The organism is Novosphingobium sp. BL-S-19, from assembly GCF_055521675.1.
The window spans coordinates 2,220,487-2,274,686 of the sequence record NZ_CM145498.1 but is presented as its reverse complement, the minus strand read 5'-3'; the positions used below and the strand labels follow the sequence as shown (position 1 = coordinate 2,274,686).

55 protein-coding genes (1 of these 55 running past the window's edge) are annotated in these 54,200 nt (G+C 64.5%); 20 read left to right on the top strand and 35 right to left on the bottom strand.

All coding sequences use genetic code 11. The annotated features are described in order from the left end of the window. Positions 1 to 299: the 3' portion of a DUF2167 domain-containing protein gene (locus ACZ1JV_RS18820; RefSeq protein WP_465150038.1), read on the top strand. It extends 649 nt beyond the left edge of the window; the window shows 299 of its 948 coding nt (coding positions 650-948); the start codon falls outside the window, past its left edge; its stop codon occupies positions 297 to 299. 30 nt (positions 300 to 329) lie between these two features. Here the strand turns inward: ACZ1JV_RS18820 and ACZ1JV_RS18815 are convergent, their stop codons facing one another. After that, positions 330 to 1,580: an alkaline phosphatase family protein gene (locus ACZ1JV_RS18815; RefSeq protein ID WP_465150037.1), complete on the bottom strand. Its 1,251-nt coding sequence runs from the start codon at positions 1,578 to 1,580 to the stop codon at positions 330 to 332. 43 nt (positions 1,581 to 1,623) lie between these two features. Then, entirely contained in the window at positions 1,624 to 2,379 is a 756-nt protein-coding gene (locus tag ACZ1JV_RS18810; RefSeq protein ID WP_465150036.1) for a MauE/DoxX family redox-associated membrane protein, read from the bottom strand. Between the two features lie 41 nt (positions 2,380 to 2,420). On the opposite strand from ACZ1JV_RS18810, the gene ACZ1JV_RS18805 reads away from it, so the two are divergent. Then, the gene (locus ACZ1JV_RS18805) at positions 2,421 to 2,861 is read left to right on the top strand and encodes a MerR family transcriptional regulator (protein ID WP_465150035.1); all 441 of its coding nucleotides are present in this window, start codon (positions 2,421 to 2,423) and stop codon (positions 2,859 to 2,861) included. A 4-nt stretch (positions 2,862 to 2,865) separates the two neighbouring features. On the opposite strand, the gene ychF is transcribed toward ACZ1JV_RS18805, so the two are convergent. The 6 genes from ychF to ACZ1JV_RS18775 all read right to left on the bottom strand — a co-directional run bounded on the left by ychF (position 2,866) and on the right by ACZ1JV_RS18775 (position 8,002). Next, complete coding sequence (gene ychF / locus ACZ1JV_RS18800) at positions 2,866 to 3,966, bottom strand: redox-regulated ATPase YchF (protein ID WP_465150034.1); 1,101 nt, start codon at positions 3,964 to 3,966, stop codon at positions 2,866 to 2,868. Between the two features lie 66 nt (positions 3,967 to 4,032). After that, the gene (gene pth / locus ACZ1JV_RS18795) at positions 4,033 to 4,602 is read right to left on the bottom strand and encodes an aminoacyl-tRNA hydrolase (protein WP_465150033.1); all 570 of its coding nucleotides are present in this window, start codon (positions 4,600 to 4,602) and stop codon (positions 4,033 to 4,035) included. Positions 4,603 to 4,689: 87 nt separating this feature from the next. Further along, a complete protein-coding gene (locus tag ACZ1JV_RS18790; protein ID WP_465135319.1) occupies positions 4,690 to 5,301 on the bottom strand; it encodes a 50S ribosomal protein L25/general stress protein Ctc in 612 nt (203 codons plus the stop codon). Positions 5,302 to 5,458: 157 nt separating this feature from the next. Next, on the bottom strand, positions 5,459 to 6,241 hold the full coding sequence (locus ACZ1JV_RS18785; RefSeq protein ID WP_465150032.1) for a metallophosphoesterase: 783 nt from the start codon (positions 6,239 to 6,241) through the stop codon (positions 5,459 to 5,461). Further along, complete coding sequence (locus ACZ1JV_RS18780; protein WP_465150031.1) at positions 6,234 to 7,088, bottom strand: TraB/GumN family protein; 855 nt, start codon at positions 7,086 to 7,088, stop codon at positions 6,234 to 6,236. The genes ACZ1JV_RS18785 and ACZ1JV_RS18780 overlap by 8 nt, the downstream gene beginning before the upstream one ends. Positions 7,089 to 7,108: 20 nt before the next feature. Beyond that, positions 7,109 to 8,002 carry a TraB/GumN family protein gene (locus tag ACZ1JV_RS18775; RefSeq protein ID WP_465150030.1) on the bottom strand — a complete coding sequence of 298 codons (894 nt, stop codon included), beginning with the start codon at positions 8,000 to 8,002 and terminating at the stop codon, positions 7,109 to 7,111. 178 nt (positions 8,003 to 8,180) lie between these two features. Here ACZ1JV_RS18775 and ACZ1JV_RS18770 point away from each other — a divergent pair, with 178 nt between their 5' ends. From ACZ1JV_RS18770 to ppdK, 3 genes are all read left to right on the top strand, one after another. After that, entirely contained in the window at positions 8,181 to 9,086 is a 906-nt protein-coding gene (locus ACZ1JV_RS18770) for a glycine--tRNA ligase subunit alpha (RefSeq protein WP_465150029.1), read from the top strand. An 82-nt stretch (positions 9,087 to 9,168) separates the two neighbouring features. Further along, the gene (gene glyS / locus ACZ1JV_RS18765) at positions 9,169 to 11,259 is read left to right on the top strand and encodes a glycine--tRNA ligase subunit beta (RefSeq protein WP_465150028.1); all 2,091 of its coding nucleotides are present in this window, start codon (positions 9,169 to 9,171) and stop codon (positions 11,257 to 11,259) included. 73 nt (positions 11,260 to 11,332) lie between these two features. Beyond that, complete coding sequence (gene ppdK / locus ACZ1JV_RS18760; protein WP_465150027.1) at positions 11,333 to 13,996, top strand: pyruvate, phosphate dikinase; 2,664 nt, start codon at positions 11,333 to 11,335, stop codon at positions 13,994 to 13,996. 50 nt (positions 13,997 to 14,046) lie between these two features. On the opposite strand, the gene ACZ1JV_RS18755 is transcribed toward ppdK, so the two are convergent. Beyond that, positions 14,047 to 14,814 (bottom strand): class I SAM-dependent methyltransferase, encoded by a 768-nt coding sequence (locus ACZ1JV_RS18755; RefSeq protein ID WP_465150026.1) that lies wholly within the window; start codon positions 14,812 to 14,814, stop codon positions 14,047 to 14,049. 112 nt (positions 14,815 to 14,926) lie between these two features. Between ACZ1JV_RS18755 and ACZ1JV_RS18750 the strand changes: the two genes are divergently transcribed. The 3 genes from ACZ1JV_RS18750 to ACZ1JV_RS18740 all read left to right on the top strand — a co-directional run bounded on the left by ACZ1JV_RS18750 (position 14,927) and on the right by ACZ1JV_RS18740 (position 17,159). Beyond that, complete coding sequence (locus tag ACZ1JV_RS18750; RefSeq protein ID WP_465150025.1) at positions 14,927 to 15,667, top strand: ComF family protein; 741 nt, start codon at positions 14,927 to 14,929, stop codon at positions 15,665 to 15,667. Positions 15,668 to 16,032: 365 nt separating this feature from the next. Beyond that, positions 16,033 to 16,410 (top strand): phosphoribosyl-AMP cyclohydrolase, encoded by a 378-nt coding sequence (gene hisI, locus ACZ1JV_RS18745; protein WP_465150024.1) that lies wholly within the window; start codon positions 16,033 to 16,035, stop codon positions 16,408 to 16,410. Positions 16,411 to 16,859: 449 nt separating this feature from the next. After that, a complete protein-coding gene (locus ACZ1JV_RS18740; RefSeq protein ID WP_465150023.1) occupies positions 16,860 to 17,159 on the top strand; it encodes a hypothetical protein in 300 nt (99 codons plus the stop codon). A gap of 115 nt (positions 17,160 to 17,274) precedes the next feature. Here ACZ1JV_RS18740 and ACZ1JV_RS18735 read toward each other — a convergent pair whose 3' ends face one another. From ACZ1JV_RS18735 to tyrS, 5 genes are all read right to left on the bottom strand, one after another. Further along, positions 17,275 to 17,973, bottom strand: a complete 699-nt coding sequence (locus ACZ1JV_RS18735; RefSeq protein WP_465135308.1) for a dienelactone hydrolase family protein — start codon at positions 17,971 to 17,973, stop codon at positions 17,275 to 17,277. Between the two features lie 21 nt (positions 17,974 to 17,994). Further along, a complete protein-coding gene (cysK, locus tag ACZ1JV_RS18730; RefSeq protein ID WP_465150022.1) occupies positions 17,995 to 18,912 on the bottom strand; it encodes a cysteine synthase A in 918 nt (305 codons plus the stop codon). Then, positions 18,909 to 20,225, bottom strand: a complete 1,317-nt coding sequence (locus tag ACZ1JV_RS18725; protein WP_465150021.1) for an MFS transporter — start codon at positions 20,223 to 20,225, stop codon at positions 18,909 to 18,911. Before ACZ1JV_RS18725 ends, cysK begins: the two co-directional genes overlap by 4 nt. Positions 20,226 to 20,472: 247 nt before the next feature. Then, positions 20,473 to 20,811, bottom strand: coding sequence for a PilZ domain-containing protein (locus ACZ1JV_RS18720; protein ID WP_465150020.1), 339 nt, complete (start codon positions 20,809 to 20,811; stop codon positions 20,473 to 20,475). 118 nt (positions 20,812 to 20,929) lie between these two features. Beyond that, positions 20,930 to 22,159 carry a tyrosine--tRNA ligase gene (gene tyrS / locus ACZ1JV_RS18715; RefSeq protein WP_465150019.1) on the bottom strand — a complete coding sequence of 410 codons (1,230 nt, stop codon included), beginning with the start codon at positions 22,157 to 22,159 and terminating at the stop codon, positions 20,930 to 20,932. 146 nt (positions 22,160 to 22,305) lie between these two features. Here tyrS and ACZ1JV_RS18710 point away from each other — a divergent pair, with 146 nt between their 5' ends. Both ACZ1JV_RS18710 and ACZ1JV_RS18705 read left to right on the top strand, forming a co-directional pair. Then, a complete protein-coding gene (locus tag ACZ1JV_RS18710) occupies positions 22,306 to 22,842 on the top strand; it encodes a DOMON-like domain-containing protein (protein ID WP_465150018.1) in 537 nt (178 codons plus the stop codon). Continuing rightward, positions 22,839 to 24,035: an exo-beta-N-acetylmuramidase NamZ family protein gene (locus tag ACZ1JV_RS18705; RefSeq protein WP_465150017.1), complete on the top strand. Its 1,197-nt coding sequence runs from the start codon at positions 22,839 to 22,841 to the stop codon at positions 24,033 to 24,035. The genes ACZ1JV_RS18710 and ACZ1JV_RS18705 overlap by 4 nt, the downstream gene beginning before the upstream one ends. Here ACZ1JV_RS18705 and ACZ1JV_RS18700 read toward each other — a convergent pair. The 19 genes from ACZ1JV_RS18700 to ACZ1JV_RS18610 form a co-directional block, all read right to left on the bottom strand. Beyond that, complete coding sequence (locus ACZ1JV_RS18700) at positions 24,029 to 24,319, bottom strand: hypothetical protein (RefSeq protein ID WP_465150016.1); 291 nt, start codon at positions 24,317 to 24,319, stop codon at positions 24,029 to 24,031. The two genes, ACZ1JV_RS18705 and ACZ1JV_RS18700, sit on opposite strands and share 7 nt — an antisense overlap. 65 nt (positions 24,320 to 24,384) lie before the next feature. Then, a complete protein-coding gene (locus ACZ1JV_RS18695) occupies positions 24,385 to 25,566 on the bottom strand; it encodes a vWA domain-containing protein (protein WP_465150015.1) in 1,182 nt (393 codons plus the stop codon). A gap of 177 nt (positions 25,567 to 25,743) precedes the next feature. Further along, a complete protein-coding gene (locus ACZ1JV_RS18690; RefSeq protein WP_465150014.1) occupies positions 25,744 to 26,622 on the bottom strand; it encodes a DUF817 domain-containing protein in 879 nt (292 codons plus the stop codon). A gap of 10 nt (positions 26,623 to 26,632) precedes the next feature. Beyond that, positions 26,633 to 27,061 carry a GFA family protein gene (locus tag ACZ1JV_RS18685; protein WP_465150013.1) on the bottom strand — a complete coding sequence of 143 codons (429 nt, stop codon included), beginning with the start codon at positions 27,059 to 27,061 and terminating at the stop codon, positions 26,633 to 26,635. A 2-nt stretch (positions 27,062 to 27,063) separates the two neighbouring features. Beyond that, positions 27,064 to 27,936, bottom strand: coding sequence for an AAA family ATPase (locus tag ACZ1JV_RS18680; RefSeq protein ID WP_465150012.1), 873 nt, complete (start codon positions 27,934 to 27,936; stop codon positions 27,064 to 27,066). A gap of 481 nt (positions 27,937 to 28,417) precedes the next feature. Beyond that, complete coding sequence (locus tag ACZ1JV_RS18675; protein WP_465150011.1) at positions 28,418 to 30,481, bottom strand: TonB-dependent receptor plug domain-containing protein; 2,064 nt, start codon at positions 30,479 to 30,481, stop codon at positions 28,418 to 28,420. Next, positions 30,478 to 30,798 carry a hypothetical protein gene (locus tag ACZ1JV_RS18670; RefSeq protein WP_465150010.1) on the bottom strand — a complete coding sequence of 107 codons (321 nt, stop codon included), beginning with the start codon at positions 30,796 to 30,798 and terminating at the stop codon, positions 30,478 to 30,480. Before ACZ1JV_RS18670 ends, ACZ1JV_RS18675 begins: the two co-directional genes overlap by 4 nt. A 17-nt stretch (positions 30,799 to 30,815) precedes the next feature. Beyond that, positions 30,816 to 31,106, bottom strand: coding sequence for a DUF3325 domain-containing protein (locus tag ACZ1JV_RS18665; protein ID WP_465150009.1), 291 nt, complete (start codon positions 31,104 to 31,106; stop codon positions 30,816 to 30,818). Further along, positions 31,103 to 31,873: a PepSY domain-containing protein gene (locus ACZ1JV_RS18660; protein WP_465150008.1), complete on the bottom strand. Its 771-nt coding sequence runs from the start codon at positions 31,871 to 31,873 to the stop codon at positions 31,103 to 31,105. The genes ACZ1JV_RS18665 and ACZ1JV_RS18660 overlap by 4 nt, the downstream gene beginning before the upstream one ends. A 12-nt stretch (positions 31,874 to 31,885) precedes the next feature. Then, positions 31,886 to 32,668 (bottom strand): PepSY-associated TM helix domain-containing protein, encoded by a 783-nt coding sequence (locus tag ACZ1JV_RS18655; protein WP_465150007.1) that lies wholly within the window; start codon positions 32,666 to 32,668, stop codon positions 31,886 to 31,888. Between the two features lie 37 nt (positions 32,669 to 32,705). Further along, positions 32,706 to 35,231: a TonB-dependent siderophore receptor gene (locus ACZ1JV_RS18650; protein WP_465150006.1), complete on the bottom strand. Its 2,526-nt coding sequence runs from the start codon at positions 35,229 to 35,231 to the stop codon at positions 32,706 to 32,708. A 119-nt stretch (positions 35,232 to 35,350) separates the two neighbouring features. Next, positions 35,351 to 36,331 (bottom strand): FecR family protein, encoded by a 981-nt coding sequence (locus tag ACZ1JV_RS18645; protein ID WP_465150005.1) that lies wholly within the window; start codon positions 36,329 to 36,331, stop codon positions 35,351 to 35,353. 103 nt (positions 36,332 to 36,434) lie between these two features. Further along, a complete protein-coding gene (locus ACZ1JV_RS18640) occupies positions 36,435 to 36,947 on the bottom strand; it encodes an RNA polymerase sigma factor (protein ID WP_465150004.1) in 513 nt (170 codons plus the stop codon). After that, entirely contained in the window at positions 36,944 to 37,576 is a 633-nt protein-coding gene (locus ACZ1JV_RS18635) for an energy transducer TonB (protein WP_465150003.1), read from the bottom strand. The genes ACZ1JV_RS18640 and ACZ1JV_RS18635 overlap by 4 nt, the downstream gene beginning before the upstream one ends. A 99-nt stretch (positions 37,577 to 37,675) precedes the next feature. After that, the gene (locus ACZ1JV_RS18630) at positions 37,676 to 39,829 is read right to left on the bottom strand and encodes a TonB-dependent siderophore receptor (RefSeq protein WP_465150002.1); all 2,154 of its coding nucleotides are present in this window, start codon (positions 39,827 to 39,829) and stop codon (positions 37,676 to 37,678) included. Positions 39,830 to 40,187: 358 nt separating this feature from the next. Continuing rightward, the gene (locus ACZ1JV_RS18625; RefSeq protein ID WP_465150001.1) at positions 40,188 to 41,018 is read right to left on the bottom strand and encodes an SDR family oxidoreductase; all 831 of its coding nucleotides are present in this window, start codon (positions 41,016 to 41,018) and stop codon (positions 40,188 to 40,190) included. Between the two features lie 84 nt (positions 41,019 to 41,102). Next, on the bottom strand, positions 41,103 to 42,092 hold the full coding sequence (locus ACZ1JV_RS18620; RefSeq protein ID WP_465150000.1) for an aldo/keto reductase: 990 nt from the start codon (positions 42,090 to 42,092) through the stop codon (positions 41,103 to 41,105). A 78-nt stretch (positions 42,093 to 42,170) separates the two neighbouring features. Beyond that, positions 42,171 to 43,406, bottom strand: coding sequence for a multidrug effflux MFS transporter (locus ACZ1JV_RS18615; protein WP_465149999.1), 1,236 nt, complete (start codon positions 43,404 to 43,406; stop codon positions 42,171 to 42,173). 9 nt (positions 43,407 to 43,415) lie between these two features. Further along, positions 43,416 to 43,826, bottom strand: coding sequence for a (R)-mandelonitrile lyase (locus ACZ1JV_RS18610; RefSeq protein ID WP_465149998.1), 411 nt, complete (start codon positions 43,824 to 43,826; stop codon positions 43,416 to 43,418). 140 nt (positions 43,827 to 43,966) lie between these two features. Here ACZ1JV_RS18610 and ACZ1JV_RS18605 point away from each other — a divergent pair, with 140 nt between their 5' ends. The 6 genes from ACZ1JV_RS18605 (at position 43,967) to ACZ1JV_RS18580 (ending at position 47,797) form a co-directional block, all read left to right on the top strand. Further along, complete coding sequence (locus ACZ1JV_RS18605) at positions 43,967 to 44,860, top strand: LysR family transcriptional regulator (RefSeq protein WP_465149997.1); 894 nt, start codon at positions 43,967 to 43,969, stop codon at positions 44,858 to 44,860. Between the two features lie 113 nt (positions 44,861 to 44,973). Beyond that, positions 44,974 to 45,102, top strand: coding sequence for a hypothetical protein (locus ACZ1JV_RS18600; RefSeq protein ID WP_465149996.1), 129 nt, complete (start codon positions 44,974 to 44,976; stop codon positions 45,100 to 45,102). Further along, a complete protein-coding gene (locus ACZ1JV_RS18595) occupies positions 45,099 to 45,686 on the top strand; it encodes a hypothetical protein (protein WP_465149995.1) in 588 nt (195 codons plus the stop codon). The genes ACZ1JV_RS18600 and ACZ1JV_RS18595 overlap by 4 nt, the downstream gene beginning before the upstream one ends. Continuing rightward, positions 45,658 to 46,404, top strand: coding sequence for an NYN domain-containing protein (locus ACZ1JV_RS18590; protein ID WP_465149994.1), 747 nt, complete (start codon positions 45,658 to 45,660; stop codon positions 46,402 to 46,404). The genes ACZ1JV_RS18595 and ACZ1JV_RS18590 overlap by 29 nt, the downstream gene beginning before the upstream one ends. A gap of 7 nt (positions 46,405 to 46,411) precedes the next feature. Next, positions 46,412 to 47,083, top strand: coding sequence for a DUF2306 domain-containing protein (locus ACZ1JV_RS18585; RefSeq protein ID WP_465149993.1), 672 nt, complete (start codon positions 46,412 to 46,414; stop codon positions 47,081 to 47,083). Between the two features lie 69 nt (positions 47,084 to 47,152). After that, on the top strand, positions 47,153 to 47,797 hold the full coding sequence (locus ACZ1JV_RS18580) for a hypothetical protein (RefSeq protein WP_465149992.1): 645 nt from the start codon (positions 47,153 to 47,155) through the stop codon (positions 47,795 to 47,797). A 24-nt stretch (positions 47,798 to 47,821) separates the two neighbouring features. Here the strand turns inward: ACZ1JV_RS18580 and parE are convergent, their stop codons facing one another. Continuing rightward, positions 47,822 to 49,831, bottom strand: a complete 2,010-nt coding sequence (gene parE, locus ACZ1JV_RS18575; protein WP_465149991.1) for a DNA topoisomerase IV subunit B — start codon at positions 49,829 to 49,831, stop codon at positions 47,822 to 47,824. A 134-nt stretch (positions 49,832 to 49,965) separates the two neighbouring features. Then, positions 49,966 to 51,144 (bottom strand): penicillin-binding protein activator, encoded by a 1,179-nt coding sequence (locus ACZ1JV_RS18570; protein WP_465149990.1) that lies wholly within the window; start codon positions 51,142 to 51,144, stop codon positions 49,966 to 49,968. A 40-nt stretch (positions 51,145 to 51,184) separates the two neighbouring features. Here ACZ1JV_RS18570 and rsmI point away from each other — a divergent pair, with 40 nt between their 5' ends. From rsmI to ACZ1JV_RS18550, 4 genes are all read left to right on the top strand, one after another. After that, complete coding sequence (gene rsmI, locus ACZ1JV_RS18565) at positions 51,185 to 52,012, top strand: 16S rRNA (cytidine(1402)-2'-O)-methyltransferase (RefSeq protein WP_465149989.1); 828 nt, start codon at positions 51,185 to 51,187, stop codon at positions 52,010 to 52,012. Next, the gene (locus ACZ1JV_RS18560) at positions 52,009 to 52,371 is read left to right on the top strand and encodes a YraN family protein (protein ID WP_465149988.1); all 363 of its coding nucleotides are present in this window, start codon (positions 52,009 to 52,011) and stop codon (positions 52,369 to 52,371) included. Before rsmI ends, ACZ1JV_RS18560 begins: the two co-directional genes overlap by 4 nt. Before the next feature lie 150 nt (positions 52,372 to 52,521). Then, on the top strand, positions 52,522 to 53,508 hold the full coding sequence (gene gshB / locus ACZ1JV_RS18555; RefSeq protein WP_465149987.1) for a glutathione synthase: 987 nt from the start codon (positions 52,522 to 52,524) through the stop codon (positions 53,506 to 53,508). 18 nt (positions 53,509 to 53,526) lie between these two features. Next, entirely contained in the window at positions 53,527 to 54,126 is a 600-nt protein-coding gene (locus ACZ1JV_RS18550) for a DedA family protein (RefSeq protein ID WP_465149986.1), read from the top strand. Positions 54,127 to 54,200: the final 74 nt, after the last annotated feature.

Genomic DNA, 54,200 nt, shown 5'->3' with positions numbered 1-54,200 from the left:
CGGCGACGGCATTTGCCGATCACGCGGCTTTCGATGCGGGCTCGCGCTATCAGGACTACGATTCCTCGACCGACAAGACGGCCGAATACGGCATCGGCGGTCTGGTCGCCGCGGGCGTGGGTGTTGCCGTTGCCAAGAAACTCGGCCTGCTTGCGATCCTGCTGAAGTTCCTCAAGCCGATCGCGGTGGCTGTGATCGCCGGCTTTGCCGTGCTGCGCAAGAAGATCGGCGGTCTGTTCGGCCGCCGCGCGGCTGCCGACCGGGACGAACCGGCCGGCAGCGAGGCTTCAGACGCCTGATGACGTTTTGGAAGGCGAGGTAGGTTTCCCCTACTTCGCCTTCAGCACCGGCTTGAACGGAGCGTCATTGCCATCGCCGTCCGTGGCTTGCGGTAGGGTGAGCAGATCGCGCAGCAGCGGGGCCACATCGACATTGTCGAACGCCGCCAGCTTGCGGTTGGCCGCGAAGGCCGGACCGGAAGCGACGAACAGCGCCGCCATTTCCGGTGCGGCATTGTCGAACCCGTGGGCGCCGCCGGTCGAGGGCTTGTCCGGCTTGGTCGCGTTGATCATCCAGCCCGTCTCGGCAAGGCAGAAATAGGGCGCGATGCGCGGGTTGCGGCCGTAGTGCAGGCGGGCGGGGATGTCCTGCTTGCGCCAGCATTGCATGTGATCGTGCGGCTTCAACAGCGCGGCGGCGAGCTTTGCGTCGTTGCCCTCGGTCGGCGTGAGCGCGGCGAAAGGCCCGGTATCGCCCGCCTTGTAGAGCGCCGGATCGGCCACTTGATCGAGTGCGATGCTGCGCTCGCTCGATACGGCGGCCATGCCGTGGTCAGCCACGACGATCACATTGGCGGTCTGACCGAGTTCGTGCAGTCCCGCGATCAGCTTGCCGATGTCTGCGTCCACTTCGGTCACCGCCGCATTGGTGTGCGCGTCGTCCGGGCCATAGCGGTGGCCGGCGGTGTCCACATCGTCGAAATAGAGCGTGACCAGCTTGGGTCGCGTTGCGGCGGGGCGCCGCAGCCAGTCCAGCACGACGTTGACGCGCTGTACGGGCGAGACGGCGCGGTTGTACTGCTGCCAGTCGCTCGGCCGTGTGCCGCCCACGGCTTCCTTCCACGGCTCGGTCACCCAGGTGCCGCCCCATGCCACGTTGGAGCCGGGCCAGAACATCGTCGCGGTGCGGATGCCGGCCTTTTCGGCGGTGACCCAGATCGGCTCGGCTTCGTCCCACCAGTAGGGTTCGTCGCTCGACATCGTGAACTTCTCGCCCGGATGGGCCGGATCCTCGAAACCATTGGCGATAATGCCGTTGCGGTCTGGAACCTTGCCGGTCACCAGCGCCCAGTGGTTGGGAAAGGTCTTGCTGGGGAACGAGGGGCGCATGGCCGCGCTCACGCCCTTGGCGGCAAGCGCCGAGAGGTTCGGCGTGATCCCACGATTGAGGTAGTCGGCCCGGAACCCGTCTATGGAGACCAGGATGACGACCGGCTCGCGGCTGTCCTTGGGCGGGGTTTTGGCGATGGCAGGCGAAGAAAGCGCGGCAAGCGCGCCGATCAGGGGGAGAAGCGTCTTCATGCAGGCGCCTCTAGCCCCGCGATCATGACAGGTCGATGGCGGGTTATGCCATCCGCGCCAGCATCCAGAGCGCCATGGCGACCATGAACAGGTTCTCGGTCAGCGAAACGAAGCCCAGCGGCACCGCGCCCGATCCGCCGACGCAGGCGCACTTGAGTTCACGCTTCTGGATATAGACCGCATAGAACACCGAAGCCGCGCCGATGCCGCCGATCACCAGGCCGATGGGGATCGAGAGCCAGGGCAGGGCATGCGCCGTCATCAACGCACCCGCCGCGAATTCCAGGAACGGATAGGCGTAGGCGTAAGGCACAAACCGTTTGGCCAGCAGGTCATAGCCGAGGAACATCGTCGAGAACTGCTCGACATCCTGCAGCTTCAGCATGGCCAGCAGCATCATCGTCATCGAGACGAACCACTCGGCTGCGCGCAGCGTGAAGGGCGTGCCGAACGCAGCCCAGCTTGCCGCCAGCGCAAGGCCAAGCCCGGTGGCGAACACGGCGATAACCGGGCGATAGGTCTTGGCCTTGGGATCGTGGATCTTCAGTCCGACATACCTGCGCAAGTCGGTGTAGCCGCCGATCCGCTCACCGCCGATGAAGATCTGCGGCGTGGTGGCGACGTCGTTCGCGGCCTTGAAGGCATCGGTCTGCTCACGCGTGATGAGCCAGTGATCCTCGACCTTGTAGCCAAGCTTTTCGAGCAAGTGCTTCGACTTGATGCCCCAGGGGCACGAGTGCTTTTCCATGACCATGCGGTGCAGTACCGCCGTCGGTTTTCCGGTCTGTTGCTGCGTCATGGAGAAGGCTATACCTTCCGTACCATGGTACGGAGTCAAGCATGGCCCTGACGATTTCCGAATTGGCCCGATCTGGCGGCGTAGGTGTCGAGACGGTGCGGTTCTATCAGCGCAAGGGGCTGTTACATGACCCTCGCCCGGCAGCGACCGGCGGCGCGAAAGGGCAGCGGCATTATGGCGAGGAGGATGTGCGGCGGCTGCGTTTCATCCGCTCGGCCAAGGCGGCGGGCTTCATTCTCGATGAAATTGCCGAACTGATCAGCCTCGATCACACCGGAGACCGGCCGAGGGCGCGGGAAATGGCGCAAGTGCGTCTGACGGCACTGGATCGGGAAATCGCGCAGTTGGAAACGGCCCGTCAGTCGCTGCGCCGGCTTGCCCACGAATGCGCGGGGTCAGACGAGGGGCCTTGCCCGATCCTCGAATCGTTCGAGGAAACCGGATTATGTAGCGGCGCAAGTTCGAAAACCTGCGCCGCCTGAACAATCAGACGTTGAACTTGAAGTGCATGACGTCGCCGTCGTGCACCATGTATTCCTTGCCTTCCTGACGCAGCTTGCCGGCTTCCTTGGCGCCAGTTTCGCCGTTCAGCGCGACATAGTCGTCATAGGCGATGGTTTCGGCGCGGATGAAACCACGCTGCATGTCCGAGTGGATTTCGCCGGCCGCATCGGGTGCCGTGGCGCCCTTGTGCACCGTCCACGCGCGCGCTTCCTTGGGGCCGACGGTGAAGAAGGTCAGCAGGCCCAGCAGGTCGTAACCGGCGCGGATGATGCGGGCGAGGCCGGTTTCGTGCAGGCCCATCTCTTCGAGGAACACCATGCGTTCCTCGATCTCCATGCCGACCAGTTCCGATTCGATCGCGGCGGAAACGATGACGGCAGTGGCGCCCTCGGCCTTGGCCTTCTCGAAGACGCGGGCCGAAAACTCGTTGCCCTCGGCGGCCGCTTCTTCCTCTACGTTGCACACGTAGAGCACCGGCTTGGCGGTGAGCAGCTGGGCCTGTGCGAAGACGCGGGCTTCGTCGTCGTCCTTGGGCTGGGTCAGGCGGGCGGGCTTGCCGTCGCGCAGCAGTTCCAGCGTCTGGCCGAGCACCGAAGCGATGATCTTCGATTCCTTATCGCCCTGCGCAGCCTTCTTCTGGGCGGCGGGAACGCGCTTTTCCAGGCTTTCGAGGTCGGAGAGCAGCAGTTCGGTCTCGACAGTCTCGGCATCCGCGATGGGATCGACCTTGTTGTCGACGTGCTGGATGTCGTCGTTCTCGAAGCAGCGCAGCACGTGGACGACGGCGTCCACTTCGCGGATGTTGCCGAGGAACTGGTTGCCCAGGCCTTCACCCTTCGAGGCGCCGCGCACCAGGCCGGCGATGTCTACGAAGGACAGCTGCGTCGGGATGATCTTGGCCGAACCGGCGATCGCGGCCAGCTTGTCCAGACGCGGATCGGGCACGCCGACCTGGCCGACGTTGGGCTCGATGGTGCAGAACGGATAGTTGGCCGCCTGCGCTGCCTGCGTTTCGGTGAGCGCATTGAACAAGGTCGACTTGCCGACATTCGGCAGGCCCACGATTCCGCAACGGAAACCCATGTGTAACTCCGGAAGAAATGTTTGGCCGCGCCTTAGCCTCAGTCGCGACGGATAGCGAGTCTGGCCTTAGTCCTGCTGACGCAGGGCCACGTCGTTCATGAAGCGGACGTCGTCACCGGCGGAAAGGCGGTCGGCTTCTGCGGCCACGGCGCCCAGCATGTCTGCCAGCGGGTCGATTTCGGCCTTGGCGTAGTTGCCCAGCACATAGCCGTGGACGCGGTCCTTGTGGCCGGGATGGCCGATACCCAGTCGCACGCGACGGAAATCCGGGCCAAGGTGCTGATCGATCGAGCGCAGGCCATTGTGCCCGGCATGGCCGCCGCCCTGCTTCACCTTCACCTTGAACGGGGCGAGATCGAGTTCGTCGTGGAACACGGTGAGATCCGAAAGCGCCAGCTTGTAGAAGCGCATCGCCTCGCCCACGGCGCGGCCGCTTTCGTTCATGAACGTGGCAGGCTTCAGCAGCAGCACTTTCTCCGTGCCGATGCGCCCTTCCTGCAGCCAGCCCTGAAACTTCTTCTGGACCGGGCCGAAGCGGTGGATTTCGGCAATCGCATCCGCCGCCATGAAGCCGACGTTGTGGCGGTTCATCGCATATTGCGGTCCGGGATTACCGAGGCCGACCCATAGCTGCATGACGTAACTGATCCCGAAAAAGCAAAAGGCCCCACCCGCGCGCCGGAGATGCCGGGGCGGGAGGGGCCAATTTCTGGAATTATCCGATTACTCGGCTTCTTCCTTGGTCGTGTCGCCTTCGGCGCTCTTCAGAGCCGAGGGAGCAGCGATCGTCGCGATGGTGAAATCGCGGTCGGTGATCGCCGAAGCAACGCCCTTGGGCAGCTTCACGTGGCTGATGTGGATCGATTCGCCCACGTCGAAGCCGGTCACGTCGATGGTGACTTCGTGCGGGATCTTGTCGGCGTCGCAGACCAGTTCAAGGTCGTGACGGACGACGTTCAGCACGCCGCCGCGCTTCAGGCCCGGCGAAGCGTCTTCGTTGGCGAAGACCACCGGCACGTTCACGTGCACGGTCGCGCCCTTGGCGAGGCGCAGGAAGTCGGCATGGAGCGGACGGTCGGTGACCGGGTGGAAGGCAACGTCCTTGGGCTGCGTGCGCAGCTTCTTGCCGCCAACTTCAACTTCGATGATCGAGTTGAAGAAGTGGCCGGTCATGAGCTGGCGGACCAGCTCCTTTTCCTCGACGTGGATCGCGATGGGTTCTTCGTTGCCACCGTAGACGACGGCGGGAACGCGGCCATCACGACGCAGAGCACGGGAGGCTCCCTTGCCAGCCCGTTCACGCGTCTCGGCCGGCAGGTTAAGCGTATCGCTCATGGGACTTGCCTTTCAAAACTGGATATAGATCGGCATCGGACCGCTCACCGATCCGCGCCGTTCCCGCCACGCCTCCAGGGATGACCATGACGGGAAGCGCGCGCCCTTAATGCGAAATCGGCGGAAATGCAAGCGCAGCGGCTCTGCGCAGGCTGGTTCACTTCGGCAGTGGGCGGCTTGGCTCACAATATGTGCGTCTGACCGGAACGGAAACCAGTTCGAGTTCGGGATAGCGCAGGGCCGTGAGCTTACCACCGAATACGCACCCGGTATCGATGCAGATCGTTCCGTTGCGCCATATCGCATCGGCAACGGGTGTGTGGCCGTAAACGATCGTGGCGGAACCGGTGTAGCGGGCGGGCCAATCGCCGCGGATAGGTAGCCCGAATTCGTCGATCTCGCCGGTCGTTTCGCCATACATGCAAAAGGCGCGCACCGCTTTGCCGGTGCGGCCAAGCAGCGATTCCTTGAAGCCGGCATGGGCGACGATCAGCTTTCCGTCGTCGAGAACGTGGTGGCTGGGCAGTTCCCCGAGCCATGCCTGCATCCCGGCCAGGAAATCGGGCGTTTCCTCGGACAACTGCTCGATAGTCTCCGCAAGTCCATGGGCAATCGTGACTTTTCGCCCCGCGAGATAGCGCGCGAGCTTGTCGTCGTGATTGCCGATAACCGCCAGGGCCTTTCCGGTTTCCACCATGTGCCGGGCGATGCGCAATGCGTCGGGCGACCGTGGGCCGCGATCGACCAGATCGCCCAGGAATATCGCGCGGCGGCCCGATGGCGGCGTAACGGTTACTCGCCGATCGCTCCAACTGACACGGTATCCCAGGCTGGCAAGCAGGTCTTCCAGTTCATCCGCGCAACCATGGACATCTCCGATGATGTCGAACGGTCCTGAATCGAGGATCTCAGGCGCGGGGCGTTCATCGCCGTCACTCAACGCGGGTGACCTTGTAGCCACGGGCTGCGAGCATGGCGGGCAGACCTTCCGGCCCCGCCATATGGGCAGCGCCCACGGCCACGAACGGATGCTGGCCGTCCTGCATGGCCTGCGCGATCTTGCCGGTCCAGTCGTGGTTGCGGCCGGTGAACAGCACCGCGCGCAATTCCGGATCGGCCAGCATCCCGCGCCGCGTTTCCTGCTCGATCGCGGCCATGTCTCCCTTGCGCCAGCTTTCGGAAAGGTGGCTGTCATCGTCACCCTGTTGGTCCGTCACCACGAAAGCGAGCAGGTCGCGCTGGTCGGCTTCGGGCAGGCTATCGAACAGGCCCAGTTGGCGTTCGGCACCTTCGAGTTCGACCACGGGCTTGCCATCGGCCTGGTCCATTACTGCCCGATCGACGCCGTTGCGGCTTTCATCATCGCTGGCGCCGATGCGAGCGAGGGTGAGGGCGGCCGCCCAGGTATCCATCTGCGCAAAGTCGCCATCGGAGTAGCTGCCGCGCTTCAGAAGAGCGGCGAGTGCAGGGCGCTTATCCGGAGAAATTCGTTCTGAAAGAAGGGGTTCTCCATCGCCCTTGGCAAGTCGTGTGAAGGTTGCGGCAACGGCCTTCTCGTCGGAAAGGTTGCTCACTTCGACCATGATCGTGTCCGATCCGGCCAGCGCCTTGCTTACTGCCGGGGTTTTCCACGCGAGCGGGTGCTTCACACTGTGGATCGTGCCGAACAGCCACGCCTGTTGGCCATCCGGGCCTTCCACGTGCCAGAGGGCGGGATTTGCCGCTTCCGGCTGCGTGGAGCACGCGGCCAGAAGAATGGGTGACAGAAGGGCAAGAAGCCAGCGCATCGTCTTGTTATTACACCCTCTTATTGAACCCGCGTCGCCTTGATCCCGGCCTTGGCCAGCAGGTCCTGCACGCTGCCTTCGCCGGCAAGATGCCCGGCGCCGACTGCAACGAAGACCGTGCCCGGTTGCGCCATCCGCATTGTCAGCCATTTCGCCCAGGCCGCGTTGCGGTCGGTAATGAAGGCCTTGCGCATGGCTAAATCGGATTCGTCTTCATTCAGCAATTTCGCCAGCTCGTCCGCCCGGCCGGCTTTCCATGCCGCCACGACCTTGGCGACATCCTCGCGCAGGGTGGGAAGCTGGTCCAGGACTTCGCCCAGATAGCGGTTCTGGCTGTCCACCGGCATGCCGTCGAACAGTTCGATCTGGTATTCCGGCGTTTCCAGCGTCTGGCGCGCCTTGTGCGCGTCGTCGGCCTTTGCGTCGATCAGCGTCTCCACGCCGTTGGCCTTGTCGAAGCCGGCGGCCTTGAGCGGCAGCAGTGAAAGCAGCAGTCCGGCATACCAGGCCTCGAAGGAATCGAAGGCTTCGGCCGGAAGGCCCATGCCCGCCAGTGCCTTCTCGAACGCGGCGCGTTCATCGGCCGGCAGGCTGGCGCGCAGGGTCGTGCCGTCGGTGCGCATACCCTTTTCGACGAACAGCTTTTGCAGCGAATCAGGCGAATCGACCTTGGTCTCCGTCACCAGCAGATCGGACGAATCGAACGCATCCTTCACCGGGCCTGTGAACCAGTTGGTGCCCTCAGGCAGGATGTGGATCGTGCCGAAGAGATAGATCGTGGTGTCCTTGTCCGCGATCTTCCACATTGCCGGGCGCGCAGGGGCCTCTTCCTGCGCCTGCGATGGGGTGGCGGCGAACAGGCTGAGCAAGCCTGCAACGGCAAGACGAAGGCGGAACTTTTGGGAGAATCTCATCGCTATTCCATGAAGCGGCAGGAACAAACGCGGCATTAACGGCGCGTCGGGGAAGGCATTAGCGGGCCCGGCCGGCTCGGGGTAGCGCTCTCAGTCATCACACCGTCGTTTTGCGCGGTTGATTTGCCCGGTTCGATCCGCCAAAGGCCGCGAGCCCAAGAGTTTTGACGGAATTTCGATGTCGACCCCCGCCAAACAGCCGCTCAGCTTTCAGGACATGATCCTGACGCTCCATGATTTCTGGAGCAAGCAGGGCTGCCTTATCCTTCAGCCTTACGACATGCGCATGGGGGCGGGCACGTTCCACCCCTCTACCACGCTGCGCGCGCTCGGTCCCGAGCCCTGGAAGGCTGCTTACGTTCAGCCGTCGCGCCGCCCGACCGACGGCCGCTATGGCGAGAACCCGAACCGCCTTCAGCACTATTACCAATATCAGGTGATCCTGAAGCCGAATCCGGAGAACCTGCAGGAACTCTACCTGCAGAGCCTCGCGGCGATCGGCGTCGATCCGCTGGCGCACGATATCCGTTTCGTGGAGGACGACTGGGAAAGCCCGACGCTGGGCGCCTGGGGCCTTGGCTGGGAAGTCTGGTGTGACGGCATGGAAGTGACGCAGTTCACCTATTTCCAGCAGGTCGGCGGTTACGACTGCAAGCCGGTCGCCGGTGAGCTGACCTACGGCCTCGAACGCCTTGCCATGTACATTCAGGGCGTGGACTGGGTTTACGACCTGCGTTTCAACAACGAAGGCGTGACCTACGGCGACGTGTTCCTCGCCAACGAGCAGCAGCAGTCGAAGTACAACTTCGAAATCGCGGACACGGACGCGCTGTTCGCCGGCTTCAAGGCGGCCGAGGCAGAGTGCATGCGCTGCATCGAAGCGGAAATCCCGCTTGCCGCCTATGATCAGGCGATCGAGGCTTCGCACCTCTTCAACCTGCTGCAGGCCCGCGGCGTGATCTCCGTGCAGGAGCGCGCCAGCTACATCGGCCGCGTGCGCGAACTCGCCAAGGGATCGTGCAAGGCCTGGATCGACAAGAACAAGGACCAGTGGGAAGCCAAGTTCCCGGGGTGGAGCGCATGAGGCTTCGACAAGCTCAGCCTGAGCGGCTCTATCTTTCCAAACTGACTCCGCTCGTCCTGAGCCTGTCGAAGGACGCATTGAAATGACCGATTTCCTTCTTGAACTCCGCTCGGAAGAAATCCCTGCGCGCATGCAGGCTGGCGCCCGTGCCGATCTGGAAAAGCTGTTCCGCAAGGAAATGGAAGCGGCAGGCGTCGCCGTGGGCGACGTCACCGTCTGGTCGACCCCGCGCCGCCTTGCGCTGATCGCCCATGGCCTGCCGCTGGCGACCGAAGCCGTCCACGAGGAAACCAAGGGCCCCGCCACCAGCGCGCCCGAGCAGGCGCTCGAAGGTTTCCTGCGCAAGACCGGCCTTACCAAGGACCAGCTCGAAGTCCGCGACCTCAAGGGCAAGGACACCTATTTCGCGGTCGTCGAAAAGCCCGGCCGCGCGGTGAAGGACGTGCTGGCAGAGGCGATCCCGGCCATCGTGCGCGCGTTTCCCTGGCCGAAGTCGATGCGTTGGGGTGCGGCTTCGCTCTCCACCGAATCGCTGCGCTGGGTGCGTCCGCTCTCGGGCATCGTTGCGGTGCTGGGTGAGGATCTCGTCGAGTGCGAGGTTGGCGGGGTTGCCTCCGCTTACGTCACCAAGGGCCACCGCTTCCATGCTCCGGGTGAGATCACCATCGGCGGCGCGCATGACTATGCGGACAAGCTGCGGATCGCTCATGTCCTCGTGAACCATGAGGAACGTCAGGACATCGTGCGCACCAAGGCACGCCAGGCGGCCACCGTCGCCGGTCTGGTGCTGGTGGAGGACGAGGGCCTCGTTATCGAGAACGCCGGCCTCACCGAATGGCCGGTGCCGCTGCTCGGCCGTTTCGAGGAGGATTTCCTCGAAGTTCCGCCCGAAACCATCCAGCTTACCGCGCGCGTGAACCAGAAGTACTTCGTTTGCGAGGACGCTTCGGGCTCGCTGGCGAACGCTTTCGTCTGCACCGCGAACATCGTCGCGACCGATGGCGGCACTGCCATTGTCGACGGCAACCGCAAGGTGCTGGCCGCGCGCCTGTCCGACGCGCGTTTCTTCTGGCAGCAGGATCGCAAGACCCCGCTTTCGGTCCACGCCGAAAAGCTGGCGCGCATCACCTTCCACGAAAAGCTGGGCACCGTTGCCGATAAGGTCGAGCGCGTCGCCAAGCTGGCCGAATGGCTGGCGAGCGAAGGCGTGGTGCCGAACTGCGATCCGGCACTGGCGCGTCAGGCAGCCGAGCTTTCCAAGGCCGATCTCGTTACCGAGATGGTTGGCGAATTCCCCGAACTTCAGGGACTTATGGGCGGGTATTACGCCCGCGCCGAAGGTCTGCCGAACGCCGTGGCCGATGCCATCCGCGATCACTACAAGCCGGTCGGGCAGGGCGACGAAGTCCCCACCGCCCCGGTGACGGTGGCCGTGGCGCTGGCTGACAAGCTGGACACGCTGCGCAGCTTCTTCGCGATCGACGAAAAGCCCACCGGCTCGAAGGATCCCTTCGCGCTGCGCCGTGCGGCGCTGGGCATCATTCGCCTGATCACCGACAATGATCTACGCTTCGGCGTGGCCGAGGGCGATTTGCTCGACTTCTTCGTGGACCGCCTGAAGGTACAGCAGAAGGAAGCGGGCATCCGCCACGATCTGATCGACGCTGTGATCGCGCTCGGCAGCGAGGACGATCTCGTCCGTCTGCTGGCCCGCGTTCATGCGCTTCAGGCTTTCGTGCAGACCGATGATGGTGTGAACCTGCTCGCCGGTTACAAGCGTGCCGCCAACATCCTGAAGAAGGAAGACTGGAACGGCTCCGGCGCGATCGAGCATACGGGTGACGAAGATCCGCTCGAAAACGTCGATCATCCGGACATGCAGGCGGTCTATGCGGCGCAAGGCGCGCTGCCTTACACCGCCGAACCTGCCGAGCAGGCGCTGATCGACGCGCTGACGGCGGCGGAACCCCAGGCCGGCAAGGCGGTTGAGGGTGAGGACTTCGCTTCCGCGATGTCCGCGCTCGCCACGCTGCGGGCACCAATCGACGCCTTCTTCGAACACGTTACCGTGAACGACGCGGACGCGGTCAAGCGCCATTCAAGGCTGGCCTTGCTTGATCGATTCCGTGCTGCAGTGCACAACGTGGCGGATTTTTCGAAGATCGAAGGCTAGGGAGCGGTCCACAGTACTTCGGACCGGGTTCTCGAAGAGTTTTATCAACCAGGACAGGAAAGTCAGGGGATAGATGAGCAGGCAGGTCTACACGTTCGGCGGCGGTGTCAAAAATGAAGACGCACGCGCGCGCGACAAAGTCGTAGTCGGCGGCAAGGGTGCTAATCTTGCCGAAATGGCCGGGATCGGCCTGCCGGTTCCTCCGGGTTTTACCATTACCACTGAAGAATGCGTGAAATACCTTGCCGAAGGCGGCGATTTCTCGGCCGAACTGCGCGCCGACGTTGCCGAGGCGCTGACGCATATCGAAAAGACCGTGGGCAAGAACTTCGGCGATGCCGCCGATCCGCTGCTCGTCTCGGTCCGTTCGGGTGCGCGCGTTTCGATGCCGGGCATGATGGACACCGTCCTGAACCTCGGCCTCAACGACGCGACGGTTGAGGGGCTGACGCAGACCTCGGGCGATGAGCGTTTCGCGTGGGACAGCTATCGCCGCTTCGTCCAGATGTATTCGGACGTCGTCCTTGGCCTCGATCACGGCCGCTTCGAGGAAGCGCTGGAGATCGCCAAGGAAGACAACGGCTACATGAACGACGTCGAGATGACGGCGTCGAACTGGAAGGCCATCGTCAAGGAATACAAGGGCATCGTCGAGGAAGAACTCGGCCGCCCGTTCCCGCAGGACGTTCATGAGCAGCTTTGGGGCGCGATCCAGGCGGTGTTCGATTCCTGGGATTCGGACCGCGCCAAGGTCTATCGCCGGCTGAACGACATTCCGGGCGACTGGGGTACTGCCGTCAACGTGCAGGCCATGGTTTTCGGCAACATGGGCGATACCTCGGCCACCGGCGTCGCTTTCACGCGCGACCCGGCGACCGGCGAGAAGGCCTACTACGGCGAATGGCTGGTCAACGCGCAGGGTGAGGATGTCGTCGCCGGCATCCGCACGCCGCAGTACCTGACCAAGGCCGCGCGTGAGCGGGCCGGCGCCAAGCCGCTGTCGATGGAAGAGGCGATGCCGGAGGCTTACACCGAGCTTGCCGCGGTGTTCGAGCTTCTGGAGAAGCACTACCGCGACATGCAGGACATCGAGTTCACGGTCGAGCGTAACAAGCTGTGGATGCTGCAGACCCGTTCTGGCAAGCGCACTGCCAAGGCCGCGCTCAAGATGGCGGTGGACATGGTGGACGAAGGCCTGATCGACGAAGCCACCGCGATCAAGCGCGTCGATCCCATGGCGCTCGACCAGCTTTTGCACCCCACGCTCGATCCCAAGGCGGCTCGCGACATTCTCGGCAAGGGTCTTCCCGCTTCGCCGGGCGCGGCTTCGGGCGCGATCGTGCTTGATGCCGACACTGCCGAAAAGCGTGCGGAAATGGGCGAGGCGGTTGTTCTCGTCCGCGTCGAGACCAGCCCTGAGGACATTCACGGCATGCACGCCGCGAAGGGCATCCTTACGGCGCGCGGCGGCATGACCAGCCACGCGGCGGTCGTGGCGCGCGGCATGGGCCGTCCCTGCGTTTCCGGCGCTTCGGGCCTGTCGATCGACATGAAGACCCGCACCCTGCGCATGGGCAACCGTGAGCTGAAGGAAGGCGACGTGATCACGCTCGACGGCGCGACCGGCGATATCATGGCCGGCGAAGTGCCGACCATAGAGCCGGAGCTGGCCGGCGATTTCGCCACGCTGATGGTATGGGCTGACAAGCACCGCCGCATGAAGGTGCGCACGAACGCCGAGACTCCGGCCGACTGCAAGATGGCCCGCCAGTTCGGTGCCGAAGGCATTGGCCTCTGCCGTACCGAGCACATGTTCTTCGACGCCGGCCGCATTTCGGCCGTGCGCCAGATGATCCTGGCCGAAGACGAAGCCGGTCGCCGTGCCGCGCTGGAAAAGCTGCTGCCCGAACAGCGTGCGGACTTCATCGCGATCTTCGAGGTGATGGCCGGCCTGCCGGTCACCATCCGACTGCTCGATCCGCCGCTCCATGAGTTCCTGCCGCACGGTGATGCCGAGTTCGCAGAGCTTTCGGAAACGATCGGCATCGGCATCGATACGCTGAAGCGCCGCGCGGACGAACTGCACGAGTTCAACCCGATGCTGGGCCATCGCGGTTGCCGCCTGGGCATCACCTTCCCTGAAATCTACGAGATGCAGGCCCGCGCGATCTTCGAAGCCGCCTGCGAAGTCGCAGCCGCTTCGGGTGAGGCCATCGTGCCGGAAGTGATGATCCCGCTCGTCGCCACCAAGCGCGAGTTGCAGATCCTCAAGAAGGTCGTGGACGAAACCGCAGCTAAGGTCTTCGCCGAGAAGGGCCGCACGCTCAACTACATGGTCGGCACCATGATCGAACTGCCGCGCGCTGCGCTGATGGCGGGTGAGATCGCGGAAGAGGCCAAGTTCTTCTCGTTCGGCACCAACGACCTGACGCAGACCACGCTGGGCGTTTCGCGCGACGATGCCGCGCGCTTCCTCAGCCCCTACGTTGAAAAGGGCATCTATCCGCGCGATCCGTTCGTCAGCCTCGATATCGAGGGTGTCGGCCAACTCGTGCAGCTGGGTGCTGAGCGTGGCCGCGCGACCTACGCCGATCTCAAGCTCGGCATCTGCGGTGAGCATGGTGGCGATCCGGCATCGATCGCGTTCTGCGAGAAGGTGGGGCTCGACTACGTCAGCGCCTCGCCCTTCCGCGTGCCGATCGCGCGACTGGCTGCAGCGCAGGCTGCGCTGGCCTGAGATTGCCGCACTGGAAAATGAAAAGGCCGGGAGAAATCCCGGCCTTTTTCTTATTTCTTCCAACCCGATAGGGTGAGGATCTCGAAAGTCTCGGTGGTCCGCCCGTTCTCGCCGGCGGCCGCGAAGGCATCGCGTGCCCGGGCCAGTGCCGCCTTTCCGAGCGGCGCGCCGCGGTCTGCCAGCACGCCGCCGAGCGCCTGGGCCCGAAGATCACCGATCAGGCGGTCAAGGCTGCGGAAAGAGACCTGAAGCGGGCGCTGATCGATCACTGGATCGGCGAACAGCGTGCGCTGGAGCAATTGTCCGCCCGCGCGCACATCGACCATCGGGTGAATGCGGGCGGCAGGGCGGTCGCCATCCGCCGCCAGCATGATCTCCCGCAGTCGCGGCAGGCTGCCCGAAGACAGGAAGCTGGCAATCAGCATTCCGCCCTGCGCCAAGGCGCGGCGGGCGTGAATCAGCGCGCCGGGCAGGTCGTTCACGGTATCCAGCGTGCCAAGGCTGGCGACAAGGTCGAAGCCATCGAAGGGGTAGGGGGTCTCTTCGTTGAACCCCGTTGCCGGTTCGGCTTCGATGACTTCGACGCCGCGGGCGGTGAGCGAACGTGCCAAGGCCCCGGTCCAGTCGCCGATGACAAGCGCGCGCTTTGGTTCGAATCGCAGGAAGGAGAGGCGCTCCTCGACATCTTCGACCATGTCGTCGAGGAGGTAGTGCGGAGCGTCCGGCAACTGCTGAAGCGCCAGCGCGCGGCGGCGGGCGGCGATGCGGCGGGCGGGAGCGAAAATGCGCGGCGGAGCGGGGGGAGCAGTTTCAGCCATCCCGCGCTCCCTGCCGTGTCGGCGCGTCTCGCGCAACCATCCAGAAGCGCAAGGGCCGGATGAACAGCTTGTAGCTTGAGCTTGGCGCGTGCCGCCATAGGTTGGCGAACCGATGTCGCTGTCCGCCGCCTTTGCTCCCGTGATCGATCTGATCTATCCGCCGCGCTGCCCCCTTTGCGGGGCGGCAATCGCGGCGCAAATCGGATTGTGTCCGGCGTGCTGGGAGACGCTGGCGATACCGGGGGATCCGTGCTGCGCCGCCTGCGCACGGCCATTCCCTGACGATATTCCCGATGGAGCGATCTGTGCGCCATGCCTGGCGCAGCCGCCGCGTCACGACGGGATTGCGGCGGCGACGCTGTACAATGCCACGTCCCGCAAGCTTATCCTTGGGCTCAAGCACGGAAACCGCCTTGCGCTGGCAGGCATGATGGGCAACTTCATGGCCGCGCGTCTGCCGCAGATCGATGCCGAGTGGATGGTCGTGCCGGTGCCGCTGCACCGTTGGCGGATCTGGCATCGTGGATACAACCAGGCGGCAGAGCTGGGCCGGACGATCGCGCGGCTGAGGGGCGCGCGGCTTGCCGTCGATCTGCTGGAACGGCGCAAGGCGACGCCTTCGCTGGGCGGACTGGGCCGCAAGGCGCGGCAGCGTGCACTGTCCGGAGCGATCACCATTCCTTCGCGACATCGGGGCAGAGTGAAAGGCGCGCGGATCGTGCTGGTGGATGACGTTCTCACCAGCGGCGCGACGAGCGAGGCCTGCGTGTCCGCGCTCAAGCGGGGCGGTGCCGAACGGGTCGTGATCGCGTGCTTTGCCCGTGTGCTGGATGAGGCGCTGGATATCGCGTAATCGGCAAACGAAAACGCCCGGAACCATAAGGCTCCGGGCGTTCTCGTGACGAAACTGGTAGACCCCGCTTTCGCGGTTCGGCGGCCCCCCTGCAGGCCGCCTTAGTCCGATCCCTCATTCTGCGTCGGCCAGATCGGCCAACATTCCCTGAACCGTGGCGCTTGTTTCCTGGTAACTTTGGCCCGGGGCTAAGTTACCGGTCAGCGACCTGATGGTCGGAAGCAGCCCCCCAGCTGCAAGGCGACAATCGACGTAAACCCGGGGGTTGAAAAGAGGCTTGAGGGCGTTAGGGGGATTTTGATCACCGGCTGTGGTTATCCTGCAACATTCGATGCCTGCAGGAAAAGCGGAGGGAAATTTCCAGAATGCGAGAGATCAGCAAGGTAGAACGCGAACAAGGTCGTGATTTTCTTCCAAAGTTCGATGCACATGGATTGCTGATCGCGATCGCGGTCGACTCCCGCACGCGCGAAATCCTGATGGTCGCGTACATGGATGAAGAGGCGCTTTCCAAGACGCGAGAGACGGGGCTTGCCCACTTCCATTCCCGATCGCGCGGGCGACTATGGCTGAAGGGGGAATCTTCGGGCCATTTCCTACGCGTCGAGGAAATTCGAGTCGATTGCGATCAGGACGCGCTCGAGCTGCTGGTGCAGCCCGAGGGCCCGGCCTGCCATACCGGTGCGCGCAGTTGCTTCTACCGCCGACTCGACGGTAACGTTCTCGAATCATTCGAAAGCTGAAGTTCGCGTTCGACAACCCTGTTGCACAGCGGCAAAGGTCGAAATTATGGCTACCGCCTTGTTAACCATATAAAATAGTGATTTGATTTGCCTTTCGGCAAGTTGTGCAAAGCGGCCGTGAGCGTGGCAATTTCGGCTTAGCCCATCATTCGTCCGGATGAACGCAATGGGCTCGTATGGATGATGCCGGAAGGCAAAGCTCTCCCGCGACGGTGCTGATTTCTTGCGAAATTTCGCTGTCCCACGAAGAAAACGAATGATCGCGTAGCTGCTCAAGGCTGGTGTCCTGCCCCGTCACCAGCCGACGGGTGCGCATGCCTGCGGCGGGGCCTAGCAGCGGAAGCGTTTGCCCTCCCGGCGTCGGCATGAGGGAGAGGGGAGCCTGATGGGCTCCGCGGGGCATTTGAAGGAAGGGAAATGTCATGAACCGACGAGTGACAATCGTTGCAATGACCGTCGGCCTCCTGGCCGGCGTTCCAACCGTAGCGATGGCGGATCAGAAACCCGCCAACTCTGTCGTCAGCAGCCAGAAGTACAATCTGGCCAGCTACTTCGGCAGGGACAACGACCGTCGCGACAACGACAGCCGCTGGGGTCGCGACCGCGACAACGGCAACCGCTGGGGTTGGGGTCGTGACAATGACAACCGCTGGGGCCGCGATCGCGGCAACCACTGGGGTTGGGGTCACGATGATGACGACCACGACCACGGCCATCACGGCGGTGGCGACAAGTCGCACGGCTGCTAAGGCCGGATGATGGGATCGTGGCCGCCCGAATGCGGCGGCCACGATCTTGCTTCGTGAAAGTTTCGGTTAGAGCATTTCCATTCAGGTTGAATCACCTGATGGGTCGGAAACCGCTCTAGCCCAGGATTTCGTCAAACAGGCTGACCATGGCCGCCCAGCTCTGGCGATCGGCGCTGGCATCGTAGCTGATCGCCGCCATGCCGCGCGCGTCACTGCCGGGATCGGTGAAGCCGTGGCGAACCCCGGAATAGGAATGGAAGTGCCAGTTGGCCTCGGCACGGTCCATCTCTTCCCAGAATCCGACAACCTGCTCGCGCGGGACCAGCGGGTCCGCATCGCCGTGGCAGATGAGGATGCGCGGCTTGATCGTGCCGGGTTCGGCCGGCCGGGCCGTGGAAAGCGTGCCGTGGAAGCTGACGGCGGCCAGCAGGTCCTGTCCATCGCGCGCGGCTTCGAGAACGGCCTGGCCGCCCATGCAGTATCCGATGCCCAGCAGCGGCAGGTCCGCCGCTTCAGGCAAGCTGCGCAGGGTATCGATCGCGGCCGCAATCCGGCCGCGATAATGGTCGAGATCGCTGCGCAGCTTCTCCGCAAGCGGAAACGACGCCTCGAAACTTTCCACCGGCTCGCCATAGAAATCCGCCACCAGCGCGAGGTATCCGCGTTCCGCCAGCATTCGGGCCCGCTTTTCCATGGGCGCGTTGTAGTTGGCAATGGTGGGAAATACGATCACGGCCGCGCGGGGCGTTCCTTCCGGGCGGGCGAGCCACCCGGTAAGGTCCACGCCTGCGTGGGTATAGGCAATTGCGTCCATGAATTTACTCCGGCCGTCTCTTTACTCGGGGAGGAAGTCCGGCACCGAGAGGTAGCGCTCGCCGGTGTCGTAGTTGAAGCCCAGCACGCGCGAACCGGCGGGCAACGATGGCAGCTTCTGCGCGATGGCGGCCAGCGTCGCGCCGGAACTGATGCCCACCAGCATGCCTTCCACGGTGGCGCAGCGGCGCGCCCAGTCCTTGGCGTCGGCCGCATCCACCTGAATTGCCCCGTCGATCGACTGGGTGTGAAGGTTGCCGGGAATAAAGCCGGCGCCGATCCCCTGAATCGGGTGCGGGCCGGGCAGGCCGCCCGAGATGACGGGCGAAAGCGTGGGCTCTACCGCATAGGCCTTCAGCGAAGGCCATGCCTTCTTGAGTGCTTCGGCGCAGCCGGTGATGTGGCCGCCGGTGCCGACGCCGGTGATCAGCACGTCGACCGGATCGCTGGCGAAATCGGCCAGGATTTCCTGCGCGGTCGTTTCCACATGGACGGCGACGTTTGCCGGATTGTCGAACTGCTGCGGCATCCAGGAGCCGGGCGTTTCTGCAATCAGTTCCTTAGCCCGCTCGATCGCGCCCTTCATGCCCTTTTCGCGGGGCGTGAGGTCGAACGTGGCGCCATAGGCCAGCATCAGGCGGCGACGCTCGATCGACATCGATTCGGGCATGACGAGGATCAACTTGTAACCCTTGACCGCCGCCACCATGGCCAGGCCGATGCCGGTATTGCCCGAGGTAGGTTCGATGATCGTGCCGCCGGGCTTCAGCGAGCCATCGGCTTCGGCAGCTTCGATCATGGCAAGGGCGATGCGGTCCTTGATCGAACCGCCGGGGTTGCCGCGCTCCGCCTTGATCCAGACCTCATGGTCCGGAAACAGCCGCGACAGGCGGATGTGCGGCGTATTGCCGATCGTGGAGAGAATGCTTTCGGCCTTCATGATGCGTGCTCCCAACGTGGTGCGAAGGTTCGGGCCCGGCGGATCTCAGGAAAGCCCCAGGCCCAGATGGCGGTAATGACTATGGCAGCGGTCCCGCCGAAGACAACAGCGCCGGTTGCGCCGAGCAGGGCGGCCGCCACGCCGGACTGCATCTCGCCCAACTCGTTCGAGGCGGAGATGGCCAGGCCGGAGATGGCCGATACGCGGCCGCGCTTGTCGTCCGGCGTGCGAAGCTGAACCAGCGAACTGCGGATGAAGACGGAGATCATGTCTGCCGCGCCGATCAGCGCCAGAAAACCCAGCGAGACCACGAAGCTGCGCGAAAGCCCGAAGCCGACCGTCATCGCGCCATAGGCGGCGACCGAGACCAGCATCTTCACGCCGACATTGCTGGCCAGCGGACGGAAAGAGAGCCACAGCGCCACGACAGCGGCACCGGCGGCCGTCGCCGCGCGCATCTGGCCAAGGCCCTCCGGCCCGACATGCAGGATGTCGCGTGCGAAGACCGGCATCAGCGCGGTCGCGCCGCCCAGCAGCACGGCGAACAAGTCCAGCGTGATGCAGCCGAGCAGGAAGCGTTCGTGCCAGATGAAATTGAAGCCGTCGACGATCTGGCGCAGCGGATGCGCCTTGCGCGCGTCCTTGGCGACCGGCGGAATATTGCGGATCGCAAGGATGCTGCAGGCGGACAGGGCCGTGAGTACGGCGGCGATCCAGTAGGGCAGCGCGTGGTGGCTTGCGAAGAGGAAGCCGAATGCGGCCGGGCCGATGATGGTGCCGGCCTGCATGGCGATCGAGTTGAAGCCGATCGCGCGCGGGATCAGGTTCGAGGGCACGATGTTCGGGGCGATCGCGCTCATCGACGGGGAAACGAAGACCCGGACGGCACCGTGCACTGCGGCAAAGACGTAAAGCACCGGAAGGCTGCGCCATTCCAGCGTGGTGGCAATGCCAAGCCCCACCGCGACCATGATGTCGATCGCCATGGCCAGTCCGGCCACGCGCCGCCGGTCGAAGCGGTCCGCGATCACCCCGGAGATTGGCGTCAGCAGGAAGATCGGCAGGAACTGCGCGAAGCCCAGCAAGCCGAGCTGGAAAGAAGCCTGCGTGATCGACATCGCATAGTCGGACCGGGCAACGTCGTAGAGTTGGTAACCGATGATGACGACCATGCCGGTCGACGCCAGCACCTGGAAGAACCGGGCCAACCAGAATTTGCGATAGTCGGCGATGCGTAAGGGCGAACTGGGGGGCGGCGTGGGCTGCGCGGTGGCGCCCGCAGAGTCGGGAGGCGTATTCACGATCGGGTGCATGGCAGCATGACGCGGCCTTGCCAAGCCACGCCGCAAATCCCGTCGATAGGTTCTCTTTACTATCAATAAGCAAGGCACGCGGTGAAGCGCATGCCGGGCAAGGTGTCTGCCAATGAATTGGCGTGACGCGGCCGGTCTCGCGGATCACGTTTCAGGCTGTCGTGAAGTCACGCGCCAAAGCCGCCCGAAGCGATCCAGGCGGCCTTTCAAATCGCGATACGTTGGTACGCCGGGGCGCGGCGAAGCGTCAGCGGCGGGGGCGCAACCTGGGATTGGGCTGGGTGGTGTCCACCAGCTTGAGGAAGTCGTCGATGCGGATGATTCGCTCGAACTGGAAGCCGGATCGGCCTTCGTGCGACCAGATCATATGGGCCTCTATGCGGCCGATGACGGGCAGGCGCATCACAAGGCGCTCACCGCGATCGAGGTCCAGTTCGCCCTTGCACATGAAGCCCTGGGCCGAAAAGTTGACGATATGCAGGTGAACGTCACCCAGTCGGCGATGTTCGGCAATCAGCTTGTGATCGACAGGATGGCGCGCCGCGCGCCGTTTGTCGGTTACAGAGAGCTGTGCTCCTGCACTCATTTTCTTGTCCGCCTCTGGTTATGGCCGTGAGGCAGCAAAGTGCATCAAAATGGCAAACAATCCGTAAACCCCGGCGAATATTGTATATCCGCCGGGGTGAAACGTGCCGGACTAGCGATCAAGCGCCGCGAAGGATCGCGTGCTTCTTCTTGCCGAGGCTCAGCTTACGGGTTTCTCCGGTGGCGACTTCGATCAGGAAGCCCGGATCGTCCATAGCCAGATCGTCAAGCTTCACGGCGCCTTCGCCGATCTTGCGCTTGGCTTCGCCATTGGAGGCGGTGAAGCCGAGTTCGGTCAGCGCCGCGCCCAGGCGAACGCCTTCGCCGGAGACTTCCAGCGTGGGCAGGTCCTCGCCAAGTCCGCCGCCGGCAAAAGTGGCCTTCGCGGTGGCTTCGGCAGCAACCGCGGCATCCCCGCCACGGCACAGCTTCGTCACTTCGTTGGCCAGCACGACCTTGGCATCGTTGATCGCGGCGCCTTCGAGTGCTTCGAGGCGGGCGATTTCGTCCAGCGGCAGGTCGGTGAACAGACGCAGGAACTTGCCCACGTCGCGGTCATCGCAATTGCGCCAGTACTGCCAGAAGTCATAGCTGGGCAGCATTTCCTCGTTCAGCCAGACGGCGCCGGCGGCCGACTTGCCCATCTTGGCGCCATCCGCCGTGGTGAGCAGCGGCGTCGTCAGGCCGAAGACTTCCTTGGTGTCCATGCGGCGGGTCAGTTCGACGCCGTTGATGATGTTGCCCCACTGGTCGGAGCCACCCATCTGCAGGCGCACATCCTTGTCCTTGCAAAGGTGACGGAAGTCATAGCCCTGCAGGATCATGTAGTTGAATTCGAGGAAGGTCATCGGCTGTTCGCGCTCAAGGCGCAGCTTGACCGAATCGAACGAGAGCATGCGGTTCACGGTGAAGTGTGTGCCGACTTCCTGAAGCAGCTGGATGTAGCCCAGTTGGCCCAACCAATCCTGGTTGTTCACCATCACCGCGTCGGTCGGCCCGTCACCGAACTTCAGCAGGCGCGAGAAGATCGAGAAGATGCCCTTGATGTTGGTCTCGATCGTCTCGTCAGACAGCATCTTGCGGCTCTCGTCGCGGCCCGTCGGGTCGCCGATACGCGTGGTGCCGCCGCCCATCAGCACGATCGGCTTGTGCCCGGTCTGCTGGAGACGGCGCAGCATCATGATCTGCACAAGGCTGCCGATGTGGAGCGACGCTGCGGTGGCGTCGAAGCCGATATAACCCGGCACGATCTGCTTCTCTGCGAGAGCGTCAAGGCCCTCGGCATCCGTCGTCTGGTGGATGTAGCCGCGCTCTTCGAGGACGCGGAGCAGGGAAGATTTGTAGGTCATGACCGTGCTTCTTGTTAATGGGAGCGGGGCGCCTAGCATGTGGGGCGCCGGATATGAAGCGATTGGTCGCGTGCGTGGTGATATCCGGCCGAATCCGGCGCAATCCGGATTGCCAGCCCGTCACACGGGCCATTACGGAGGCCGCCATGTCCGACCTTATCTGCCATCCGGCACACCCACCCGTTCTCGTCCGCTCGGTCGAAGCCCGCGTCATAGGCTTCGACGATACCTGGCTGCGCGTGCGCTGGCGGATTCTGGGCGCGGGCAAGCTGGTGGTGCCGGCATTCGCGGGCAAGGGCAGGGCGGAGGGGCTCTGGAATACCACCTGTTTCGAACTGTTCCTTCAGCCGCCGGGTGAGCAATCCTACGTCGAGATCAACCTCTCGCCCTCCGAACGCTGGAACGTCTACGACTTTACCGGCCGCCGCGAAGGCATGACCGAGCGGCCGATGCCGCGCGAGCCCGAGTGCACGATGCGCAAGGGATCGGACATCGCCGTGTTCGATGCCGCTATCCCGGTCGGCGGCCTGCCCGCGTTGCCGCAGAACCACGGCTTCACGGCGGTGATCGAGGAGGAGGGCGGCGTTAAGAGCTATTGGGCGCTTTCCCACAGCGGCGATGCGCCTGACTTCCACGATCCGTCTTGCTTCGCACTCCCGCTTGCGGCACCCACCGCGCCATGAAATTCGGTATCGACCGCCTGCTGGCAGACCCTGAACTCCGCAAACCCCTTGAGGGGCGCCGCGTCGCGCTTGTCGCCCATCCCGCTTCGGTGACGGAAGACCTCGTCCACTCGCTTGACGCGCTGATCGCGGCGGGCGTGAACGTCACGAGCGCTTTCGGCCCCCAGCACGGGCTGAAGGGCGACAAGCAGGACAACATGGTCGAGACCGCCGACGAGCTGGATCCGACTTACGGCATCCCCATCTACAGCCTCTACGGCGAAGTCCGCCGCCCCAGCGCGGCGATGATGGACAGCGCCGATGTGTTCCTGTTCGACCTGCAGGACCTTGGCTGCCGCATCTACACGTTCGTCACCACGCTGCTCTACCTGCTGGAAGCCGCCGAAAAGCAGGGCAAGAGCGTCTGGGTGCTCGATCGTCCCAACCCCGCCGGCCGCCCGGTCGAGGGGCTGACGCTGCTGCCGGGGCAGGAGAGCTTCGTCGGCGCCGGCCCGATGCCGATGCGCCATGGCCTGACGCTGGGCGAGATGGGCCACTGGTTCGTCCGCCACTTCAAGCTTGATGTCGATTATCACGTGGTCGCGATGGAAGGCTGGCAGCCCGAAGGCCCAGGCTTCGGATGGCCGCAGGACCGCATCTGGATCAATCCCAGCCCCAACGCCGCCAACCTCAACATGGCCCGCGCCTATGCCGGCACGGTCATGATCGAGGGCGCGACGCTGTCCGAAGGTCGCGGCACCACCCGCCCGCTGGAAGTGCTGTTTGGCGCGCCCGATATCGATGCCAAGGCCGTTCTGGCCGAAATGCAGCGCTTTGCGCCCGAGTGGCTTGAAGGCTGCGCCCTGCGCGAATGCTGGTTCGAACCGACCTTCCACAAACACGCCAAGACCCTGTGCAGCGGTCTGATGATCCATGCGGAAGGCAAGTTCTACGACCATCATGCCTTCCGCCCGTGGCGGCTGCAGGCGCTGGCGTTCAAGGCGATCCGCAACCTCTATCCCGACTATCCGATCTGGCGCGACTTCCCCTACGAATACGAGTTCACGCGCCTTGCCATCGACGTCATCAACGGCGGACCGGGCCTGCGTGAGTGGGTCGACAATCCCGATGCGCTTCCGGGCGACCTCGATGCCGCGGCCGGCGCGGACGAGGCGGCGTGGAAGGCCGAGATAGCCGACTTGCTGCTTTACTGAGCCGGTGATTTGCGCGCCGGCCCGTCGGTAAAGGCGGGCGGGGCCATCATCTTGCCATCGGCCAGCACAAGCACCGGGCAACCGCTCAGACGCTTGTCGACCGCACGGATAAGGCCGGGCTTGGGCTCGACCGCGCGCGGCGCGGTGTGCCCCGCTGCCGCATTGGCTTGCTGGATGGTGTAGGCGCATGTCGCCTTGGCTTTGGCGGACTTGTCCAAGCCGGCTGGCGGAGCGGCACCCATAGTCAGGGCACCAAGGGCGAGGATCAGCAGGGCTTCCTTCATAGTCGCACTCCAATATTCCGTCTGCGGTGGATAATTGCCCAATCCGTTCGCGTAGGAAAGCGCGATCAGGCTTTCTTGCGCGTCAGTTCCCGCATTGCCGCGTCCAGCCCGTCCAGCGTCAGCGGGAACATCGCCCCGCCCATCAAGTCGCGGATCATCCGCGTGGAACTGGAATAGCCCCACTGGATCTCCGGCGTGGGATTGAGCCAGACGGTCGCCGGATACGTCTGCGCCACACGCTGCAGCCAGACTGCACCGGCTTCCTCGTTCATGTGCTCCACCGAACCGCCGGGATGGCTGACTTCGTAGGGGCTCATCGCCGCGTCGCCGACGAAGATCACCTTGTAGTCGTGCCCGAACTTGTGGAGCAGGTCCCAGGTCGGCGTGCGCTGAGACCAGCGGCGGCGGTTGTCCTTCCACACGCCTTCGTAGAGGCAGTTGTGGAAGTAGAAGAACTCCATGTTCTTGAACTCGGCGCTGGCGGCGCTGAACAGGTCTTCCATCATCTCGATGTACGGGTCCATCGACCCGCCAACATCGAGGAACAGCAGGACCTTCACGGCATTGTGCCGTTCCGGCCGCATCACCACGTCCAGCCAGCCCTGCTTGGCGGTGCCGCGGATCGTCTCGTCCAGATCGAGTTCTTCGGCCGCGCCTTCGCGGGCGAAGCGGCGGAGGCGGCGCAGCGCCACCTTGATGTTGCGCGTGCCCAGTTCGCGGGTGTTGTCTAGATTGGCGAACTCGCGCTTTTCCCAGACCTTGATCGCGCGGCCGTGTTTGCCTTCACCGCCGATGCGGATGCCTTCGGGGTTGTAGCCCGAATGGCCGAACGGCGAGGTGCCGTTGGTGCCGATCCACTTGTTCCCGCCGGAGTGGCGCTTTTCCTGCTCTTCCAGACGCTTCTTCAACGTCTCCATGATCTCGTCCCAGGAGCCGAGCGCCTTGATCTGCTCCATTTCCTCTTCGGAGAAGTAGCGCTCCGCCACCTTGCGCAGCCAGTCCTCGGGGATGTCGACGGGCTGCTGGCCATAGTCGGTCAGCACGCCCTTGAAGACCTTCTGGAACACCTGGTCGAACCGGTCGAGCAGGCCCTCGTCCTTCACGAAGGTCGCGCGGCTGAGGTAGTAGAATGCCTCGGGCGTCCGCTCGATCACGTCGCGCTCCAGCGCTTCCAGCAGCACCAGATGCTCCTTCAGCGAAGCGGGAATACCGGCGGCACGCAGTTCCTCCACGAAGTTCAGCAGCATGGCGACACTCCGCTTTGGTTGACACGAAACGCATGGAGAAGCGAACTGTCACCTTGTTGTGAAATCAATGGCTTAAGTGTCACTTTGCGCATCCGTGTGAGACCTTTCGGGCCGAAGTGTCACCTTGCGAAAAGGACGGTCCAAACTGGGCCCGGGCGGCGATGAAGCGGGAAAAGCTCATGACGCGGAACTTACACCTTCCAGGCTTGGGTAGGAAACCGCACGGGCCTTCGGGCGATGGACCAGCGCCACTAGCACGAAGGAGATGTACATCAGCAGATACCACGCGCCCAGCTTGGTCCAGTGGACCATGGCCCAGCCGTGCCGCTGGTTCGGATAGATCCAGGCCTGCGAAAACGTCGCCAGATTCTCGGCAAACCAGATGAACAGCGCGACCAGAAACCAGCCCAGCAGCAAGGGCATCCAGCGATCCTCCCGCCAGACGCGGAACCAGATGCGCGTTCGCAGGAAGAGCGCGCCCAGCAAGGCGAATAGCGCGATCCGCACGTCCGGCAGCCAGTGATGCGCGAAGAAGTTGACGTAGATCGCCACGGCCAGCGCAACCGATGCCGCCTCGATCGGATAGCCGCTGAAGCGGAAATCGAAGATGCGCCAGATGCGGGCGATATAGCTGCCGACGGCGGCGTACATGAAGCCGGAAAACAGCGGCACACCGCCGATCCGCAGCAGGTTTGCCTCAGGATATTCCCATGACCCATGCGCCGTCTTGAACAGTTCCATCACCGTGCCGACCACGTGGAAGGCAAGGATCACCTTGGCCTCGTCCATGGTCTCCAGTCTCAGCGCCAGCATGGCGATCTGGATCGCCAGCGCCGCCAGCGTCAGGAAATCGTAACGGGCAAGCGGCGCATCGGCCGGATAGAACAAGTGGGTGACCACCAGCAGTGCCAGCAGCAGTCCGCCGAACAGGCACGCCCAACCTTGCTTGAAGCCGAACAGCAGAAATTCATAAAGCCATGCCCGCCAGCTCGGACGCGGCTCGAATGCTTCGAGCCGCGCGCGGATGGTGGCAAAGCGAGTGTGCGAACCCGTCATGCCTGCCCTATCAGGTGGCAGACGGCGGCGGTGGCGGTTGCTGCGGCCAGGTTTCCAGCGCGGTGTCGAAATGCGCCCATTCCGGCGCGTCGTCGGTCCAGATCACCACTTCCGGCTTCAATCCATGCCCCGCGTCCAGTGCGCCGAGGCGCATGGTTTGCAGGTGCGGACGCGCCGAACTCTGCGCGAAAATCTGGGTGCCGCACTTGGGGCAGAAATGGAAGGTCAGCGTGTTGCCGCTGGCGGCCTTCCACGTGGACGAGGCAAGATCGCCCTCGATCGCGACGTCTTCAACCTTGAAGATGGCGTTATTGGTCGGGCTGCCCGCCGCCAGCTGCTGGCACTGGCGGCACCAGCACTGGCGCGTGGCGATGGGCTCTCCGCCGATTTCCAGGGTGACGGCGCTGCACGAGCAGCGGCCGGTATAAGGTGCAGTCATAATCAGTTCCCCCGGCGCGCCATGAAAGCGAGCCTTTCGAACAGCATGACGTCCTGCTCGTTCTTGAGCAAGGCGCCGTGAAGCGGCGGGATCGCCTTGGCCGGATCCTGGTTCTGCAGCACGTCCAGCGGCATATCCTCAGCCAGCAGCAGCTTCAGCCAGTCCAGCAACTCGCTGGTGGAGGGTTTCTTCTTCAGGCCGGGCACTTCGCGCAGCTCGTAGAAGATCTCCATCGCCTTGGTGACGAGCGTCTTCTGAATGCCGGGAAAATGGACGTCGACGATGGCCTGCATCGTCTCGCGGTCCGGAAACTTGATGTAGTGGAAGAAGCAGCGGCGCAGGAACGCGTCCGGCAGGTCCTTCTCGTTGTTGGAGGTGATGACGACGATGGGGCGCTCGGCAGCGGCAACGTGCTCGCCGGTTTCGTAGACGTCGAAGGCCATGCGATCGAGTTCGGCCAGAAGGTCGTTGGGAAACTCGATATCGGCCTTGTCGATCTCATCGATCAGCAGCACGGGTAGGCGGGGCGAGGTGAATGCCTCCCACAGCTTGCCCTTGCGAATGTAGTTGTTGATGTCGTGGACGCGGGCGTCGCCAAGCTGACCGTCGCGCAGGCGGCCTACCGCGTCGTATTCGTAAAGGCCCTGGTGCGCCTTGGTGGTGGACTTGACGTTCCAGGTGATGAGCGGCGCGTTTAGCGAGGCAGCGATCTGTTCTGCTAGCACGGTCTTGCCGGTGCCGGGCTCTCCCTTCACCAGCAACGGGCGGCGCAGCAGGACGGCGGCGTTCACTGCAACTTTCAGATCGTCGGTGGCGACGTAGCTGCTGGTGCCTTCGAAACGCTGTGAATTGCCGGTCTTATGATCCACGCTCATCCGTAATTATCCCAAAAAAACCGCTGAATTTCCGCCAATCTCGTTCGTGAATGTCTATTGTCGTGCGGGCACGTATATTTGACGCATATGTGATGGTTTGACGTGAACGATAAGGCGAAAACGCTCAAAGAAGGCCCGCTGACAACCCGCGCTGCGCGGGCCGAGTTGCCCGAGGGTGTGCACTGGCGGGGTGTAGATACGCAAGTGCATTTAGATACCGGCGCGGGAAGCGCGGGGGCGTTTTGCCGGTGCGTTGGCGTGTCGGGGTGAGCTACAAGCAAGCTCCGCTGAGCCCGGCCGATGACGAAATTTTGGAAGGCACACTCTCGTTTGCCGCTGCGATCAAGGCAGATCGGGTGCATTACGGATTGTACGCCGCCGGATTTCTGCGTCGGTGCGGCATTCCCTGTGCCAGTGAGGCCACTTCCGCCAAGCTATGCAGAGAGGCAGTGCGAACGGCCTGGCACGATCAGGAACGCGCTCAGAACGATCGCGCTGCTGTCAGGGTTACAGTCGCGCCTTGATGGCGGCGGCGTTCTTCGCTGCCGGTATAGGTCGCGGCGCGGCTGGGGTTGTAGAAGCGTCTTAGGCGATAGAAATCCTGGCCGCCCAGCGCGGCGACGGCCAATGTCGTCTTGAACCCGGCGAGTGCCGTCGTCTCGACATAGCCGCCCCAGCTCGTCCCATCGCGCCATCGGAGTTGTTCTGCGGTGTAGAAGACGTCGCCATATTCGGCGGCGGCGAGCGTGACGCCCCACGATGACTTGAGTTTCGGCAGATCGTGCCGGAATTCGGCGCTGACGCTGCGGGGGATCACGTCATCCATGGGGCGCATCTGGCCGGTAACCTGATCGTGCATGCGCGAGCGGCGCAGCGTCGCGTCCACGGTCAGCCGCGCGCCGCGCACTACCGCTTCGAGCGGCAGCGTGCCCTGTGCGGTAACGCCCCATTGGCGCCCGTTGCCGATCGTGCCCAGCGCTTCGTCCCCGCTGGGGAGCAGGACATAGCCGAGCAGGCCGGTGTGCCATTGGTACCAGGCTTCCAGCGCCAGCGCGCCGCCCTTGCCCCAGCGATGGTCCAGCCGCGCCAGGGCGCGCGTAATGCGCGCCGGACGAAGCTGGGAATTGCCGCCCAGCGGTCGGCCATCGGTCTGATTTACGGAAGCGGCGAAATCGCTGAAATCGAGTTGGTCGACGGTACGCCGCATGCCGATGCGCACTTGTGTCTCGGCCGAAGGCGACCAGACCAGCGCGGCGGAGGGCTTCAGGTAGGACAGGCTCTGCTGGCTGGCAGCCTCTCCGCTGACGGTAATGCGCGACAATTCGATCGCCATGCCGGCTTCCAGCGACAGCCGCTTGGCCACCCCCACCGTCACATTCGCGAAAGCCTCAGCGCGCTGTTCCGACACGCGGGTATCGGCATTGCTGAGCGGGATGGGGACAAGCCCGGCGCCGGTATCCTCGGCATAGTCGAGCGCGCTGGAAAGGCGATTGTACGCGACTTCCGCGCCCAGTTCGGGGCGGACCGGATGATCGCCCTCCCGCGTGACGGTGACGCGGCCGACGAGTTCGATCGGCTTTTCACGCTGTTCGGACACGCTGCGATAGCCGGGATCGGCCAGATCGTCCGCAGTGACATAACGTTCGATGGTGCCGAGCGCGACCAGCTTGGTGCTCCAGTCGTTGCCCAGCCGGCGCGTCCAGTCCGCACCCAGTTCGCCGCTGCGGCCGTTCTCACGGTAGGCGATCGTGCGGGTGGAATCGGGCGGGCCGTCGGCCGTACCGGTGAAGATGTCGTAATCCGTGTGGGACGAATAGCCGTCCTTGCCGAGCCGCAGGTTCACCGTCAGCGTGCCGCCCACCACGTCGCCTGAGGTGGACAGCGCAAAACCGTATTGCGGCGCGTTCGCCGAGATCCGCTCGTTGCGTGTGCGCGTCAGCGTGCCGTTCGCATCGCGCTCCAGATAGACGGCGTGGGTGGGATAGCGGACCGTTTCGGCGGACAGTTCGACGTTCGTCTGCCAACCCGCGACCCGCCGGGCGTAGCTGACCCGCGCGTTGGGCGAGATATGGCCATCGGCCGTGTGCGCCAGCGCGAGCGAGGCATTGCCGGAACCGCCGGCATCGGCCCGCAGGATCAGGTTGGCGACGAGTGTCTGGCCCTGCGCCTCTGCCGCATCGCTGCCGCGCAGGAGGACGACGCGCTCCACGCGCGAGGCGGCGATCCGGCGCAGCACTTCGGTAATTCCGCCGCCTTTAACGGTTGGCCGCTGGCCGTCGATCAGCACATTGCCCGCCGCTGCGCCAAAACCGCGCAATGAGGAGCCTTCGCTCAGGATGAAGCCGGGCGTCCGTTCCAGCATGTCCAGCGCGGTTTGGGGCTGGAAAGCCTTGTAGAACTCGGCCGGGTAGACCGGATCGGGCCCGGCGGGCGTGACGGGATGAGCGGTGCTGGTCGGCGCGGGATCGCCGGCCTGGGGCTCTTCGCCGGGCGTGCCGGACGCCATTGCTGCGGCACCGGCGATGAGCAGGGAGAACGGGTTCATCGCGTGGCCGCCAGCAGCCAGCAAATCAGGGCCAGCGGCACGGCCGCGCCGATCAGCCAGGCCCAGGCCCGCACGGGACTGGCGGCGTGGAACACCGCCATGGCCACCACCGCGAACACCGCGTAGCTCGCCAGCGTGGCGGCGGTAACCGCCTCGGCGCGGGCCATGCCGAGTGCGGCGAGGACCAGCGAAAGCGCCACGGTGCCAAGCGCGGTCACCCCATAAGCGCCGAGCGTTCCGGCTATTGTGCGCGAGGCGACCGACCAGCGGCGGCGCGTGGCCTCTCGCAGCGGAAGCTGGCCGAAGGGCTTGATCATGGGTTTTTTCGAGCCTTTCATCGGCGCAGTCGGGCGAGGATACGCTCGCGATTGGTCTGGGCAGTGAGCGTGAGGGCGGCACCGAACGACAGCCAGCCAAACCACGCGACTGTGCCGTAGGCCCAGCCGAAGCCGAAGCCCGCCACGGCGAACGCGGCGGTCAGAACGGCAAGGCCGCCAAGGCGCAGCAGGCGAGCGGTCCGTGCCGGCAGTTTGCGGCGCAGCCAGTCCTGCTGGTGGCGCGCCATCGCCATGAGGAGGAGCGCAAAGCCCGCGAGCGTCATGGCGGCGACGATGAAATGGGTCATGCAGTCGCCTCCTCACCGCTGCGCCGTTTGCGCGCGGGCATCGCTCGCGGTTTGTGGCGGGCAAGTGTCCAGCCTGTAAAGGCAAAACCGGCGGCCAGCGCCAGCATCACAAGGTCAAAGCTGGCGAACGTCCAGTCGCCCGCCATCAGGCTGCGGGCAAGGCCGCGTGGGGTGGTTGCCGCATCGACCAATGGGATGGCCGCGTAGAGCATGGCGGCAACACCTAGCGTCTCCAGCCATGCCCGGCGCGGCTGGCGCAGGAATGCCCAGACCAGCGTTCCGCCCCAGGCGATGAAGAGGGCGTTGATTTCCCAGTCCGCATGGTTGGCCAGGGAAACGGGCAGCAGCCGGTTGGCGAGGAAATAGGCCGCGATCCCGATCGGTGCTCCGGTAATGAAGCCGATGTTGAGCCGTTCCACCAGTCGGAAGCCGATATGCGGGCGATTTGGATCGGGCAGCTTCAGACGCCGCTTCACGCACCACAGGCACAGCCCGGTCGCCGCCATGGCCACGCCGCCAAGGCCGGACAGGAAGTAGAGCCAACGCAGGCCGTAACCCGCGAACCACGCCGTATGCAGGTCCACCATGACGCGGTGCGTAGCGGTGGCGCCGCCGGGCGATGCCGGCGTGGACGGCAGCACTGCCGCGTTCGTGGCATCGAGATAGACCGTGTCCGACCGGCCATTCCCCCAATCCGACTTGGCGGTATAGAGCGTGGCCAAGGCGGCCTTGTCGCCAGGGTTTTCGATCGAGAGATAGGTGGGCATGGCGCCGCCCCATTAGCCCTGGGCCTTGGCGATCATGCGCCCGATCGGGGCGATCGGCGCGGGTTCGCCGCTGGCCTCACGCTCCGGTCCTTGCGGATAAGTGGTGGCGTAGAAGGCCTGCCGGTCCGGGAAGTTCGCCGAAATCGCCCAGGGCATCAGCGTGAACAGCAGCGTCGCCAAACCGGTGTAGGTGATCATCAGGTGGAAGGGCAGGGCCAGCACGGCGGTCACGTTGTGCGCGTCCAGCCAACTGCGCTGCCCCTTGCGGAAGCGCAGCATGAAGAAGTCGGTGAAGATCTTCTTGTGCGTCACCACGCCGGACAGGATCGCCACGAGCATCGCCATGGCCGCCACGCAGACCAGATAGCGCGCCCACATGACCGAGATGAAATGGAGGTCGAAATGGAAGCGGTAGAGGAAGAAGCCGCCCCGCGTCTCGCGCACCGGGATTTCGGCGCCGGTAGCGGGATCCAGCGTGATCCGCGTCCCTTCGCGGCGGCCTTGGCCGGGCATCTGCCACGATACGTCCAGCCCGCTGCCGCCGCGCGCATCGGGCAGCGAGACGGACCAGCTCTCCGCCCCCGCCGCGCGGGCACGCAGCACCGCATCGGCAGAGGCGAAGGCGCGCGGGGATATGCGCGTTTCGGAAGGCAGCTCGGGCCGCATCCAGGCGTCGATCTCGTGCTGGAAGAACGCCGCCGTTCCGAACACGAAGATGACGTAGAGCACCCAGCCCGGCACCAGTCCGGCCCAGGTGTGCAGCCATGCCATCGACTGGCGCAGGCTCTGCTTCATGACGCGGCCACCGCGTGTCTATCCCGGTCCGTCACGCTCAGAACCCGTACTTGACCGCGAAGGCCACATTGCGGGGGCCGCCGAGCTGGGACGAGGTCGCCCAGTAATCGAGGCCGCCCACGTTCGCGACGTTGAGGTCGAAGCGGATCGGATGCCCGTCGATCTCTGTCTTGTAGTGCATCCCAAGGTCGACGATCGTGTAGCCGTCGATCTTCTGGAGGTTGGCGCTGTCCTTGTACATCTTGCCGGCGTGGTAGACGCCGCCGCTGATGGAGAAGCCGTCCAGCCCCGGAATTTCGTAATCGGCGAAGATTTTCGCCAGCATGTCGCTGACGCCGGTGGGCTTCTTGCCCAAGAGTGAGGCCGTGCTGGTCTTGGTGACTTTCAGGTCCATCACGGTGCCGCCCAGCATCACGTTGAGCCGGGGCGTGACATGGCCGGTCACCGTCAGTTCCACGCCTTGGTGGACCTCCACACCGTCCTGCGTGCGGGTGATCTTGCCGTTCACCGTCTCGTCGAAGGAATTGGCCTTCTCGATCCGGTAGAGCGCGCCGGTGATAATGAGCGCGTCGATGGGCGCGTACTTGGCGCCGACCTCGTAATGCTTGGAGACGTAGGGCTTCATGATCTCGCCCGGATTGTTGTAGAGCGCGGCGTCGTCCGGGACGGTCGAGCCCTGTTCCAGCCCCTCCATGTACGTCGCGTAGGTCGTCACGCGCGCCGCCGGCTTGAACACCAGAGAGATCGTGGGCGTATAGGCGCTTTCGTTATAGCTGGACGTGCGCGCGCCGGTCGCCCCGAAGTTGCGGGCCTTCACGGTGCTGCGGTTCACGCCCAGCATTGCGCTGAGCTGCTCGGTAAACTGGATGTCGTCACCCAGAATCACGTTGGTGTTCTGCGACTGGCTGGACTTGTAGAGCGCCCCCCACGAATAAGTGTTCAGCGTATCGGGCATGGCCCAATTGTTCATGTCGTTCGGGTCGGTGAAGGCCGGCGAGAAACCGGCGCTGACCGAGTTGGTGACGTGCCGCTTCACACGCAGGATGTCGCCCGAAGCGCCCAAGGTCAGGCGGTGCTTGATGCCCAGCGTGGCGAATTCGCTGTCGAGATAGGCATAGGCGCCCTGCGCAATGTTGTAGGACGGCGCGCTGCGCGAGGCCCAGCCGACCTTCCAGCCTACATCCTCGAAATAAGCCGGATAGACGTTGATCGATTCCTGCGCATCGCGCTTGTAGAGGTAGGCGGCGCGCAGGCTGAAAGTGTCGTTCAGCTTCCACCTGGCATTGGTGCCGATGCGGTCGGTCTTGATCTGGAGGTAAGTCCAGTCCGGCGTCCAGGTCTTGCTGGCGTCCAGCGGTTCGATCCAGTGATCGATCGCCGCGTAACTGGTATCGGCATAGGCGTAGAAGCGGGAATCGATGCCGTCGATCCGGTAATAGGTATGCGCCGCTTCCACTTGCAGCAGCAGGTCCGGCGTGACGTTCCAGTCCACCGCGCCGCTGAACAGGCTGCGGGCGATGTTCTGGTTCTTCTTCGCCGTCTCACCGTCCTGATAGGAGAGGTTCAGGCGGTAGGCGAACACACCGTCCCGGTCGATCTTGCCGCCCAGATCGGCGTGGACGAAGAACTGCCTGTTGCCATAGTCGCCCACGGTGATGTCACGCGTGGGTGTGTAAGTCGGCCGCTTGAGCACGTAGTTGGTCACACCGCCCGGATTGCCGACGCCGTATAGGAAGCCGGACAGGCCGTTCATGATCTCCACATTGGCGAGTTCTTCCATGGAAATGCCGGTCAGCGTGGAGGAAAGCCGGACGCCGTCCACCACGCCCTTCTGGGAATCGAAGCCACGGATGGTAACATAGGGCGTGCCGTAGACGGTCGATGGGGCGGAATTCTGGACCACCGGGTTCATCTTGAACATCTGGTCCATGTCGCCGGCGACGACGCTTTCGATCAGGTCCTGCGAGAGCACGCTGATCGCGTAAGGCGTGTCGATGACGAGCTTGTCGCCCCAAGGGCCCGAGGCCGAGCGCGCGTCGATCCTGTCGTCATGGCCGAGCACGAGGATGGCATCGCCCCGCGGCGCGTCGTCCCCTGCGTCGAAAGTGCGTTCCTCGCTGGGGGCGGCGGCCACGGCGGGCTCCGTGCTGGCGGAGACGAGCAGTGTATCGAGCGTCATTGCGCCGGTGGTCGCGCGGGCAATCGTCACGGCGGCGGGGCCGTTGGCGCGCGCCACCAGACCGGTGCCGGACAGCAGCCGCGCCAGCGCATCGCGCCACGGCAGCGTCGCGTTCAGGCCTTGCGACTGGCGTCCCTGCGTCAGCGAGGCATCGTAGTTCAGTTGCAATCCGCTCTGCTGCGCAAAGCTGTTCAGCGCGTCGCTCAGCGATCCGGCGGGAATGGCATAGGCGTTCGCGCCGCCATTCACGCCGCCCTTCACGATTCGATTCTCTTGCGCCATCGCACTGGATGCGAACATGGTCATGCCGCCGGTCAGCGTGGTGCCGGCAAGCAGTGCGGCTATCAGCAGACGTGCGCCGCCATGACCCGTTTTCTCGTACATCGAATTGACCCCACATGGTTGCGAGACGGCGCAATCACGATGTTGCGATCCATTCTCAATAATGGAGACGGGGTGGGGCGGGAAAACACGACTAAGGGCTGCAAAGTTTTTTGCGCCCCTCAGCGGTGGAGCACGATCAGCCGGTCCGAAAGCCGGAAAGACCTGAGCTTCAGGCTGCGCTCGATGCTGTCCACGGCGGCGAGCGGGTGGTCGAGATCGTAGACGCCGCTGACCTTCACGTCCGCCGCGGGCCCAGCGACGGTGAGATAGCCATGCCGATAGCGCGCGATTTCCGCGACGACCTCGCGCAAGGGGCGGTTCACCACAACGAGCTGGCCCTGCGTCCAGGCAGTGCTGCCATGTCCGGCGGCTTCGATAGCGCCCAGTTTCTCCGCGCCGAAATCGACGCGCTGGCCTTCATCGACGATGCCGGAACGTCCGCCGCCGATGACCCGGACGCGGTGTTCGGTCACCACGAGTTCGGCCGTGCCGTCCCGTTCGCGCACTGCGAAAGCCGTGCCCAGCGCGGTGGCGCTGCCGCCTGCAGCCTCGACGGTGAAGGGGCGGCTGCGGTCTGGCGCAACTTCGAAGAACGCGCTGCCTTCTAGCAGGCGAACCTTGCGGCTGGCGCCGGAAAAGTCGTGAACGATGGCCGAGCTGCTGCCCAGCGTTATGCGTGAACCGTCTTCCAGCGTCAGCATACGCCGTTCGCCCACGCCAGTGGCATAGTCCGCGGGCAGGCGGGTCGGCCAATGGCCGAACGAGGCGAAGGCCAACAGCGCTACCGATGCGGCGACGACGGCACCGGCCCAGCGCTGCGGCTTGCGTGCGGGAGCCACGGCGGAACCGCGTTTGCGGCGCAGCAGGCTCCGGCGCTTGGCGGGGAGCGAAGGCAAGGAAGGCGCCGGATCGCTGTCCATCAGCCCCCAAAGATCTTCCAGTCGTTCGAAGGCGCGGCGATGGGCAGGCTCGGTGAGCCAGCGCTGGAAGGCCCGCTCATCCTCGGCCGACAATTCTCCCCCGTCCCTACGGACGATCCAATCGGCGGCGGTTTCGGCAATAGCGGCCGGAATGGTGGCGCGTGGCGCGGTTTCGGTCACGGTTCCGTCCCTTCGCTGGGTGTCGTCATAGACCATGACGGAACGGAGCCCCCAAACACGACGCCAGACACGAACCAGTCTATCTTGCGGAGCGCATCGGCCATCACGCTTCCTCCTCCTCGATTTCGCCGAGGCGGGTGGCCAGCGTCAGCAGGGCGATCCGCAACTGCTTCTCGACCGCGCCCCGCGTGATGCCGAGGCGGTCGGCGATGTCTGCCTGATCGAGGCCATCGAACTTGCGCAAAATGAAGATTTCCCGGCACCGGGCTGGCAGCCCCTCGACCAGTTCGCGCACCATGCGCAGGCGGTCTGCCGCAAGGACGTGGCGTTCGGCATCGGGGCTGTCATCGGCAATGGTGATGCCCGCTTCTTCCTCCGCCAGCCAGGGCCGCCACTTGCCGTTGTCCCGCGCCCGGTCGTTCACCAGATTGCGGGCCACGCGGTAGAGAAAGGCGCGGGGGTTCTCGACCCGGCCCGAACGCAGCGACGGAATGGCCCGCGCCCAGGTCTCCTGCACGATATCGGCGGCAACCGGCGGCGAATTCACGAGCGAGCGCACATAGGCGGACAGAGCCGCCTGATGGCAACCGACGATAGCCGCATCGCCCCCGTTCACGGCGTGACCGGCGAGGCCAGCTCATCATCGATGAGGAAGGCGATAGGCAGGGTTATGACGAGTTCGTCGGGAAGCCCGGTCGGGATCGGCGGGAACGGTGCTGCTCGCGAAACGATGCCAAGCGCTGCCTGGTCGAGGGCGGCATGTCCCGTGCCGGAAACGATCACTGCATCGAGCAGATTCCCTTCACGGTCGATGCGGAAGAGCAGGGAGCCGGTCCCTTGCGCGTTATGGCGAAGCGATCCTGGGGGATAGCGGCGCTGGCTTTCCAGCTGTGCGATCAGCGCGCGGCGATAGGACAGGGCGACGTCAGGCAGATTGTCCGAAAGGCTGCCGCCGGCGGCGGTGGGCGCGTCGGACGCGTTCGTCTGGAGCATCGCCACGGTGCGGGCGGGAAGGGGCAGGGCGATCTCTGCCCTGACCGATGCCGGTGAATGCCGTGGGCGAATCGCGTGGGCACTCGGTTTTTCGGGTAATGGTGCCGGCGCATGTACGTCGAACGTCACGAGCCTGGGCACCGCCGCCGTGTGGTCCGGGGAGCCTGCTTGCAGCCAGCCGAAGGTGATGGCGGCAACGGCTGCTGCCGCCACGTGAACCCCCGCCGTGATGACCAGGGCGACCGCACGCACCGGTGCACCGTTCCCACCCTTTCGGTGGGAACGGTGCACGCGGCAAAGGAAAGGCGGCGGGGTCACGCGCGGTGGTGAGTGATGGTTGCCGCGCGGTCCTTACAGCGTGCCGCGCAGCGTCAGCGTAAAGGCGCGGGGCGTCGCATAGCGGGCGCTGCCGATATAAAGGCCCGAATAGTACTTCTTGTCGAAGACGTTATCGACGTGCGCGGTAAGGGAGAAGTGTTCCGAGAATCGGTAGTTCGCCAGCAAGTCCAGCGTGGCAAGGCTGCCCTGCGTGTAAAGCTCCCCATTGGGGCCCGTGCCGTCTGCCGTGGTCTTGCTCTGCCACTTCAGGTTGCCGCCCACCATCAAGGCTTCAAGTGCGCCCGGCAGCCTGTAGGCCGTGAACATCTTGAAGGTGTTCTTGGGGATCTGCGCAAGCTGACGAACCCCGTCGCGATCCTCGGCCCGGGCATTGGCAAAGCCGCCCGCGACCCGCCAGCCGGGCAGGATCTCACCGTTGACTTCGAGTTCGAAGCCCGACGACTTCATGCCAGAGACTGCGTGATAGGCGGCGCTGCCGTCCGGCGCAAAGATGCCGGGGCCGTCTGCCAACGCGTAGTTGTCCTGCTTCATCTTGAAGACGGCGGCGCTGGCGCTCAGCTTGCCGTCGAGGAAGTCGGCCTTGAGGCCCGCTTCGTAGGTATTGCCTTCGAGCGGGGCGATCATGTCGCCATCGACGGTGCGCTGGGTCTGCGGTTCGAAAACGCTGGCGTAGCTGACATAGGCCGAGACGGTCTTCGTAAGATCCAGCACGAGGCCGGCGTAAGGGGTCAGCACGGCCTTTTCGTGCGTTCCCGGCGTCCAGGTGCGGGGGCCCGCGAGATCCTGGGAGTAGCTGTCCTGCTCCCACCAGGTCAGGCGTCCGCCCACGATCACCGACAGCGGCGAGATCGGCTTGAGCCGCGCGACGCCTGAAGCGGCGGTGGTGCGGATGCGGTTGCCGCCATAGCCCTGGATGGTCGTCAAGTCGGGCTTGGTGGTTTCGCCGGTTGCGAAGAATTCGAAGGCATCGACCGACTTCATGTAGTCACCGCCCGACCACCAGCCGGGATAGAGCGTCTGGTCGTCATCGAACTGGGCATGGCTCAGCGTCAGCGCGATGTGCTGTTCCTGGCCCAGCGCTTCGAAACTGCCGCGCAAGTTGGCGTAGACGGCGTTCAGGGTGAGGTCGGATGCCCAGCGCGTGGAATAGAGCGTGCCGCCAAGGCCGGTGTCCTTGTCGATCGCGGTGCCGAAGAAATAGCCGATGGTCTCGTCATAAGAGCCGGACTTGTGCTCGGCGTCGATCTGGAGATGCCAGTTCTTGTCGAAATCATGTGCGATCGAGGCGAAGATGTTCACGCTCTTGCGGTTGAAATCGGACCATTCGGCGCCGCCGTTGGTCGAACGGGCGAAGTCGGTCTTGGTGCCATCGGTGTAGAACAGCGGCAGGCCGCCGCGCGAGGCGCCGGTGTTGGTGAAATTCTGGTACTCGACTCCCGCGGTAAGCAGTGTGGTGGGCGTCAGATCGGCCTCGACGATGCCATAAAGCGCCTGACGCTTGGCATGTTCACGGTCGATGAAAGTGTCGTTGTCCTGCCAGGCCCCGGCAACGCGCGCGCGAATGCGTCCGTCCGAGGTTACCTTTCCGCTCACGTCGCCTTCGATGCGATACATGTCCCAGGAACCGACGGTTGCGGCCGCGCTGGCCTTGAGGTCCGTGCCGGGGCGCTTGCGGATCATGTTGATCGCTGCCGAAGGCTGGCCGGTGCCGGTCATCATGCCTGCCGAGCCGCGGATCACCTCGATCCGATCATAGGCGATCATGTCTGCGGTATCTTCGGTGAAGCCGTAGAGATTGGTGGGGCGGGCGATCCCGTCGACAAGGTAGTTCTGCACGGCGAATCCGCGCGCGGTATAGTTGGTACCGTCGGTGCCGAGCGCGCTGGAGCGGTTCGACTGGATGCCGACGATCTGCTCCATCACGGCCGAGATATCGTAGAGGCCTTGCTCCTCCATGCGGACGCTGTCGAGCACGGTGACCGACTGCGGGGTTTCGCGCGATGAGAGGCTGAGGCCGGTGGTTTCCGTTTCGCCCGTCACCACGATCGAGTCCTGCTCCGGATCCTCTGGCGCGGTTTCGGCGTGGGCGTTGCCGAAGCTCAGCAGGCCGAGTGCCAGTGCGGATGAGACGCAATAGCACATGCGATTTCTGGTTCTGGTGATCATTTTAAGCCCCCTGAGTCGGCGCGCTGGAGAAGCCGGCGTCGTTAAGTCGGGCGGCACCTAATGCGAATGATTTGCAAATGCAACATTGTAGCAATGTCTATATTCGCTGTCCGACAAACCTGTCGCGACATGGTGCAAGGGGTTGTCTTGATTGGTGAAGGTTCGTTGGCGGGGGTGTGGCGTTAGCGTTGTGCCGACCCCCCGAGCGGTTCGCAGTATCGGCGCCGTCACCATGAAAACCTGAGCAGCGCTGGCATCTCGAACCGGTCGATGGCGCGTGGCTACATCGATGACGGCGCCCGAACCTGCCTGACGACTGACCCGCTCATCTGAGCCGTTTGCGCCGGGGGCGCCCGGGTTACTCCGGCTGGAGCGCCCCGTAGAACCACGATGCGGTAACGCCGCCATCGATGAGGAAATCCGCGCCGTTGATGAAGGCCCCGTCCGGCCCCATCATCAGGGCAGCGAGCGAGGCGATTTCGTCCGGCGTTCCGGCGCGCCCGGCGGGGGAGCCGTCGATCATGCGCTGGTAGCCGCCGGCGCGCGGGCCGGACAGCTCATCGCGGGCAAGCGGGGTCATGACGATGCCGGGGCTGATCGAATTGACCCGAGCCCCACGTGCTGCCCAGCGCGTCGCCGCCTCGGCCTTTACGCGCAGGGCGTTGCAGCGCTTCGAATACTGGTAGGCGAGCAGGGGGTCGGTGATCCGGTTGCTCTGGAGCATCGGCAGCGCCAGCAGATCCTCGACCGGAGTGGTCGCCAGCAGGCGGTCTTCCTCGGGCGTAAGCGCAGGCAGGCGGTGCCCCGACTGCGAGGCGACGACAATCCCGCTGCCGCCCTTGGCCATCACATCGCCGAACAGTTCCAGCACCAGCGCCGATCCGTAGAGATCGACCGCGAGGATTTTTTCGGCCGGTGCCTGCGAGGGCGAGAGACCCGCAGCGATAATGACGCCGCTGACGTCACCAATGGCAGTGGCCTGAGCCACCAGCGCTTCCATCGAGGCCCGCGAGGAAATGTCCACGGTGGCCGTGCTCGTCTCGAACCCTGCATCGGCCATGACCTTGGCGGCTGCCGCGATCGGCTCATCGCGGAGGTCCGCCAGCAGCACATGCTTGCCGGTGCTGATACGCCGGGCAATGGCGATGCCGATCGAGCCGGCACCGATGACAACTATGACTTCGGCCATTGGCGCTTCCTTTCAGAATACGTGCCGGGGCATTCCCGCAGGAAAGCTCCGGCGTTTCGCGGATCCTGGCGCGACCCGAGGGACTCAGCGATAGGAGAACTGGAGCACGGCGGCGGGCAGGCGCGCGCCTTCGATGGTGATGGCAGCCGAGGCCTGCTCGATATGTGCCATGTCTTGTGTCGTCAGCTCCACGTTTGCGGCGCCCAGGTTTTCCTTGATGCGTTCGAGGCGGCGGGTGCCGAAGATGGGGACGATGAACGGCTCGCGGGCAAGCAGCCATGCCAGTGCAATCTGAGCGGGCGTTGCGCTCTTGGCTTCGGCGATCTGCTTCAGCAGTTCGACAAGGCCCTGGTTCGCGTCGCGCGCCTCTTGGGTGAAGCGGGGCGAAGCGGCGCGGAAGTCGGTTTCGCCGATGGGAGTGGCGGCGTCGATCTTGCCGGTGAGATAACCGGCGCCGAGCGGGCTCCACGGCACGAAGCCGATCCCCAGTTCCTTGCAGAGCGGCAGGACCTCGGGCTCCGGTTCGCGGGTCCAGAGGGAATATTCGCTCTGGATCGCGGCGACCGGGCATACCGCATGAGCGCGCCGGATCGTCGCGGCGGCAGCTTCGGACAAGCCGAAATGGCCCACTTTGCCCGCTGCGATCAGTTCCGCGACGGTTCCGGCAATGTCCTCGATCGGCACTTCGGGATCGACGCGGTGCTGGTAGAGCAGGTCGATGTGATCCATGCCCAGCCGGGCAAGGCTGGCGTCCACCACCTTGCGGATATGCTCGGGCCGGCTGTTGAGCCCGCCGCGGCGTTCGCCGGTGTCGGAATCGACATCGAAGCCGAACTTGGTGGCGACGGCGACTTCGCTGCGTATCGGTGCCAGTGCCTTGCCGACCAGCACTTCATTAGTCCACGGGCCGTAGACTTCGGCCGTATCGAACATCGTCACGCCCAGTTCGTGCGCGCCGCGAATGACGCGGATCGCTTCGTCTTCGGCGGGCGATGCGCCGTAAGTACCGGCAAAGCTCATGGTGCCATAGCTCAGTTCGCTGACTTCGAGCTGTCCCAGCTTGCGGGTCTTCATGGTAGTCCGCTCCTTCCGTTCGCGGCGGAGAGTAATGCAGGGCGCGGCAGGCGATTATCCGCAGTATCCGGCATGCTTTTATAACGACGAGTCATAAGTGCGCAGACCTGCCAGACAGGCAAGGCTGGCGAGGGCGGTGACCAGTATCATCGTCCCCATCGGCGCGGGCGTGCCGTTGGCGAAGACGCCGATCAGAGCGGAGCTGAAGATGCCGCTGCCATACTGGACCGCGCCTACCAGCGCAGAGGCAGCACCGGCCCCCTGCGGCGCCTGCTCAAGCACGCCGGCGATGGAATTGGCGACGATCAGCCCGGTTGCCGAGATGTAGAGGAACAGCGCCAGCACGAGGCCGGGAAGGCCGCCGAAGTCCGTCCATGTCGCTATCGCGACCAGCAGCGCGCTTGCCGCGGCCCATGCGATTCCGGCCTTGAGCATCGCATCGACGCCGAAGCGGTGGATCAGCCGGGCATTGACCATGTTCGAACCCATGATGCCGATGATGCCGAGGCCAAACAGCAGCCCATAATATTGCGGCGGCAGGCCGTGATAGGTGATGTAGGCGAAGGGCGATCCCGCGATATAGGCGAACATGCCGGCGTAGTAGAACGCGCCTGCGCCGACATAGGCCATGGCGCGGCGATTGCGCAGCAGGGCGGCGTAGCGGGCGATCGCCTGACCCGCGCTGACGCGGTGACGGCGCTCTGGCGGCAGCGTTTCGGGCAGGGTGCTCAGCAGCGCCAGCGTGACCGTGCCGATCCCCACCAGCACCCAGAATATCGCGCGCCAGCCCATGACCAGCAGGACCTGTCCGCCCAGCAGCGGGCCGATCAGCGGAGCGATGGCCATGACCGTCATCAGCGTGGACATCATGCTGGCCGCGCGCGGGCCCTGGTAAAGATCGCGTACCATCGCGCGGCCCAGCACGACGCCGGCCGATGCGCCTGCCGCCTGCACCACGCGCGCGGCAATCACCCACCAGATGCTTGTCGCCAACGCGCAGCCGGCCGAGCCGAGGACGAACAGGACGATGCCGATCGCGACCGGAAGCCGGCGCCCGAAGCGATCGCCCACCGGGCCCCAGAACAACTGCCCCAGCGCGAACCCGATCAGGTAGCCGGAAACGGTCCACTCGGCCGTCCCCATGTCCGCGCCGAGTGCGCGCGACATCGTCGGCATGCCGGGCAAATAGATGTCGGTGGAGATCGAGGCGAAGCCCATCAACAGGCAGAGAATGCCAAGGACGCGCCAACCGTGATCGCCGGCCTCTCCCGCGCCGTGCGGGGCAAGGCCGGCCGGCGCCGTAGTACCGGTCATGTCTTGCGTTTATTCCTTTGCCGGGCCGGCGAGATACTGCTCGTCGGTCACATGTTCGAGCCAGTCTACCGCGCGGCCGTCCAGCATTTCGGCGATGGCGACGTGGGTCATCGCGGTGGTCGGCGTTGCGCCGTGCCAGTGCTTGTGGCCGGGCGGGCACCAGACGATGTCTCCGGCGCGGATCTCGACGATTGCCTCGCCTTCGCACTGGGTCCAGCCGCAGCCCGATGTGACGAGCAGCGTCTGGCCGAGCGGATGGGTGTGCCACGCGGTGCGCGCGCCGGGTTCGAATGTCACGATGGCGCCGCCGGCGCGCGCAGGCGCTTCACCCTGAAACGGGCTGTCGATACGCACGTTGCCGGTGAACCAGTCGGCCGGGCCCTTGATCGAGGGCTGGGTGCCGTTGCGGATGAGTTTCATCGGGGGGAGTCCTTCCTTGATGATCCATTGCCGCCGGCCGGTAGTGCCGGGCACGCCTGTTGGACGATCCGAAGATACGTTGCGGTAAACCTGATGATTAGTGCATCATTGCCGCATGCAGCTATCGATATGAGTCATCAATGCAGCGCGACGAACTGAACGACCTGAATGCCTTCATCGCCATTGCCGACGAACGCAGCTTCACGCGCGCAGCCGCCAAGATGGGTATCTCGCAGTCGGCATTGAGCCACAAGATCCGGCGGCTGGAGGCCAGACTTGGCGTGCGCCTGCTCTCGCGCACCACACGGAGTGTATCGCCCACCGATGTAGGAGAGCGGTTGCTTGCGGGAATTGCACCGGCCTTCGCTCAGATCGAGGATCAACTGGACCTTCTTGGGGAAGTTCGCGAGAAGCCGGCGGGTCTGATCCGCATTACCGCACCGAGCCATGCCACACGGACAGTGCTCTGGCCTGCCGTTGCGAAGCTGATGCGCGACTACCCCGAGGTCGAGGTCGAACTCAGTGTCGATTCCGGGCTACGCAATATCGTCGAGGACAAATTCGATGCCGGCGTGCGCCTTGGTGAGCAGGTGGCGCGCGACATGATCGCGGTGCGAATTGGGCCGGAATTGCAGATGGCCGCAGTCGCCTCTCCGGACTATTTGCAAGCCCACGGTATTCCCCAAGTGCCGCAGGACCTTGCAGCGCACAGTTGCATCAACTTGCGATTGACCACTGCGGGCGGCCTCTACGCCTGGGAGTTCGAGAAGGGCGGTCGCGAACTCAATGTTCGCGTCGAGGGGCAGTTCACCTCCAATAATGTCGACGTGATAATCGATGCTGCGATCGATGGCTTCGGGCTGGCATTCGTTCCCGCCGACTATGTGCAGGATGCGATCGATCGTGGGCAGCTCGTCCGCGTTCTGGAAAACTGGTGCGAGCCCTTCGCCGGCTACCATCTCTACTATCCGAGCCGGCGGCAGCCCAAGCCTGCTTTTGCGCTGCTGATCGAGGCATTACGTTTTCGGGGCTGATGGCATGGGAGTGCAGAGCGATAGGGTGCAGGGGGCAGGGGGCCGGCGCTGGTGATCAAGCGATGTGTGGAGCCCATGGACTTCGCCGCCGGGGCGTTGCAATCAATCCGCTTATGGGGGCTGATTTCTTGCGCGAAATGAACTGGCTGGGCGCGGACCGGGTGCGGGGATACCTGCTCCTGCTCGCCTTGCTCAACGCGGCGATGGTGGTCTGGCTGCTGGCCACGTCGCATGGCGGGTGATTCTTCTTGCGGGCCTTGCCGCGCTGACGCTGGCCGGGCTCTCCGCACTGGCTTTCGGGTCTGAGCTGTGGGTGCATTGGCTGGGTGCATCCACGCGGGCGCAGGCGGCCATGGCTGATGGCGCCGTGGGCTTCGGGAAGATGGTCAGCCCGTTCGCGGCTCTGCGTCTGTTGGGTGTGGCGTCGGTCGCGGCCTATGCGGTGCAAGGGGTGATCACGGCCATAGTGGCCGCCCTCGTGGTCATGGCCGCGTGGGGCAGGCATTGGGGGACAGGACTTGCCGCGCTGGTGCTGGCGGGGGCGCCGCTGGCAACGCCCTTCGTGCTCGATTACGACATGGTGCTGCTGACCTTCCCGATGCTCTGGCTGGTGGGGGAGGGGCTGCGTGGCAGCTTCGCACCTTACGAAAAGCTGGCCCTGCTGCTGGCTTTCATCGCCCCTGCCTTCGCGCGGCCGCTGGCGATGAACCTTTCGCTTCCGATCATGCCGCTGGTGCTGCTGGTCTTTTTCGCGGTAATCTGGCGGCGGGCAACCTCGCGCGCCCACGCGCATTGCGATGAGGAGCCCCAACCGGAAGGAGCCTGACTTGCCCGAGACCAAGCCGCGCGCCGCGCGCAACATCGCGCTGCTGATCGATGCCGACAATGCCTCGCCCGCCAATCTGGAAGCGGCGCTGACCATCCTCGGCGATCTCGGCTCGGTCAATGTGCGGCGGGCCTACGGGAACTGGAGCAAGGTTTCGCTGAAGGGCTGGTCGAAACTGGTGCATCGCCATGCACTGGAACCGCAGCAGCAGTTCGACGTGACCAAGGGCAAGAATGCCACCGACATGAAGATGACCATCGATGCGATGGATCTGCTTTATGGTGGCCATATCGACGGCTTCGGCCTGATGACCAGCGATAGCGATTTCATGCCGCTCGCCATCCGCATCCGGCAGAACGGCACGCCGGTCTATGGCTTCGGGACCAGTCGCACGCCCGAGGCTTTTCGCGAGGCCTGCACCCGCTTCATCGATCTTGAAGCGCTGCCAGCCGCCGATGCCGAGGACAGCGAGGCGGAAGCCTCCGCGCCGCCGGTCGATGCCGATCTGGTCAAGCTGATCGGGGAGGGCTGGAAGGCCAGTAAGCGGGACGAGAACGGCTATGCGAGCCTTTCCGAAGTGGGCCAGCGCGTTGCCAACCGGTCCAGCTTCGATGCGCGTAGTTATGGTTTCTCTCGCCTGTCCGAACTCGTGCAGACGCTTCCCAATTTCGCCACGGAAAAGCGTGAGAGCGGGCTGTTCATCAAGCGGATGCGTTGAGGCGGCGATGGGCATCACGCCCGCCCGGCCCGTGCGCTGGATCGGCCTTACGGGCCGGGTTCTGGCGGGGCTGCTGGCGACGGCGGTGGCGTTCTGGGGGCTGAGCTACCTTTTTCGTGACACTGCGGCGATCGGCTCGAACCTTGCGCATAACCGTGCAGGTGTGTCGTTGCTGATTACCCATGCCTCGCTCGCCGGCGTCGCGCTGTTGGCCGGGCCGTGGCAGTTCGTCGCGAAATGGCGGAGCCGGGCGCGCGGTCTCCATCGCTGGATCGGTAGGATCTATGTCTGCGCCTGCCTCGGGGGCGGTTCGGCGGGCGCGGCGTTGGCGTGGGGCACGACGGCCGGCCCGGTTGCCGGTACGGGCTTCTTCCTTCTGGCCCTGAACTGGATAACCTGCACTGCACTCGGCTGGCTGGCCGCCTTAAGGCGCGATTTCGTGCGGCATCGGCGCTGGATGATCCGCAGCTTTGCCCTGACCTTCGCGGCGGTGACCCTGCGCCTCTATCTGCCGCTTTCGCAGATTATCGGGATCGATTTCCTGACGGCCTATATCGCCATCGCGTGGTTGTGCTGGGTGCCGAACCTGATCGCGGCGGAACTTTGGTTGCGGCGGTATCCGCAAATTAAGAGCGTAATACCTTACCGGAGATGGCTGGCGGCGATTTCAGTTATTTGATTTGACTTCGAGCAGACCCTGATTTTAGGCCCCATCGTGAGGTGGTTCTCACCTCACAGGGGGGTTAATATGAAACTGAAGTATGCCGCGGGCTTCTGCCTGCTGGTGACGGTTGCTGTCGTTGGTAATGCGCAGCAACAGGGGGGTGCCGTTACTTCGCCGAGCGCCGCGCAGCCGCAAGTTGCCGTGCCGATTGCACCTGCACAGGACAATGTTCTTCGCGCTGGAGTGGAAATTCCGCTGGTGACGCGGGAAGAACTGACGACCAAGAAGAAGGCCCTGCGGGTCGGCCAGCGTTTCCAGATGGAAGTGGCGGCGAACGTTGAGCACAACGGCGTCGTCATCATTCCGGCGGGCACGCCTGCCGTTGGCGAAATTACCGAAGTGCGTAACAAGGGCATGTGGGGCAAGTCCGGCTACATCGGCGCGCGCGTCGTCTCGATCCGGCTTGGGGATCGCAGTATCCGAGTGTCCGGCACGTTTGACGATAAGGGCGTGACCGGCACTGGCGGCGTCGTGGCGGCCATTGCGTTCGTGCCAATTGCCGGGTTCCTGACCACGGGCACCAGCGCATTCATCGCGTCCGGCTCACCGGTAAAGGGCTTCCTTGACGAGGACGTGACTTATGCGACCGTTACAACGCCGCCCGTTCCCGTCGCTGTGCCGGCGCCGTTGGCAGTAACGCCTGTCGTTGCGACCGCTGGAACGAAGTAAGATCGAAAACGACTGATCGGCGCCTCAGGCGTCGATCAGTTCCGGGTCGATCTCGCCCGCGCGGTTCTGGATGAACATGAAGCGGTGTTCGGGGTTGCGGCCCATCAGGCGGTCGACAAGGTCCTTCACCGCGGCGCGGCCTTCGTATTCGGGCGGCAGGGTGATGCGGATCAGCGAGCGGCTGTCCGGGCTCATCGTCGTTTCGCGCAGCTGCTGGGGGTTCATCTCGCCCAGACCCTTGAAGCGGCCGACTTCCACCCTCTTGCCCTTGAACACCGTCTTTTCCAGTTCCGCGCGGTGCTCGTCGTCGCGCGCATAGGCGGAGGTGGAGCCAGAGGTCAGGCGGTAGAGCGGCGGCTGGGCGAGGTATAGGTGCCCGCGCCGCACGATTTCCGGCATTTCCTGGAAGAAGAACGTCATCAGCAGCGTGGCGATATGCGCGCCGTCGACGTCAGCGTCGGTCATGATGACCACGCGGTCATAGCGCAAGTCGTCGGCGTTGCAGTCCTTGCGGGTGCCGCAGCCGAGCGCGAGGCCAAGGTCGGCGATTTCCTGATTGGCGCGGATCTTGTCCGCCGTGGCGCTGGCGACGTTCAGGATTTTGCCGCGGATCGGCAGGATCGCCTGTGTCTTGCGGTTGCGCGCCTGCTTGGCGGAGCCGCCTGCCGAATCGCCTTCGACGATGAACAGTTCGGTCTCGCCATCGCCTTCGCCCGAACAGTCGGTCAGCTTGCCGGGCAGGCGCAGCTTCTTGGCGTTGGTGGCGGTCTTGCGCTTTACCTCCCGCTCCGCCTTGCGGCGCAGGCGGTCGTCCATGCGCTCCATCACCGCGCCGAGCAGCGCCTTGCCACGCTCCATATTGTCGGTGAGGAAGTGGTCGAAGTGATCGCGCACCGCCGCTTCCACCATGCGCGCGGCTTCGGGGCTGGTGAGGCGGTCCTTGGTCTGGCTCTGGAATTGCGGATCGCGGATGAAGACCGAGAGCATGACTTCGCTGCCGGTCACCACGTCGTCCGGCGTGATGTCCTTGGCCTTTTTCTGCTGGCCGACAAGGTCCGCGAAAGCGCGGATGCCCTTGGTCAGCGCGGCGCGCAGGCCCTGCTCGTGGGTGCCGCCATCGGGCGTCGGGATGGTGTTGCAGTACCAGGAGTACGAACCGTCCGAATAGAGCGGCCAGGCGATCGCCCATTCGACGCGGCCCTGTTCGGAGCCATCCTCACCGCGCGGAAATTCCTGGCTGCCGGAGAAGAACTGCGTGGTCACGCATTCGCGGCCGCCGATCTGTTCGGCCAGATGGTCGGCAAGGCCGCCGGGGAACTGGAAGGTAGCCTCGGCCGGGATGCCGTCCACCGCGAGCGCGGGCGAGCACTTCCAGCGAATTTCCACGCCGGCGAAGAGATAGGCCTTCGAACGCACCAGCTTGAACAGGCGCGCAGGCTTGAATTTCTGATCGCCGAAGATTTCGGTATCGGGCGTGAAGGTAACGGCGGTACCACGGCGATTGGGCGCGGCACCCACTTTCTGGAGCGGGCCCAGCGTTTCGCCGCGCGAGAATTCCTGCGCGAACAGTTCCTTGTTGCGCGCCACTTCCACGCGTGTCTTTACCGAAAGCGCGTTGACCACCGAGATGCCGACGCCGTGCAGACCGCCCGAGGTGGCATAGGCCTTGCCGGAGAACTTGCCGCCCGAGTGCAGGGTGGAGAGAATGACTTCCAGCGCCGACTTGCCCGGATACTTCGGGTGCTCGTCCACCGGGATGCCGCGGCCGTTGTCGGTGATGGTCAGGCGCCCGGCAGTGCCCGGCTCCTCTTCCAGCGTCACTTCGATACGGTTGGCGTGACCGGCGACGGCTTCGTCCATCGCGTTGTCGAGCACTTCGGCGGCGAGGTGGTGCAGTGCACGCTCGTCCGTGCCGCCGATATACATGCCCGGGCGACGGCGGACGGGCTCAAGCCCCTCCAGCACTTCGATCGCCGAACCGTCGTAGGTTTCACCGCCCGCGGAGGGGAGCTTGTCGAAGAGGTCGTCGGACATGGGCGCGACTATAGGCAGGCGGAAAATCCGCGATCAAGCGGGCAGGTCACGCTTTTCCGCAGAGGCTTGGGGAAAACTGGAATAAAAAGAGAACAAAGGGGCAGGGCGCCGCCATGGCGCCCCGCTTCGCCCTTTTATTTGCCCTTGGCGAAGCCGGTGGGGGCGGCGTCGATCACCTTGACCGCACCCGCCTGCACCGCGCGCACTTCCAGCGCCCGCTCGATCAGGCCGTTGCGATTGAAGCGGAACGCACCGTCCACGCCCAGGAAGCCGTCCGGCGCGAACATCGCGGTGGTCGGGAAGATCGTGCCCGGCTTCCAGTCGCGCGAGACGCGCAGCGTGAGCAGCACCGCGTCGTAGCCGAGCGTGGCGATGCGGAACGGTTGGGCGCCGAAGCGGGCGCGGTAGCTCTTGGCGAACTGGCCGAAGCGCGCGTCGGACACGGTGGAGAACCACGCGCCGTTCAGCGCGGGCGAGGTCGCCAGTTCCTTCTCGCCGCTCCACAGTTCGGTGCCCAGCAGGCGGACGCCGGTGCCGCCGCCGGCAGCGCGGAACGTGGTTGCCGCGCGGGCAGAGAGACTGCCGCTGTCGGCGATCAGCAGTGCGCCGAAGCCGCCCTTGGCCTTGATCCGCGTGGCTGCGGCGCTGATCGAGGCGGCGGTACGGTCATAGTTTTCCATGGCCAGCACGGTGCCGCCATTGGCGCGCACGGTGGTGAGCAGCGAACTGCTTACCCGCTCGCCATATTCGCCGCGCGGGACCAGTGCGGCGAAGCTGGAGATGCCCTGCTGGCGGGCATAGGCCACCGTGCGGGCGACCGACTGGCCGGGCAGGTTGCCGATGATGAAGACGTCCGCCTCTGCCGCCTTCTCGTCATTGGAGAAGGAGATGATCGGCACTTTCGCCGGCTTGGCGACAGTGCGCACGGCGGCGATGTCGTCAGACAGCAGCGGACCCAGGATCAGCTTGTTGCCGTCCGCCACGGCCTTGCGCGCGGCATCGCCGGGGTTGGTGCCGGTGTCGTAGACCGTGATGCGCAGGTCTTTCGCGCCGGTATCGAGAATCGCCATGTTCGCCGCATTGGCCAGCGACTGACCCACGCCGGCGTTCGTGCCGGTGGTGGGCACCAGCAGGGCGATGCGGTGGCGTTCGTTGTCGCTGGCGATCACATTGTCGCCGCTGGGCGCGGGCGTCGGCGCCGGGGTGGGCGCGGGAGCCTTGGGAACGACGGCGCAACCGGCAAGCAGCGCCATGGCAGCCCCGGCCAGAAAATTACGCCGATTGGGTCGCCCATTCAGGCTCTTGTCGAACATTGCTTGCCGCTCCCGTGGTCCTTGGGCCATGAGGCCGATGATGGAAAACAGTCTTTCGCCGGGGCTCTACATAGTGGCAACCCCCATTGGCAACCTTGGGGATATTACAGTGCGCGCCGTGGAGACGCTGCGAGGCGTGAGTGCGGTCGCTTGCGAGGATACGCGGATAACGGGCAAATTGCTCCACCACCTGGGCATCAAGCAAAAGCTGATCCGCTATGACGATCATGCGGGGGAGGGCGATCGCGAGCGGTTGCTGGCGCTGATGGAAAGCGCGCCCGTGGCACTGGTCAGCGATGCTGGAACCCCGCTGATTTCCGACCCCGGATACCGTCTGGTGCGCATCGCGCGGGAGCGTGGGATCGCCGTCACCAGCCTGCCTGGCGCCAATGCGGCGGTGATGGCGATGACGCTTTCGGGGCTGCCCAACGATCGCTTCCTGTTCGCCGGCTTCCTGCCCAACAAGGCCAAGGCGCGCGAGGGCGTGCTGACGGAACTGTCGAAAGTTCCCGCCACGCTGATTTTCTACGAAACCGCGCCAAGGTTGGAAGATTCGCTGACCGCTATCGATTCGGTGCTGTCGGGGCGCGAGGTGGCCGTCGCGCGCGAATTGACCAAGAAGTTCGAGGAATGCCGTAGCGGTTCGCCGCAGGACCTGATCGCGCACTATGCCGCGCATCCGCCCAAGGGGGAGATCGTGTTGCTGGTGGCGCCTCCGGGTGAGGAGCCGCTGGGCGAGATCGATGTCGATGCGCTGCTGCGTGCCGCGCTGGTGGAGGCCAAACCTTCTCAGGCGGCGGCCAGCGTTGCCAAGGCGACGGGCCTCGACCGGAAGACGCTCTATGCCCGGGCGCTCGAACTGAAGTGAGCGAGCGGCGGGCTCATGCGGAACGGCAGGGGCGGCGCGGCGAGGCGCTGGCGCTCTGGTATTTGCGGCTCGGCGGCTGGCGTATCGTGGCGCGGCGCGCGAAGACCGCGCGGGGCGAGGTCGATCTTGTCGCGCGGCGGGGGAGGACGCTCTGCTTCGTCGAAGTGAAATGGCGGGCCCGAGCAGAAGACCTTGATCATGCGATCGATGCCTATCGCCTGCGCCGCGTGGCCGCCGCTGCCGAAGGGCTGGCGGCGCGATACCAGAAACCCGGCGACAGCCTCAGGATAGATGTCCTGTTGCTGGCGCCGGGGTGCTGGCCGCGCAGGATTGCCAATGCATGGCAGCCCTGCGGGTGACAGCGGGGGGTCTGGTCGCGTTCCTGGGAATGCAACAAGGGACGCAGACGAAACTATTCGCAAGCCTGCGCGAATTTCATTAAGTGCCAACCTCGTAATAGCCCGGGCCCGTAGTTCCCCGGCACATAATCCTCCCAAGGAAACCATTTCATGACCCTGCGCATCGCCGTTCAGATGGACCCGATTGAGACGATCAACATCGCTGGCGATTCGTCCTTTGCCCTGATGCTGGCCGCGCAGGCACGAGGGCATACGCTGTTCCATTACGATGTGCGCACGCTGGCCTATGATGCGTCCTACGGCGCCGGCGGCAGGCTGACCTGCTGGGGCGCGCCGGTGACGGTGCAGCGCGTGGCAGGCGCGCATTATACGCGCGGCGATTATCGCCTGATCGACCTTGTCGACGATATCGACGTGGTGCTGATGCGGCAGGATCCGCCCTTCGATCTGGGTTACATCACCGCCACGCACCTGCTGGAGCGGCTGGCCGGCAAGACGCTGGTGGCCAACGATCCCGCTTCGGTCCGCAATGCGCCGGAAAAGGTCTTCGTGCTCGATTTCGCGCGCTTCATGCCGCCGACGCTGATCGCCCGCCGGATCGAAGACGTGCGTGCATTCCAGGAACGTCAGGTCGCCGCCGGGCTTGGCGGCGATCTCGTCGTCAAGCCGCTGCACGGCAATGGCGGCAAGGCGGTGTTCCGCGTGCCGGCGGACGGCAGCAATCTGGGCGCGCTGGTGGAAATGTTCCAGAATGCCTGGGTGGAGCCGTTCATGGTCCAGCCCTTCCTCCCCGATGTGTCGGAGGGCGACAAGCGCATCGTGCTGGTGGACGGCGTGGTGGCCGGTGCCATCAACCGCAAGCCGGGCGCGGGCGAATTCCGCTCCAACCTTGCGGTCGGCGGTTCGGCCGAAGCGACGCAGCTTACCGCGACCGAAGAGGAAATCTGCGCGGCGATGGGCCCGGAACTGAAGGCGCGCGGTCTGGTTTTCGTGGGCATCGACGTGATCGGCGGAAAGTGGCTGACCGAAATCAACGTCACCTCACCCACCGGCATCGTTGCGATCGACCGCTTCAACAGTACCGATACCGGCGCGCTGATCTGGGATGCCATCGAAGCGCGCCACGCCGCGATGTGATGTTGCGGGAACGCCGTCATGGATGAATGGGTGATCCGGCTGATCGAAGGGGGTGGCTATTGGGGCATCGCCTTCCTGATGATGCTGGAAAACCTGGTGCCGCCGATCCCGTCCGAACTCATCATGGGTGTCGCCGGGATCGCGCTGGCACGCGGGACGATGACATTTGGCCCCGTATTGCTGGCGGGAACCGCCGGCTGCACGCTGGGCAATTACATCCTGTTCCTGATCGCCGATCGTCTCGGCTATGAGCGGCTGAAGCCGCTGGTAGACCGCTGGGGCCGCTGGCTGACGATGGAATGGCACGATGTCGAACGGGCCGGGCAATTCTTCCGTCGCCACGGGCACTGGGTGGTTTTTGTCATGCGGTTCATGCCGATGTTCCGCACCCTGATCTCCGTTCCTGCCGGCTTATCGCACATGAGGCACCTGCGGTTTCTGGTCTACACGGCTGCCGGCGCGGCGGTGTGGAACACGCTGCTGCTGATGGGCGGGCTGTGGCTGGGCCGGCGCTTTTCGGAGGCCGCGACATGGATCGGCTGGGCGACGCTGGCGCTCGCAGCGGTAACGGTGGCCTGGTATCTTTGGCGTGTAATAAGCTGGAAGCCAACGCGCTGAATGATCCCAAGTTGAAAAAATGAAGCTGTTTATCGGCTTAGTGTAATTCCCGGCTATCTTGATTAGGGATACTG

Excerpts from the sequence above, each read along its gene's own strand:
- ACZ1JV_RS18815 (WP_465150037.1), bottom strand. The coding sequence starts at position 1,580 with ATGAAGACGCTTCTCCCCCTGATCGGCGCGCTTGCCGCGCTTTCTTCG.
- ACZ1JV_RS18810 (WP_465150036.1), bottom strand. The coding sequence starts at position 2,379 with ATGACGCAGCAACAGACCGGAAAACCGACGGCGGTACTGCACCGCATG.
- ACZ1JV_RS18805 (WP_465150035.1), top strand. The coding sequence starts at position 2,421 with ATGGCCCTGACGATTTCCGAATTGGCCCGATCTGGCGGCGTAGGTGTC.
- ychF (WP_465150034.1), bottom strand. The coding sequence starts at position 3,966 with ATGGGTTTCCGTTGCGGAATCGTGGGCCTGCCGAATGTCGGCAAGTCG.
- pth (WP_465150033.1), bottom strand. The coding sequence starts at position 4,602 with ATGCAGCTATGGGTCGGCCTCGGTAATCCCGGACCGCAATATGCGATG.
- ACZ1JV_RS18790 (WP_465135319.1), bottom strand. The coding sequence starts at position 5,301 with ATGAGCGATACGCTTAACCTGCCGGCCGAGACGCGTGAACGGGCTGGC.
- ACZ1JV_RS18780 (WP_465150031.1), bottom strand. The coding sequence starts at position 7,088 with ATGCGCTGGCTTCTTGCCCTTCTGTCACCCATTCTTCTGGCCGCGTGC.
- ACZ1JV_RS18775 (WP_465150030.1), bottom strand. The coding sequence starts at position 8,002 with ATGAGATTCTCCCAAAAGTTCCGCCTTCGTCTTGCCGTTGCAGGCTTG.
- ACZ1JV_RS18770 (WP_465150029.1), top strand. The coding sequence starts at position 8,181 with ATGTCGACCCCCGCCAAACAGCCGCTCAGCTTTCAGGACATGATCCTG.
- glyS (WP_465150028.1), top strand. The coding sequence starts at position 9,169 with ATGACCGATTTCCTTCTTGAACTCCGCTCGGAAGAAATCCCTGCGCGC.
- ppdK (WP_465150027.1), top strand. The coding sequence starts at position 11,333 with ATGAGCAGGCAGGTCTACACGTTCGGCGGCGGTGTCAAAAATGAAGAC.
- ACZ1JV_RS18755 (WP_465150026.1), bottom strand. The coding sequence starts at position 14,814 with ATGGCTGAAACTGCTCCCCCCGCTCCGCCGCGCATTTTCGCTCCCGCC.
- ACZ1JV_RS18750 (WP_465150025.1), top strand. The coding sequence starts at position 14,927 with ATGTCGCTGTCCGCCGCCTTTGCTCCCGTGATCGATCTGATCTATCCG.
- hisI (WP_465150024.1), top strand. The coding sequence starts at position 16,033 with ATGCGAGAGATCAGCAAGGTAGAACGCGAACAAGGTCGTGATTTTCTT.
- ACZ1JV_RS18740 (WP_465150023.1), top strand. The coding sequence starts at position 16,860 with ATGACCGTCGGCCTCCTGGCCGGCGTTCCAACCGTAGCGATGGCGGAT.
- ACZ1JV_RS18735 (WP_465135308.1), bottom strand. The coding sequence starts at position 17,973 with ATGGACGCAATTGCCTATACCCACGCAGGCGTGGACCTTACCGGGTGG.
- cysK (WP_465150022.1), bottom strand. The coding sequence starts at position 18,912 with ATGAAGGCCGAAAGCATTCTCTCCACGATCGGCAATACGCCGCACATC.
- ACZ1JV_RS18725 (WP_465150021.1), bottom strand. The coding sequence starts at position 20,225 with ATGCACCCGATCGTGAATACGCCTCCCGACTCTGCGGGCGCCACCGCG.
- ACZ1JV_RS18720 (WP_465150020.1), bottom strand. The coding sequence starts at position 20,811 with ATGAGTGCAGGAGCACAGCTCTCTGTAACCGACAAACGGCGCGCGGCG.
- tyrS (WP_465150019.1), bottom strand. The coding sequence starts at position 22,159 with ATGACCTACAAATCTTCCCTGCTCCGCGTCCTCGAAGAGCGCGGCTAC.
- ACZ1JV_RS18710 (WP_465150018.1), top strand. The coding sequence starts at position 22,306 with ATGTCCGACCTTATCTGCCATCCGGCACACCCACCCGTTCTCGTCCGC.
- ACZ1JV_RS18705 (WP_465150017.1), top strand. The coding sequence starts at position 22,839 with ATGAAATTCGGTATCGACCGCCTGCTGGCAGACCCTGAACTCCGCAAA.
- ACZ1JV_RS18700 (WP_465150016.1), bottom strand. The coding sequence starts at position 24,319 with ATGAAGGAAGCCCTGCTGATCCTCGCCCTTGGTGCCCTGACTATGGGT.
- ACZ1JV_RS18695 (WP_465150015.1), bottom strand. The coding sequence starts at position 25,566 with ATGCTGCTGAACTTCGTGGAGGAACTGCGTGCCGCCGGTATTCCCGCT.
- ACZ1JV_RS18690 (WP_465150014.1), bottom strand. The coding sequence starts at position 26,622 with ATGACGGGTTCGCACACTCGCTTTGCCACCATCCGCGCGCGGCTCGAA.
- ACZ1JV_RS18685 (WP_465150013.1), bottom strand. The coding sequence starts at position 27,061 with ATGACTGCACCTTATACCGGCCGCTGCTCGTGCAGCGCCGTCACCCTG.
- ACZ1JV_RS18680 (WP_465150012.1), bottom strand. The coding sequence starts at position 27,936 with ATGAGCGTGGATCATAAGACCGGCAATTCACAGCGTTTCGAAGGCACC.
- ACZ1JV_RS18675 (WP_465150011.1), bottom strand. The coding sequence starts at position 30,481 with ATGAACCCGTTCTCCCTGCTCATCGCCGGTGCCGCAGCAATGGCGTCC.
- ACZ1JV_RS18670 (WP_465150010.1), bottom strand. The coding sequence starts at position 30,798 with ATGATCAAGCCCTTCGGCCAGCTTCCGCTGCGAGAGGCCACGCGCCGC.
- ACZ1JV_RS18665 (WP_465150009.1), bottom strand. The coding sequence starts at position 31,106 with ATGACCCATTTCATCGTCGCCGCCATGACGCTCGCGGGCTTTGCGCTC.
- ACZ1JV_RS18660 (WP_465150008.1), bottom strand. The coding sequence starts at position 31,873 with ATGCCCACCTATCTCTCGATCGAAAACCCTGGCGACAAGGCCGCCTTG.
- ACZ1JV_RS18655 (WP_465150007.1), bottom strand. The coding sequence starts at position 32,668 with ATGAAGCAGAGCCTGCGCCAGTCGATGGCATGGCTGCACACCTGGGCC.
- ACZ1JV_RS18650 (WP_465150006.1), bottom strand. The coding sequence starts at position 35,231 with ATGTACGAGAAAACGGGTCATGGCGGCGCACGTCTGCTGATAGCCGCA.
- ACZ1JV_RS18630 (WP_465150002.1), bottom strand. The coding sequence starts at position 39,829 with ATGATCACCAGAACCAGAAATCGCATGTGCTATTGCGTCTCATCCGCA.
- ACZ1JV_RS18625 (WP_465150001.1), bottom strand. The coding sequence starts at position 41,018 with ATGGCCGAAGTCATAGTTGTCATCGGTGCCGGCTCGATCGGCATCGCC.
- ACZ1JV_RS18620 (WP_465150000.1), bottom strand. The coding sequence starts at position 42,092 with ATGAAGACCCGCAAGCTGGGACAGCTCGAAGTCAGCGAACTGAGCTAT.
- ACZ1JV_RS18615 (WP_465149999.1), bottom strand. The coding sequence starts at position 43,406 with ATGACCGGTACTACGGCGCCGGCCGGCCTTGCCCCGCACGGCGCGGGA.
- ACZ1JV_RS18610 (WP_465149998.1), bottom strand. The coding sequence starts at position 43,826 with ATGAAACTCATCCGCAACGGCACCCAGCCCTCGATCAAGGGCCCGGCC.
- ACZ1JV_RS18605 (WP_465149997.1), top strand. The coding sequence starts at position 43,967 with ATGCAGCGCGACGAACTGAACGACCTGAATGCCTTCATCGCCATTGCC.
- ACZ1JV_RS18600 (WP_465149996.1), top strand. The coding sequence starts at position 44,974 with ATGGGGGCTGATTTCTTGCGCGAAATGAACTGGCTGGGCGCGGACCGG.
- ACZ1JV_RS18590 (WP_465149994.1), top strand. The coding sequence starts at position 45,658 with ATGAGGAGCCCCAACCGGAAGGAGCCTGACTTGCCCGAGACCAAGCCG.
- ACZ1JV_RS18585 (WP_465149993.1), top strand. The coding sequence starts at position 46,412 with ATGGGCATCACGCCCGCCCGGCCCGTGCGCTGGATCGGCCTTACGGGC.
- ACZ1JV_RS18580 (WP_465149992.1), top strand. The coding sequence starts at position 47,153 with ATGAAACTGAAGTATGCCGCGGGCTTCTGCCTGCTGGTGACGGTTGCT.
- parE (WP_465149991.1), bottom strand. The coding sequence starts at position 49,831 with ATGTCCGACGACCTCTTCGACAAGCTCCCCTCCGCGGGCGGTGAAACC.
- ACZ1JV_RS18570 (WP_465149990.1), bottom strand. The coding sequence starts at position 51,144 with ATGTTCGACAAGAGCCTGAATGGGCGACCCAATCGGCGTAATTTTCTG.
- rsmI (WP_465149989.1), top strand. The coding sequence starts at position 51,185 with ATGGAAAACAGTCTTTCGCCGGGGCTCTACATAGTGGCAACCCCCATT.
- gshB (WP_465149987.1), top strand. The coding sequence starts at position 52,522 with ATGACCCTGCGCATCGCCGTTCAGATGGACCCGATTGAGACGATCAAC.
- ACZ1JV_RS18550 (WP_465149986.1), top strand. The coding sequence starts at position 53,527 with ATGGATGAATGGGTGATCCGGCTGATCGAAGGGGGTGGCTATTGGGGC.